This is a genomic window from Streptomyces roseoviridis, from assembly GCF_039535235.1.
GTDB lineage: Bacteria > Actinomycetota > Actinomycetes > Streptomycetales > Streptomycetaceae > Streptomyces > Streptomyces roseoviridis.
In genome coordinates this window covers 2344509-2402179 of record NZ_BAAAWU010000001.1, presented here as the reverse complement: position 1 = coordinate 2402179, position 57671 = coordinate 2344509, and the positions used below count along the sequence as shown (strand labels likewise).

40 protein-coding genes, 1 tRNA gene and 1 pseudogene (2 of these 42 cut by a window edge) are annotated in these 57671 nt (G+C 71.0%); 30 read left to right on the top strand and 12 right to left on the bottom strand.

From position 1 onward, the window contains the following. Positions 1-363: the 5' portion of an AurF N-oxygenase family protein gene (locus tag ABD954_RS10595; RefSeq protein WP_345485651.1), read on the bottom strand. The gene continues 573 nt to the left of window position 1, outside the view; only the first 363 of its 936 coding nucleotides appear in the window; it begins with the start codon at positions 361-363; the stop codon falls past the left edge of the window. Positions 364-579: 216 nt separating this feature from the next. On the opposite strand from ABD954_RS10595, the gene ABD954_RS10590 reads away from it, so the two are divergent. Further along, positions 580-1698, top strand: coding sequence for a ferritin-like domain-containing protein (locus ABD954_RS10590; protein WP_345485650.1), 1119 nt, complete (start codon positions 580-582; stop codon positions 1696-1698). Between the two features lie 160 nt (positions 1699-1858). On the opposite strand, the gene ABD954_RS10585 is transcribed toward ABD954_RS10590, so the two are convergent. After that, entirely contained in the window at positions 1859-4795 is a 2937-nt protein-coding gene (locus tag ABD954_RS10585; RefSeq protein ID WP_345492078.1) for a hypothetical protein, read from the bottom strand. Between the two features lie 840 nt (positions 4796-5635). Between ABD954_RS10585 and ABD954_RS10580 the strand changes: the two are divergent. Beyond that, positions 5636-13638 (top strand): annotated as a pseudogene (locus ABD954_RS10580) (ricin-type beta-trefoil lectin domain protein). A gap of 98 nt (positions 13639-13736) precedes the next feature. Next, positions 13737-14300, top strand: a complete 564-nt coding sequence (locus ABD954_RS10575) for a hypothetical protein (RefSeq protein ID WP_345485649.1) — start codon at positions 13737-13739, stop codon at positions 14298-14300. A gap of 53 nt (positions 14301-14353) precedes the next feature. Here the strand turns inward: ABD954_RS10575 and ABD954_RS10570 are convergent, their stop codons facing one another. The 7 genes from ABD954_RS10570 to ligD form a co-directional block, all read right to left on the bottom strand. After that, a complete protein-coding gene (locus ABD954_RS10570; RefSeq protein ID WP_345485648.1) occupies positions 14354-15841 on the bottom strand; it encodes a penicillin-binding transpeptidase domain-containing protein in 1488 nt (495 codons plus the stop codon). 10 nt (positions 15842-15851) lie between these two features. Then, entirely contained in the window at positions 15852-17282 is a 1431-nt protein-coding gene (locus ABD954_RS10565; protein ID WP_345485647.1) for an FtsW/RodA/SpoVE family cell cycle protein, read from the bottom strand. Positions 17283-17536: 254 nt separating this feature from the next. Continuing rightward, positions 17537-18979, bottom strand: coding sequence for a histidine kinase dimerization/phospho-acceptor domain-containing protein (locus ABD954_RS10560; RefSeq protein ID WP_345485646.1), 1443 nt, complete (start codon positions 18977-18979; stop codon positions 17537-17539). Next, positions 18976-19746 (bottom strand): hypothetical protein, encoded by a 771-nt coding sequence (locus ABD954_RS10555; protein WP_345485645.1) that lies wholly within the window; start codon positions 19744-19746, stop codon positions 18976-18978. Before ABD954_RS10555 ends, ABD954_RS10560 begins: the two co-directional genes overlap by 4 nt. Positions 19747-20024: 278 nt before the next feature. Then, positions 20025-22118 carry a PBS lyase gene (locus ABD954_RS10550; protein WP_345485643.1) on the bottom strand — a complete coding sequence of 698 codons (2094 nt, stop codon included), beginning with the start codon at positions 22116-22118 and terminating at the stop codon, positions 20025-20027. A gap of 518 nt (positions 22119-22636) precedes the next feature. Beyond that, complete coding sequence (locus ABD954_RS10545; RefSeq protein WP_345485642.1) at positions 22637-23740, bottom strand: ATP-dependent DNA ligase; 1104 nt, start codon at positions 23738-23740, stop codon at positions 22637-22639. After that, positions 23737-24645 carry a non-homologous end-joining DNA ligase gene (ligD, locus tag ABD954_RS10540; RefSeq protein ID WP_345485641.1) on the bottom strand — a complete coding sequence of 303 codons (909 nt, stop codon included), beginning with the start codon at positions 24643-24645 and terminating at the stop codon, positions 23737-23739. The genes ABD954_RS10545 and ligD overlap by 4 nt, the downstream gene beginning before the upstream one ends. Positions 24646-24751: 106 nt before the next feature. Here ligD and ku point away from each other — a divergent pair, with 106 nt between their 5' ends. The 3 genes from ku (at position 24752) to ABD954_RS10525 (ending at position 29013) form a co-directional block, all read left to right on the top strand. Beyond that, entirely contained in the window at positions 24752-25819 is a 1068-nt protein-coding gene (gene ku / locus ABD954_RS10535) for a non-homologous end joining protein Ku (protein ID WP_345492076.1), read from the top strand. 356 nt (positions 25820-26175) lie between these two features. Beyond that, positions 26176-26946: a 4'-phosphopantetheinyl transferase family protein gene (locus tag ABD954_RS10530; protein ID WP_345485640.1), complete on the top strand. Its 771-nt coding sequence runs from the start codon at positions 26176-26178 to the stop codon at positions 26944-26946. 429 nt (positions 26947-27375) lie between these two features. Beyond that, on the top strand, positions 27376-29013 hold the full coding sequence (locus ABD954_RS10525; protein WP_382745878.1) for a M4 family metallopeptidase: 1638 nt from the start codon (positions 27376-27378) through the stop codon (positions 29011-29013). 116 nt (positions 29014-29129) lie between these two features. Here ABD954_RS10525 and ABD954_RS10520 read toward each other — a convergent pair whose 3' ends face one another. After that, positions 29130-30137 carry a DUF5954 family protein gene (locus ABD954_RS10520; RefSeq protein ID WP_345485639.1) on the bottom strand — a complete coding sequence of 336 codons (1008 nt, stop codon included), beginning with the start codon at positions 30135-30137 and terminating at the stop codon, positions 29130-29132. Positions 30138-30268: 131 nt separating this feature from the next. On the opposite strand from ABD954_RS10520, the gene ABD954_RS10515 reads away from it, so the two are divergent. Next, complete coding sequence (locus ABD954_RS10515) at positions 30269-30769, top strand: YfbM family protein (RefSeq protein ID WP_345485637.1); 501 nt, start codon at positions 30269-30271, stop codon at positions 30767-30769. Positions 30770-30862: 93 nt separating this feature from the next. Here ABD954_RS10515 and ABD954_RS10510 read toward each other — a convergent pair whose 3' ends face one another. After that, on the bottom strand, positions 30863-31534 hold the full coding sequence (locus ABD954_RS10510) for a hypothetical protein (protein WP_345485636.1): 672 nt from the start codon (positions 31532-31534) through the stop codon (positions 30863-30865). 182 nt (positions 31535-31716) lie between these two features. Between ABD954_RS10510 and ABD954_RS10505 the strand changes: the two genes are divergently transcribed. Beyond that, positions 31717-33384, top strand: coding sequence for an SWIM zinc finger family protein (locus ABD954_RS10505; RefSeq protein ID WP_345485635.1), 1668 nt, complete (start codon positions 31717-31719; stop codon positions 33382-33384). 815 nt (positions 33385-34199) lie between these two features. Here the strand turns inward: ABD954_RS10505 and ABD954_RS10500 are convergent. Further along, positions 34200-34271, bottom strand: a tRNA-Arg gene (locus tag ABD954_RS10500). Between the two features lie 110 nt (positions 34272-34381). Between ABD954_RS10500 and ABD954_RS10495 the strand changes: the two genes are divergently transcribed. From ABD954_RS10495 to ABD954_RS10390, 22 genes are all read left to right on the top strand, one after another. After that, positions 34382-34969, top strand: a complete 588-nt coding sequence (locus tag ABD954_RS10495; RefSeq protein WP_382745880.1) for a response regulator — start codon at positions 34382-34384, stop codon at positions 34967-34969. A 181-nt stretch (positions 34970-35150) separates the two neighbouring features. Continuing rightward, on the top strand, positions 35151-36194 hold the full coding sequence (gene nrtL / locus ABD954_RS10490; RefSeq protein WP_345485633.1) for an ArgS-related anticodon-binding protein NrtL: 1044 nt from the start codon (positions 35151-35153) through the stop codon (positions 36192-36194). 12 nt (positions 36195-36206) lie between these two features. Next, positions 36207-37598: a diaminopimelate decarboxylase gene (gene lysA / locus ABD954_RS10485; RefSeq protein ID WP_345485632.1), complete on the top strand. Its 1392-nt coding sequence runs from the start codon at positions 36207-36209 to the stop codon at positions 37596-37598. A gap of 171 nt (positions 37599-37769) precedes the next feature. Further along, positions 37770-39062: a homoserine dehydrogenase gene (locus tag ABD954_RS10480; protein ID WP_345485631.1), complete on the top strand. Its 1293-nt coding sequence runs from the start codon at positions 37770-37772 to the stop codon at positions 39060-39062. A 6-nt stretch (positions 39063-39068) separates the two neighbouring features. Next, positions 39069-40139 (top strand): threonine synthase, encoded by a 1071-nt coding sequence (gene thrC, locus ABD954_RS10475; protein ID WP_345485629.1) that lies wholly within the window; start codon positions 39069-39071, stop codon positions 40137-40139. A 334-nt stretch (positions 40140-40473) separates the two neighbouring features. Continuing rightward, complete coding sequence (thrB, locus tag ABD954_RS10470) at positions 40474-41391, top strand: homoserine kinase (protein ID WP_345485628.1); 918 nt, start codon at positions 40474-40476, stop codon at positions 41389-41391. Positions 41392-41816: 425 nt separating this feature from the next. Continuing rightward, entirely contained in the window at positions 41817-43850 is a 2034-nt protein-coding gene (gene rho, locus ABD954_RS10465) for a transcription termination factor Rho (protein ID WP_345485627.1), read from the top strand. Between the two features lie 177 nt (positions 43851-44027). Continuing rightward, positions 44028-45167, top strand: a complete 1140-nt coding sequence (locus tag ABD954_RS10460) for an LCP family protein (protein WP_345485626.1) — start codon at positions 44028-44030, stop codon at positions 45165-45167. 121 nt (positions 45168-45288) lie between these two features. Continuing rightward, positions 45289-45513, top strand: a complete 225-nt coding sequence (gene rpmE / locus ABD954_RS10455) for a 50S ribosomal protein L31 (RefSeq protein ID WP_150231713.1) — start codon at positions 45289-45291, stop codon at positions 45511-45513. Positions 45514-45609: 96 nt separating this feature from the next. Then, positions 45610-46686: a peptide chain release factor 1 gene (prfA, locus tag ABD954_RS10450; protein ID WP_345485625.1), complete on the top strand. Its 1077-nt coding sequence runs from the start codon at positions 45610-45612 to the stop codon at positions 46684-46686. Between the two features lie 101 nt (positions 46687-46787). Further along, a complete protein-coding gene (gene prmC / locus ABD954_RS10445; protein WP_345485624.1) occupies positions 46788-47633 on the top strand; it encodes a peptide chain release factor N(5)-glutamine methyltransferase in 846 nt (281 codons plus the stop codon). Positions 47634-47670: 37 nt separating this feature from the next. After that, complete coding sequence (locus tag ABD954_RS10440) at positions 47671-48318, top strand: L-threonylcarbamoyladenylate synthase (RefSeq protein WP_345485623.1); 648 nt, start codon at positions 47671-47673, stop codon at positions 48316-48318. After that, complete coding sequence (locus tag ABD954_RS10435; RefSeq protein ID WP_345485622.1) at positions 48315-48968, top strand: arsenate reductase/protein-tyrosine-phosphatase family protein; 654 nt, start codon at positions 48315-48317, stop codon at positions 48966-48968. The genes ABD954_RS10440 and ABD954_RS10435 overlap by 4 nt, the downstream gene beginning before the upstream one ends. A gap of 111 nt (positions 48969-49079) precedes the next feature. Further along, the gene (locus ABD954_RS10430; RefSeq protein WP_345485621.1) at positions 49080-50327 is read left to right on the top strand and encodes a serine hydroxymethyltransferase; all 1248 of its coding nucleotides are present in this window, start codon (positions 49080-49082) and stop codon (positions 50325-50327) included. 159 nt (positions 50328-50486) lie between these two features. Beyond that, a complete protein-coding gene (locus ABD954_RS10425; protein ID WP_345485619.1) occupies positions 50487-51812 on the top strand; it encodes an MraY family glycosyltransferase in 1326 nt (441 codons plus the stop codon). A gap of 262 nt (positions 51813-52074) precedes the next feature. Beyond that, positions 52075-52488 carry a Cg1360 family ATP-synthase-associated protein gene (locus ABD954_RS10420; protein WP_345485618.1) on the top strand — a complete coding sequence of 138 codons (414 nt, stop codon included), beginning with the start codon at positions 52075-52077 and terminating at the stop codon, positions 52486-52488. 225 nt (positions 52489-52713) lie between these two features. After that, complete coding sequence (atpB, locus tag ABD954_RS10415; RefSeq protein WP_345485617.1) at positions 52714-53523, top strand: F0F1 ATP synthase subunit A; 810 nt, start codon at positions 52714-52716, stop codon at positions 53521-53523. An 89-nt stretch (positions 53524-53612) separates the two neighbouring features. Beyond that, on the top strand, positions 53613-53846 hold the full coding sequence (atpE, locus tag ABD954_RS10410; RefSeq protein WP_010474382.1) for an ATP synthase F0 subunit C: 234 nt from the start codon (positions 53613-53615) through the stop codon (positions 53844-53846). A gap of 41 nt (positions 53847-53887) precedes the next feature. Continuing rightward, positions 53888-54433 (top strand): F0F1 ATP synthase subunit B, encoded by a 546-nt coding sequence (locus tag ABD954_RS10405; protein WP_345485616.1) that lies wholly within the window; start codon positions 53888-53890, stop codon positions 54431-54433. Continuing rightward, positions 54430-55245: a F0F1 ATP synthase subunit delta gene (locus tag ABD954_RS10400; protein ID WP_345485615.1), complete on the top strand. Its 816-nt coding sequence runs from the start codon at positions 54430-54432 to the stop codon at positions 55243-55245. Before ABD954_RS10405 ends, ABD954_RS10400 begins: the two co-directional genes overlap by 4 nt. Before the next feature lie 130 nt (positions 55246-55375). After that, positions 55376-56971 carry a F0F1 ATP synthase subunit alpha gene (atpA, locus tag ABD954_RS10395; protein ID WP_345485614.1) on the top strand — a complete coding sequence of 532 codons (1596 nt, stop codon included), beginning with the start codon at positions 55376-55378 and terminating at the stop codon, positions 56969-56971. A gap of 20 nt (positions 56972-56991) precedes the next feature. Next, positions 56992-57671, top strand: the 5' portion of a protein-coding gene (locus ABD954_RS10390; RefSeq protein ID WP_345485612.1) for a F0F1 ATP synthase subunit gamma. Its footprint extends 238 nt past the window's final position; only the first 680 of its 918 coding nucleotides appear in the window; it begins with the start codon at positions 56992-56994; the stop codon falls past the right edge of the window.

The window sequence follows — 57671 nt, the reverse complement described above, 5'->3', positions numbered from 1 at the left end:
GGCGTAGCGCACGTGGCTGCTGGTGAGCGACTTGTCGTAGATGTGCCGGACGAGCAGCTGCATCAGGATGATCTCGAACCAGATGCCGAGGGAGGCGAGCGAGGCGGCCTCGTGGCGGGAGAGGTCGATCCGCTGTTCCTCGGACATCTTCCGCCACAGCGGGGTGTCGTAGAGCGAGACCAGCTCCGGCGGCCAGAACCACTTGCCGTCCTCGAAGGGACTGTCCCAGTCGAGTTCGGTCTCGGGGTCGAAGGAGTGCTTGAGGGAGGACTCCAGGAGCCGCTCGGCGACCTGCTCGCGGTCGCGCAGCGGACCCAGGGCGTCCCGGAGGCGGGTGAAGTCGGGCTCGGTGAGACTGGCCATGACGGGAGGCACCTCGCTGGGGGAGGACGGACGGCTGCTCGTGCGGGTCCTGAGGCCGGCCGGTGCCGCGGCCCAGGGGACGGACGGCGGGCGGTGCCGGGCGGCGACATTTATAAGACTCCCCGTCAGTAACGCCGTCAATCCCTCGCGTGCGACTTGTTGACCCTGCGTCTACCAACGTGTGAGCCTGCTGGAAACCGTCGGAAGGAGCCGTCAGTGTCGACGCACGACCTCTACGCGCAGCCCCCGAAGGAGTCCGTCTGGCAGGTGCCGGCCACCGGCGCCGCCCGCTTCAACTGGTCCTACGACATGGCGGACGACGGACGCGACCGGCTCCTCGCCCTCTACCAGAAGGGCAAGGACAAACAGTGGGACGGGGCCACCCGCATCGACTGGGACCTGGAGGTCGACCCGTACGACCCGCTCGGCACCCCGGACGAGGCCATGTCCCTGTACGGCACCCGCCACTGGGGCAGGCTCACCGACAAGGACAAGGGCGAGCTGCGCCGGCACTACTCCTCCTGGCAGTTCAGCCAGTTCCTGCACGGCGAGCAGGGCGCGATGATCTGCGCCGCCCGGATCGTCGAGTCCGTGCCCGACCTGGACGCCAAGTTCTACTCGGCGACGCAGGTCATGGACGAGGCCCGGCACGCCGAGATCTACGCCCGCTTCCTGCACGAGAAGATCGGCACCCTCTACCCGATCAACGACAACCTGCAGAGCCTCCTCGGCGACACCCTGCGCGACTCCCGCTGGGACATGCCCTACCTCGGCATGCAGGTGCTCATCGAGGGCCTCGCGCTCGCCGCCTTCGGCATGATCCGGGACACCACCAACAAGCCGCTGCCCAAGCAGATCCTCGCGTACGTGATGCAGGACGAGGCCCGGCACGTGGCCTTCGGGCGGATGGCGCTGCGCGACTACTACCGGCAGCTCACCGACGCGGAACTGCGCGAGCGCGAGGAGTTCGTCATCGAGGGCTGCTATCTGATGCGGGACCGGCTGCGCGGGGTGGAGGTCCTGGAGAACTTCGGCATCCCGAGGAAGGAGGCGGAGGAGCTCAGCGAGCAGAGCGAGTTCCTGCACCTGTTCCGCAAGCTGCTGTTCAGCCGGATCGTGCCCTGCGTCAAGGACATCGGGCTGTGGGGCGAGCGCCTGCAGAAGGCCTACCTCGACATGGGCGTTTTCGACCTCGGCGACTCCAACCTGGACCTGCTGATGTCCCAGGACGAGGAGGTCGCCGAGGCGCTGGACCGCGAACGGTTCGCGGCGGAGGAGCGGGCGCGGGTCGCGGAGGTGGCGGAGGCGATCGCGGAGGGCGAGGCGGCCTCGTAGCGGACGCCCGCGCCTGTCCCCGCGTACGGGAAGGGGCGAGCCCGGCCGTACGGGAAAGGGGCGAGCCCCGGCCGCAACCGTACGGAAAAGGGGCGAGCCCCGGTCGCCTGCGCGAGGCAGGCGACCGGGGCTCGGTGTTCTGGTCAGCGGGCGGCCGGGATCAGCCGAACGCCTTCACCGTCTTCCAGTCGACGGACAGGACCGTCTTGACCGGAGCGTTGGTGTTGGTGGTGGACGGGTAGTACAGCCTGATGTTGCCGGTGGCGCCGTCACGGACCCAGATGTCCGGCACGCCGTCCTTGTTGACGTCGGGGATGCCGATCGCGGCCGTGACGTTGGTGCCGGTCCAGTTGGTGCCGAACTGGACGTCGCCGTTGGCCGAGTTGGCCGCCAGCTTGATCGACTCCAGGTCGACGCTGCCGGCGACCGCACCGGGCTTGCCGTGGCGGACGTACATGTTGCCGTTCTCCACGTTGCGCCACAGCAGGTCGGGCGTGTTGTCCTTGTTCATGTCCGCGATGTTGACGATGTCGCGGGCGGTGCTGGCCCAGGCCGAGCCCTCCATGAGGGTGGCGGTCTGGAAGCTGGCACCGGTGTAGCCGGACAGGATCCAGAACGCGGTACCCGCGCGGATGGCGAGGTCGGCGTGCTTGTCGCCCGTGATGTCGCCGATCGCCTTCATCTGCGTCCACGTCGACGGCGCGGGCGCGTTGGAGGGCAGGCGGATCTTGATGCGGTGGTCGACGTTGAACGTGCCGTAGCCGTCACCGGGGTAGAGCCAGAACTGCTTGTCCGGGGTGACCGCGAACAGGTCGGTCGACCCGTCGCCCGGGTAGACGTCGTTGTAGTGCGCGATCAGCGAGCCGGTGCCGGCGGCGTCGACCCAGTGGTTCGCCGGGTTGACCTTCTTGCCGGCGGTGACGTAGGAGGCGTCGAGGCAGCTGTAGAGCTCGCCACCGGTGCCGGGAACGGCCGGGTCGGCGGGGGCGCCGACGCAGTTCTTGAGCCGGCCGTCCGCGTAGAGGACGAGCAGGTCGGCGATGTTGTCGCCGCCGGTGTCCATCGGGCCGTCGGCGGTGTCGCGCGGCGGCAGGTAGAAGCTGTAGTCGCCGCGGAGGCTCTGGTTGCCGTTGGCGTCGTAGGCGTAGACGTTGATCTGGGTCGGGCCGGCGTGCGGCGGGGTGACGTTGGTGATCGTCACCTTGCCGTTGACCGGCGGCGGAGCGTCGACGTAGCCCTGGCCCTCGAAGCCGTAACGGAACTTCGTGGCGCCGGCGGCGGTGAAGGTGAAGTCACCGGGCTTGCCGAAGTTGACCTTCGCCCAGGTCGCGCCGTCGTTCGTGGCCTCGGTGAACACCGTGCTGGTGATGTCGGGCTGCGGCGGGGCGGTGGGGTCGACGGTGAGGTGGCACGGATAGTCGCCGTTGGGGTAGAAGGTCGAGGTGGACTTCGGGTCCGGGTACGTGGCGTCCTCGGAGCGCACGTCCCACTTGAAGAGCGTGTTCGCCGTGAGGTCCTTCAGCAGCGGGTCGGTCGCCTCGATGACCATCTGCCCGTATCCGGTGGAGGAGCTGATGGTGGCGACGTACTCCTTCTTGGTGGTGCTGCCGTCCTTCCAGAAGCGGAACCGCAGCTTCGGGATCTCGCTGTCCGGGTCGGTGGCCTTGGCCTTCAGCGTGATGGTCGTACGGCCGATCAGCATGGTGTTCGTCGGGCCCGGGACACAGGTGCCGCCCGGGGACGAGATGCCGACGCTCGGCTGGTTCGGGGGACGGTTGAACACGCCCTCGATGCGGGCACCGGTCGCGGCGAACTTGCGCCACGTGAGGGTGTCGGTCTCGGTCGTGGCCCGCATGCCGAGGGTGATGGTGCTCCAGCCCTTGTCCGCGGCCTCCTGGGCCGCGGAGGTGACGGTGAAGTACTCCCACGCGTCGGGGCAGCCCGTCGAGGACCAGCCGTGCGCGAAGGACTTCTTGTGCAGGACCCGCGACCAGGCCGGCTGGGCGTTCCACGTCGTGCCGGTGGAGATGCCGCCCGTCAGCCAGAACTCCATCTGGCGCTCGGTGCAGGAGTAGGAGTGGTTGTTCAGGATCTTGAAGGTGGCCCAGTCGAAGTGCGCACCCTTGTAAGCGGTGTCGAACTTCATCCGCCAGAAGGAGCGGGCGAGACCACCGGTGTCCTTCTCGTAGCCGACGCGGGCGTCGGAGGTGCCGGAGGAGAAGTTCGTCCCGTTCCAGAAGCTGGAGTTCGGGTACTTCTTGTACGCCACCGTCCACCCGGCCCACGGGCTGTTGAGCGGCGGGTCGATGAACACCGGGAACGTGGTGTCCTCGGCCGTGAGCAGGCCCGAGGCCGCCACGTTCAGACCGAGCGCCGCCGTGCCGGTGCCTTCACCATCGAGGGTGACGGGAAGCTGGGCCGACTTGGCGCCCGGTTCGATGCCGGTCAGGCCGGAGAGCTTGAGCACGTCGGCCGTCGAGGCGGTGGACGTGCGCTGCGGGGTGCCCTGGGGCAGCTCGGGGTCGCGGCCGGCCGAGTCCCAGGCGAACGGGGTCGGGATGCTGCCGACCTCCTGGCCGCGCTTGTCGACGACCTGGATGCGGTTCGCCTTGGCGTCCTGGCGGAAGACGGCCGTCTTCGAGCGCAGGCCGTACGAGACGGTCGCGAGGGCCTTGTTCGAGGCGGCCTGCTTGTCCTTGACGATGAGGAGCTGGCCGAAACCGCCGTCCGTGCGCACGATCAGCAGCAGGTCGACGCCGGGGAAGACCTCCGGGTAGAGGGCGCGCGGGCCGTCGAGCACCGGCTCGGGCAGGGTGCCCGGCCAGGTGTAGGCGATGGTGTGGCCGTCCAGGTCGATCTCGGCGAGAACGGTCTCGCCGGTCAGCGGCGCGCGGACGTACGAACGGTCGGCGCGGACGGCGGACCGGCTCCCAGCCGCGAAGCGCACCGGTACGGCGGCGTTGACGGGGCGGATGGCAAGGGCACCCGCGCCCGCCGTCCGGCGCAGCGTGGTGTCGATCGGCGCCCACGTGCCCTGCGCGTTCTTCGCGCGCTGGGGCATGACGTCGATCTGGGTGCGCATCTTGCCGTTGGGCATCGCCCACAGCAGCCGGGTCTGGGTGGTCGCCGTGTCGACGAGCACCTGCTTCCCGGTCCGCCTGGCCTCGGCCGCGGCGGCGGCCTCGTCACGCGGACCGGTCGACGCCTGCGTGGCGTCGGTGGGTCGGGGCCCTTGGGCCGTGGTGGAGTCGCTCGGCTGCCACCAGGGCAGCAGAGCAGCGGTGAGTGCGGCCAGAACGAGGCCGAGAGTGAGCGTCAGCCGTGTGCGCGTGCGCACGAATGGGCTGAGAAGACGAGGCGGCGGCGCGGACACGGCGGTCTACTCCCGTGAAGACGGATGGTGGACAGCACAGATGGCCCCGACGGACAGACCGCGGGGCATAAGGCGCGCACACGATCACACGGCGGGCAGGCCACGTCCACATCTGAAGACTTTATGAAGACGTTATGGGGCCCTGTGGAAGAATCTGTGACCCCGTCAGGACGTGGCTATTCGGCTGTTTTGGTGGAGCGTTAGATTCCCGATGCCCGATTCGCCTGATTCAGGGTAAAGGTCTACACCATCGCGCTCTGGGGGCAAACAGGGCGTGACCAATCTCATCTTCACACCCTGGCGCTCCCGGGAACCGATCTTGTAAATGCGCCGGACATGACAGAGAGTGCGCACGCACGCGCCTGAACAACAGGCGCGTGCTTTTGGTGTTTCCGCACCTCATCCCCGTTGTCTTGTTCGTCTGGGTGGGAGTCGACGCGTATGCGTGCTTCAGGTCCACTGTCATGGCTCGGGCGGGATCGCCTAGCCATGACAGAGTCACAACGACGGCGCCGTCGGCGAAGCCGCGCGGCGATCGTCCTATTGCTGTCATCGACATTGACGGTGACGAGCCTGGGGTCGCAGGCCCTGGCCGTCCCCGGCGACGGGATGAGCCGTGAGGAGACGACCTCCCAGGTCGACCTCCCGGACATCCCGAAGAGCACCACCCTGCCGGAGGACACGGAGGCTCCCAAGGAGCTGACCACGGCGGACGAGAAGCCGATCACGCCGTACGCGCCGGTCGCCACGGACCCGTGGGCGGCGGACGCGGGCAAGGCGGACCCGGCGACGGCCCCGGCCGGAACCACCGTCCAGGTCGTGAACCCGACGACCTCGACCCTCCTGCCGGTCGGTGTCGGTGTACCGGCGGGCCAGGACCCGGCGGCGATCGCCGGTGACTGGCAGGTCGCCGTCAAGGCGACCACCACGTCCGAGGACACCGGCGTGCCCGGCATGATCATGGAGATCGTGCCCCCGGCGACGGCCGACCCGGCGGCCCAGGTGCTCGTCGACGTCGACACCACCGCCTTCGAGGACCGCTACGGCCAGCTGGCCGCCGAACGCTTCGGCCTCGTCCTGCTGCCGAGCTGTGTCATCGACTCTCCGGAGACCGGCGACTGTGCGCCCGACACGGGCGTCGAGACGATGGCCGGCGAGAACGAGCCGGACCTCGAGGTCGAGCGGCTGCGCAGCACCGTCAAGGAGGTGCCGGCGGCCAAGACGAAGCTGAAGGGCACGTCCGGCAAGACCAAGAACGCCGCGACCCGCCAGATCCTCTCCGGCACGATCCCGGTCGCGAACCTGCTGCCCGACGAGGACACCTCCAAGGTCTCGGGCGCCTCGGCGCGCAAGGCCGCCTTCTCGGAGAACGTGGGCGCCAACGGCCGCCAGGTCGTCGGCGCGATGGACACCGGCTCCTCGGCGTCCGGCGACTTCACCGCCACGCCGCTGCTGTCCTCCGGCTCCTGGGCGGCGGGTTCCTCCAACGGCGCCTTCACCTACTCGTACCAGGTGCAGGTCCCGGAGACCGCCGGCGGCCTGATGCCGAAGGTCAACCTGTCGTACAACTCCCAGTCGGTCGACGGCCGCACCTCGGCGTCGAACAACCAGGCCTCCTGGATCGGTGACGGCTGGGACTACAACCCGGGCTCGATCACCCGGTCGTACAACAACTGCCGCCAGGACTCCAAGCGGACCGGGGCGAACAACAAGGACCACAAGACGGCCGACCTGTGCTGGGGCTCGGAGAACGCCACCCTCTCGCTGGGCGGCTCGACCACCGAGCTGGTGTGGGACGACACCAAGAACCAGTGGTTCACCGCCAACGGTGACGGCTCGAAGATCGAGCGCATCAAGGACACGTCCAAGGACCCGCGCTCGGGCCTGAAGGACGCGGACGGCGAGTACTGGGTCGTCACCACCAAGGACGGCACCCGCTACCACTTCGGTCTGAACAAGCTCCCGGCTGGTCGGACAACGGCACCGCCGCCGACGACCCGTACACCGACTCCGTGCTCGCCGTGCCGGTCTACGGCAACCACTCGGGTGAGCCCTGCTACGCGGGCACCGGGACCACCGGCTGGAAGAACTCCTCCTGCCTCCAGGCCTGGCGCTGGAACCTCGACTACGTCGAGGACATCCACGGCAACGCCATGTCCCTCTGGTACGCGCGCGAGCAGAACTACTACGCGAAGAACTTCTACTTCAAGGGCCCGGTCAAGTACCACCGCGGCAGCTACCTGAAGCACATCTACTACGGCCAGCGCAAGGACACGCTCTTCTCCGCGGAGGCCCCGGCGCGCATCGGCTTCACCGTCGCCGAGCGCTGCTTCCCCGAGGCGGGCCTGACCTGCACGGACGCCAACGACACGGTCGACCACTTCACGGACAAGGACCCGGGCAAGTACCGCATCTGGTACGACACCCCGGCCGACCTGAACTGCAAGGCCGTCACCTCGACGTACACCCGCAAGTGCTGGAACGCCGGTCCGACCTTCTGGACCCGCAAGCGCCTGGACAAGATCACCACCTCCGCGCAGCGCCTCACCAGCACCACCGCGCGTCAGGTCGTCGACGAGTACCAGCTCAAGCAGAGCTTCCCGGTCCTGAAGACCGGCGCCAACACGGCCCTGTGGCTGGAGTCGATCCAGCGCACCGGCTACGGCCGCAACGGCACCACCGACGCGTCGGTGAAGCTGAACGCCGTGCGGTTCGAGTCGAACTCCGACGACATGCCGAACCGCGTCTACCGCGGCGACCCCGCGACCGACCCGCGGCCCGGTTTCTCTCGTCTGCGCATCGCCCGCGTCGTCAACGAGTACGGCGGCGAGACGGCGGTCACCTACAAGCCCCGCACGCCCGAGTGCACCGACAGCACCAAGCTGCCGGGCAAGACCGAGACCGCGGCGCTGAAGTCCAACACCCGGCTGTGCTACCCGGTGTTCTGGCACCCGGACGCCGAGGTCGAGGACATCGACTGGTTCAACAAGTACGTGGTCGACACGATCGAGGAGCTGCCGAACGTTCCCGGCTCGTACTCGACGCTGACGGCGTACGACTACAAGAACGCCGGCTGGAAGCTGGCCGAGGCCGAGTTCACCAAGAAGTCGACCCGGACCTACTCCCAGTTCGCCGGCTTCGAGCAGACCACGGTCACCACCGGTGAGCGCAAGGCCGGCGCCGACAGCGGCGAGGGCACCACTCCCGGTGAGGACGTCCCCGGCGCCGAGGGCCCGAAGACGAAGGCCGTCACCCGCTTCTACCGCGGCATGGGCGACACCGTCCCCGTGAAGGACATCCACGGCAACGCGATCACGTACAACGGCCAGCCCGTGTACGACCGCGAGGCCTTCGCCGGCCGCATCCTCGAAGAGCTGTCCTACTCCAACGCGACGGACGCGGACACCGAGTGGCTGACCCGCAGCATCACGATCCCGCAGGCCACCGAGCTGGCCCGCCGTGACCTCGGCGACGGCCTGAGCCCGCTGCAGGCGTGGCGGGTGACCGAGCCGGAGGAGATCGCGTACACGAAGTCGTCGGGCACGGGTGACGACACGCGGACGCTGCGGACGGTCAAGAGCCACACGACCTACGAGTCGACGCACGGTCTGCCGACGCTGGTGGAGAGCCTCGGTGACACGGGGAAGACCGGTGACGAGTCCTGCACCAAGCTGGAGTACCTGCACAACACGGCCAAGAACCTGATCGGTCTGTCGAAGCAGGTCCTCGTCTCCCCGACCACCTGCGCCACTGCCAACTGGGCCGACCTCACCACGCTGAGCGGTGCCGCCCGGACGGCGTACGACGGAACCGCGTACGGCACCGCCCTCGGCTCCACGAGCCGTGGTCTGGCCACGGAGTCCTGGTCGCTGAACGGCACCGGCACCGACTTCCAGTCCAGCGGCACGACCGTCTTCGACGCTGTCGGCCGTGTCACCAAGGTGATCGACCCGGACCTCAAGGAATCGGCGATCACCTACGACCCGCCCACGGGTCAGGTATTCAAGATCACCCAGACCAACCCTCTGGGCCACACTCAGGTCCAGGAGCTGGAGCCGGGCCGCGCGGTCACGCTGAAGACGACCGACGCCAACGGCCACGTCAGCGAGGCGAAGTTCGACCCGCTGGGCCGTCTCAGCGAAGCCTGGGCCCCGGGGCGCACCACGGGCGTGCCGGACTTCAGGGCCGAGTACACGATCCCTGAGCCGGTTCCGGACACCTCCGACCCGGACGGCGGAGAGACCCGCAAGCCTCCGTACATCACCACGTACGCGCGTGGTTACGAGAACCGGATTCAGAAGTCGGTCACGATCTTCGACGGCCTGGGCCGCGAGCGGCAGTCGCAGGAGGAGGCGGACGGCGGCGGCCGTCTGATCACCGACACGCTGTACAACAGCGCCGGTGAGGTCTACCAGACCAACAACGCCTACCTGAACCAGGACGCCCCGAGCGGTGAGCTGTTCACCCCGCTGGCGGACACCACCGTCCCGAACATCACCCGCTACAAGTACGACGGCCTCGGCCGCGTGCTCGAGGAGATGCCGGTCCTCAAGGTCAAGCTCACGGGCACGACCGAGGCCATCTCGCAGGAAGTCCCGGAGAAGGCCGTCCGCTACGAGTACGGCCCGGACTGGTCGAAGGTGACCCACCCGCAGGGCACCTCGTCCTACCGGGTGTACACCGACGCGATCGGCCGCACCGTCCGTACGGACTCCTTCAACCCGGCTGCGCCCGAGTACACCTCGCCGACGGGCGTCAAGGAGCGCTACACGTCGACGCGCTACGAGTACGACAAGCGCGGCCAGCTGGCGAAGGCGACGGCATCGGCCGACCCGACCCACCCGTGGACGTGGACGTACGACAAGCGCGGCCGGCTGGTGACCGCGACGGACCCCGACACCGGCACCACGGAGACCAAGTACGACCACCGTGACCGGCCGCTGACCGTCACGAACGCCCGCGGCACCCTGTGGAACGGCTATGACGTGCTGTCCCGTCCCACGCAGCAGCGTGAGACGGACGCCAACGGCAAGCTCCTGGCCGAGTTCTCCTACGACTCGGTGCCAGGCGGCAAGGGCATGCCCGCCACCGCCACCCGCTACACCGACGGCCTGGCCTACGTCCAGAAGGTCAACGGCTACACCAAGGAGTACCAGCCGACCTCGACCACGCTGACCCTGCCCGACACGGTCGTCGGCACCTGGGGTCTGCAGAAGGACTACACCTACAGCTACACCTACTCCGACAACGGCATGCTGGACGAGGCGACTCTGCCGAAGGTCGGCAGGTTCGACGCGGAGAAGCTGGTCGTCCGGTACAACGAGGACGGCAAGCCGGTCTCGATCTCGGGCAAGGACTGGTACGGCTCGGAGACCGTCTACTCGCCGTACGGCCAGGTCATGCGCTCCACCCTGGGCTCGCTGCCCTACCGCGTGTGGGCGCAGAACTCGTACGACGAGTCCACCGGTGAGCTGCAGAACCAGCAGGTCTACCGTGAGAAGACCGACCCCACGGTGGTCTCCGGCAACCTGGTGTCCAACCGTTCCTACACCTACGACCCCTCCGGCAACGTCACGGGTATCCATGAGGCGGCCACCGGGATCGAGGAGCGGCAGTGCTTCGCCTATGACCCGCTGGGTCAGCTGAAGGAGGCCTGGACCTCCAAGGACCAGACCGCCTGTACCACCCCGAAGAACACCGACGGCACGCTGAACGTCGCGTCCGGAACGGACAACTCCGGCTACTGGCAGCAGTACGAGTACGACCTGCTGGGCAACCGGAAGAAGCTCGTCGAGAAGGACCTGTCGGGCAACGCGGCCAAGGACGCCACGACCGACTACGCCTACGGCAAGGCGGACGGCTCCCAGCCGCACACGCTCACCAAGGTGTCGAAGACCTACACCACCCCCGCGGGGGCGCAGGTCAAGGCAGAGGCCGAGCGGCTCTACGAGCTGACCGGTGAGACCAAGCAGATCACCTCGATCCAGAACGGCGACAAGCAGACGCTGACCTGGACGCACGATGGCCAGGTCGACCGGATCACCGGGGCGGGTACCGGCGGCAAGACCCCGTACGTGGGTCTGACCGACAAGTGCCTCGACCTCAAGTCCGGCCTCCCGGCCGCGGCGCAGCCGGTCCAGCTGTATGGCTGCAACGGCTCCGTCGCCCAGAACTGGAAGTTCACCCCGACCCCGGCCGCCGTGGGCGGGACGCAGACCGACCCCAACCGGGGAACCATGTCGGTCTACGACGACTGGTGCCTCCAGCCGGCGGCCAACACGGCCGGCTCGGCAGTCCAGATCCAGAAGTGCAACGGCAGCGCCGCGCAGGAGCTCAAGCGCACCACCGTGGGGCAGCTGACCCACGTGGCCTCCGGCCTGTGCCTGGCGGTCCAGGCCGCCAACTCGGCGAACTCCACGCCGATCGTCCTGGCCACCTGTGACGGCGCGTCCGCCGCACAGCTGTGGGCGCCGCAGAACGACACCCGTCACATCTACAGCCCCGGTGGTGAGCGACTGCTGACCATCAAGGGCAAGACGGCGACGCTGCACCTGGGTGAAGCCGAGGTGACCGTCCAGCAGGGCGGCGTCCTGGTCAACAGCCAGCGCACCTACTCCACCCCTGGTGGACAGGTCATGCGTTACGCCTACGGCACGGGTGGTGAGCAGCTGGTCGCCCTGACCACTGACCACCAGGGTTCGACCTACGCCGAAGTCGCCCTGAGCGGCACGATGGCGGTGCGGATCCGCAAGCAGGACCCCTTCGGCAACCAGCGCGGCACCAGCACCGTCGGTGTCAACCTGCAGGCCCACACCGGGTTCCTCGGCAAGACCAGGGACGATGCCTCTGGCTTCCAGCCGCTCGGCGCACGCCTGTACGACCCGGTGGTCGGACGCTTCCTGTCCGCCGACCCGCTGATGGACCTGAACGATCCGCAGCAGTCCAACGGGTACGTCTACGCCCACAACAACCCGGTGACGTTCGACGACCCGACGGGTCTGGCCATCACCCTGACCGCTTCCGAGCGGGCCGCGGCCCTCGCGGGTGCGGGCCTGTCCGCGGCGCAGGTCGCGCAGGCGCAGGCGATGCAGGGCAAGTCGCTGTCCTCGGTGATCCTCTCGATCGCCTGGGAGACGCTGAAGGACTTCATCGGCATCAACGACGCCATGGCGTGCTTCGGCGGTGACATGTGGTCCTGTGCGGGCCTCATCATCGACGCGATTCCGTGGACGAAGCTCGGCAAGATCCCGTCGGTCATCAAGGCGGTCAACCGCACGATCGAGGCGATCAAGGCGTTCAAGGCCGCCAAGAAGGCAGCCGAGGCGGTCCTGAAGGCGGCCAAGGCAGCCGAAGCCGCAGCCTTGAAGGCCAAGAAGGCCGCTATCGAAAAGGCCAAGAAGGAGGCCGCGCAAAGAGCCAAGAAGAAGGCAGCCGAGCAGGCCAAGAGAAAGGCCGATGCGGCAGCCGCCGCGAAGAAGAAGACCGGTAACCCGGTTCAGAAGCAGTCCCAGTCCAAGGCCGCACCGAAGTCCTCCTCCCAGCCCAAGAGCAGCGGTGGCGGCAAGGGCGGTGGCGGCGGCAAGGTCAGCACCAGCAAGCCCGGTGGCTCCTCCGGCGGTTCGTCCCGCTCCAGCGGTGGCTCCAGCGGTGGCGGCGGCTCCGGCAAGTCCGGCTGCAACAGCTTCGTGCCGGGCACGAAGGTGCTGATGGCCGACGGCTCCACCAAGCCGATCGAGAAGGTCAGGACCGGCGACAGAGTCATCGCGACCGACCCGGTGACCGGGGAGACCCGCGTCGAGACGGTCACCGCGGAGATCAAGGGCCAGGGCCTCAAGCACCTGGTCAAGGTCACCATCGACACCGATGGCAAGGCCGGTGCGAAGACGGCCCAGATCACGGCGACCGACGGCCACCCCGTCTGGGTTCCCGAGCTGCGCGACTGGATCAAGGCCACCGACCTGAAGTCGGGCCAGTGGCTCCAGACCAGCGCCGGCACGTACGTGCAGATCACGTCCGTCCAGCGTTGGACCGCTCCGTCGGCGACCGTCCACAACCTCACCGTCAGCGATCTCCACACGTACTACGCGCTGGCGGGGGCGACCTCGCTCCTGGTCCACAACGACACCTGCCCGACGGGTGGCGAAGAAGGCGGTCAGGGTGGCGGCGATGGCATCCAGAACTGGGCGCCGGACCACTACGCGGACGAGGAGATCGCGGCTCGTGCCACCGACATGAACGACCTCGGAGCGTTCTTCGAGGTTCCTGCGGAAGTCCACGAACTGGTGGCCAGGTACCGGGCGAATCCCAACATGCGTCCGCGGGAAGGAAACGCTCGTGACGGCTGGGACCACTTCGAGGGCCGCGATCTCAATCCCCGTATGCGGGCCCAGTGGGCTTCATGGATGGGCAGGGAAAACGGAGCACTGATCTACTGGAACGGTAGGAACGGCAACCAGACCAGGATCATGGTCCACCCATCGAATGGACAGATCGCCTGGTTCCGTATTACGAACGGCGGTCACAACTACTCCACGCCACGTATCTACAACGGCCTCTGGGGCAGGTAGTAGCTTAGGAACGGAAGCAGTGCACGGCACCCCGGGGTGCCGTGCACTGCCGCATGTAGTGGACTTTCATCCGAGGTTCTCCGGAAAGGTTGAAGCACATGGACCACGCTGGGCGCCTCGCGCCTGCCGGACTGGTCTTCCTGGGGCTGATGGGCCTGGAACTCCCGCTCATCCCGCCTGCACTCGCCAATATGGCCACGGGATACGAGTCCGCATCCGGGAAGTGGCCGAGGTCGATCGTCGACCGCGACACTTCGGATTTCGTCACCAAGGCGAACGAAAGCTGGTTCGAGCTCCTGAGAGAGGGAAATCTCTTCGGGGACAACGGAGAATTCCTTGTCGCCGTCCCGCTCGAAGAGGGCGGGAACGACCTGTGGTGGGCGCGCGTCACACTGGCCGAATCCTGGGACATGGTGGGGGCGGGCTCCGCCACCGCACTCGGCAGCGGCTTCGGCGAACCGGAGTTCACCACGCTGTCGGTGACCGGAGACGTCGCCGCTTTCTGCTCCTCGCGCGAGTCCTCGGTTCACACCGTCCTGGCAGCCGGATTCTCGGACGTCCCGGATCTTCGTCAGATGGCGGACTGGATCGCCGGCTATCCGGGGACGCCGCGGCAGGAGAAAGCGGCTGCCCGGAGATGGCTCGACGCCACTGGCGGTTGAGGCTAACGAGGGACCGTCCCCACCACCACCGTGGCGGGGGCGGTCCTTCTCTGTCAGCCCCCTCCCCGCCCCCGCCCCTCCGCCTCCAGCCTGAGCCCCTCCTCCATCACCGCCCGCGCGATCGGCGCCGCGCTCCCGCCCCCCGAGATGTCCGTGCGGTCGGCCGACGCGTCCTCCACCACCACGGCGACCGCGACCGCCGGCTGGGCCGAGTCCCTGGCCTGGGCCCAGGCGATGAACCAGGCGTAGGGGGTGCCCGTGTTGCCCAGGCCGTGCTGGGCCGTGCCCGTCTTGCCGCCGACGCGGGCGCCGGGGATGGCCGCGTTGGTGCCGGTGCCTTCCTCGACCGCGCGGACCATCAGGTCCTGGAGGCGGGTCGCGGTGGAGGGACGCATGGCCTGGCGGTAGGTGCGGCGGCCGGTGGTGTCGACCGTGGTGCCGCCCGCCGTCGTGGTGCGCTCGATCAGGTGGGGGTGGGCGATCTCGCCGTTGTTGGCGACCGCCGCGGCGACCAGCGCCATCTGGAGCGGGGTGGCCGTCGTGTTGAACTGGCCGATGGAGGACAGCGCCAGCTGGTCCGGGCTCATGTCGGTGTCGAAGTTCGACCGCGCCACCCAGGACGGGATCCGCAGCCCCGGGTCGTTGAAGCCGAAGTTCCCGGCGGCCTCCACCATCTTCTCCAGACCGACCTTCACCGACAGGCCGGCCATCACCGTGTTGCAGGACCACCGGATGGCGTCGGCGAGCGAGGCGTCCTCGCAGCCGCGGGCCTCGTTCGGGAGCACCTGGCGGGTACCGGGCAGGACGAAGGGGTCCGGCGTGTCGGTCGGGGCGTCGGGGTCCGTCACCACGCCCGCGTCCAGGGCCGCCGCCGCCGTCACGATCTTGAAGGTGGAGCCGGGCGGATACGTCTGCCGGAACGCCCGCGCCAGCATCGGCTGGTTCGGGGAGGTCGTCAGCCGCGCCCACGCGTCCTTCACCTCACGACCCGTGCCCGAAAGGACTCCCGGGTCGTACGACGGGGAGGACACAAGCGCCAGGATCCGGCCGCTCGACGGCTCGATCGCCGCGACCGCGCCCCGCTTCCCGTCGAGGCCCCTGAAGGCCGCCTCCTGCATGCGGGCCCGGATGGTGGTGATCACGTCCCCGCCCGGCTGGCGCCCCCGGCTCACGTCGTTCCACAGGGGCAGCGGGGCGAGCATGGGATCGGTGCCGGACAGGACCGCGTCCTCGGCGTCCTCGACCAGGCTCGTACCGTACGTCTGGGAGGCGTAGCCGGTCACCGGCGCGTACAACGGCCCCTGGGTGTACGTGCGTTCCCAGCGCAGCTGCTGGCCGCTGTCGCGGGAGCCGGTCACCGGCCGGCCGTCCACGACGATCTCACCGCGCGGCTGGCCCCAGCGCGTGATGGCGATCCGGCGGTTGGCCGGGTTGTCGTCCAGCTCGTCCGCCTGGATCACCATCACCCGGGCCGCGTTGAGCAGCAGCGCCACCAGCAGGACCAGGCAGAGCGCCGCCGCCCGCCGGATGTAGCGGATCACCGCGTGTGCCTCATCTCGGGTCCTCCACGTGTCCGTCCGCGACGGGTGCGTCCTCCACGATCGGAGCGATCACGCCGGTGTCCGCCATGTCCGGACGTGGCGCCCGGGCCGAGTCGGAGACCCGGACGAGCAGTGCCACCATCACCCAGTTGGTGACGACCGAGGAGCCGCCCTGGGCCAGGAACGGCATCGCCATGCCGGTCAGCGGGATCAGCCCCATCACCCCGCCCGCGATCACGAAGACCTGGAGCGCCAGGATCGAGGCGAGCCCGATCGCGAGCAGCCGGCCGAAGGGATCGCGCAGCGCGAGGCCGGCGCGGTAGCCGCGGGCCACGATCAGCGCGTACAGCAGGAAGAGGGCGGTCAGGCCGACCAGACCCAGTTCCTCGCCCGCCGTGGCGAGGATGAAGTCCGACTTGGTGGCGAAGCCGATGAGGACCGAGTGGCCGAGGCCCAGGCCCGCGCCCAGCATCCCGCCCGCGGCGAACGCGAACAGCGACTGCGCGAGCTGGCCGGGCCCGTCGCCCGCCCGGATCGAGGCGAACGGGTCGAGCCAGTCCTGCACCCGGCCGTGGACGTGCGGTTCGAGGGAGCCGACGAGGAAGGCCCCGGCGGCCGCGAGGACGAGCCCCACCGCGATCCAGCCGGTGCGGCCGGTCGCCACGTACAGCATGATCACGAACAGACCGAAGAAGAGCAGCGAGGTGCCCAGGTCGCGCTCCAGGACCAGGACGCCGACGCTCAGCACCCAGATCGCCACGATCGGCCCGAGCACCCGGCCGGTGGGGAACTGCAGCTTCCAGGCTTTTCGGCCGGTGTAGGCCAGCGCGTGGCGGTTGGCGGCGAGGTACGCGGCGAAGAAGACCGCGAGCAGGATCTTGGCGAACTCGCCCGGCTGGAAGGAAAGACCGCCGATCCGGATCCAGATCCTGGCGCCGTTCACGGCCGGGAAGAAGATCGGCAGGATCATCAGGCCCAGCGCGGTGGCCACCGACAGATACGCGTACCGCTGGAGCACCCGGTGGTCGCGCAGCAGCAGCACCACCACGATGAACAGGCCCACGCCGAGCGTCGACCACACCAGCTGGGTGGGTGCGGCCCGGTCGCCGGGCGTCTCCAGGTCGAGCCGGTAGATCAGCACCAGGCCGAGTCCGTTGAGCAGAACGGCGATCGGCAGCAGCAGCGGGTCGGCGTACGGGGCGCGCAGCCGGACGGCGAGGTGGGCGAGGAGGGCGAGCAGCCCGAGGCCGGCGCCGTAACGGGCGGCGTCCGGCGGTACGGCGCCGCTGCGGGCCAGGCCGACCTCGGCGTAGCCGTAGACGGAGATCAGGACCGCGCCGACGAGCAGCGAGAACTCCACACCGCGGCGCTTCGGGACGAGCACCCCGGGCGGGGGCGCGTCCTGCGCGGGTCTCGCGTCCGTGGGCGGCGCTGCGGTCATGGTCCGCAACGTAGCAAGCAGTAAGCCTTATGTCCCTTTTGTGTGACGGTGCGCCGTGCCGTGCCGTGCCGTGCGGTGCCGTCTCGTGGCTGCTGCGTTGTCCGGCCGGGCGGGCCGGGCGGGCGGCCGGGCGGGCCGTGCGGGTCGGCCGTGCTTGCCGGGCGGGCGCTACCGGTCGTGCCGGGCGGGTTGGCTGGGGGCGTGCTTGGTGTCGTGCCGGGCGGTTCCGGTCGTGCCGGGCCGTGCCGGTCCCATCAACCGGGGCGGCCCCCACCGGACCGACCGGACCCACCGGGTCCGTCGGTCGCGCCGGGCCCACCGGGTCCGTCGGTCGCGCCGGACCCGTCGGTCGCGCCGGACCCGTCGCCGCCGGCGGCCCCACCTGCTCCGCCGGCCCCACCCGCCCCACCAGCCACCTCGGCCGTGCCGGGTTCCGCGAGCCGTACGTACTCCGGGAGCGTCAGCCGGGCCACGGCCCCGCCGCCCTCCTCCGCCGGCGTGTTGGCGAAGACCAGCTCCGCGCCGATCGCCTCCGCCTGGCCCACCGCGATCGTCAGGCCGAGCCCGTGGCCCTTGCCGCCGCCCTCGGTACGGAAGCGCTGCGGGCCCGCGTCGAGCAGGTACTCCGGATAGCCGGGGCCGTGGTCCCGCACCGTCACCACCGGGCCGTCCACGGTCAGCACCACCGGCGCGACCCCGTGGCCGTGCGCGTTCGTGACCAGATTGCCGAGCACCCGCTCCAGGCGCCGCTTGTCCGTCTCCACCGTCGCCCCGCGCAGCACCCGCACCTCCGTGTCCGTTCCGGAGGCCCGCACCACCCGCTCGGCCAGCGGGCCCAGCTCGTGGACGGCCAGGTCCACCCGCTCGGTGCCCGCGTCGAGTCGGGAGATCTCCAGCAGGTCCTCGGTGAGCGCGCGCATCGCCCGCACCCGGTCCCGGACCAGCTCCGAGGGGCGTCCCTCCGGCAGCAGTTCGGCGGCGGCCGAGAGACCGGTGAGCGGGGTGCGCAGTTCGTGCGCCACGTCCGCGGTGAACCGCTGTTCGTTCTGCAGCTTGCGCTGGAGCGAGGACGCCATGGTGTCGAGGGCGCCGGCGACCGTGGCCACCTCGTCCTGGTGCCGCGCGGGGTCCCGGGTGCGGGGGTCGTCCACGCGCGCGTCCAGGTCGCCCGCGCTGATCCGCCGGGCCACCCGCGCGGTGGCGTGCAGCCGCCGGGTGATCCGGCTGACGGCGAAGGACCCGACCAGCAGGGTCGCCCCGATGGCGAGCAGGGAGGAGGCGAGGATCGAACGGTCGAGCCCGTCGATCGTCTCGGCGCTCTGCGTGTAGTCGATCCGCACCGCCAGGGCGCGCCCGTCCGCCGGGCCCGCCGCCCACATCGTCGGACGGCCCTCGTGGTCGCCCACCATGGTGCCCCGCTCGCCGCGGACCGCGAGCGCGCGCAGCTCGGCGGGCAGCCCGTCCGGGTCCACTCCGGCGAAGCGGGGGAGCGGCTCGCCCGACTCGTAGAGGCGTACGACCTCGCCGAGCCGGGTCAGCGCCTTCTCGCGGGAGTCCCGGACCGTCTCGCCGGCCACCGACACGTGGACGAGCGTGCCGAGCAGCGCGGCCAGCGCACAGCACATGACGGTGATGAAGACCCCGGCCTTCCAGGTAAGGGTCGCGGTCCAGGCGGGCGGCCGGAGGCGGCGCCTCACGGGCCGGCCTCGGGCGGCACCGGTGCGGGGGCGGGGGTGGACGTGGCCGAGGGGCTGACGAACACCGGCGCCGGGACGACCGAGGTGCCCGCGCCGGGTGGCTTGATCCGTACGATCTCGTCCCGGGCCGGCAGCATCGCCCCCTGCTGCTCGTCCCAGGACCACGCGGTCCGGTACTCGTAGCCGGGGATGCCCGCGGAGCTGGCCCGCATGATCAGGTCCCGGCCGGCCACCTCCACGCTGAGCACCTGGTCGGCCGTGGACATGATCCGGGTCAGGCCGCCGTGCTCGGCGAGGTAGACGCGGACGGCGACCTGCTGCTCGGGCATCCGGACGCCGACGATCAGCTCGTCACGGCCGTTGCCGGTGAGATCGCGGTAGTACGGGTCGAGGACCGGGCAGCGCGCGCGGTCGGTGCCGCAGCCCTCGATGGCCCGCACCGTCTCCTCGTACAGGGCGTCGGCGCCGGAGCGGTCCTCGCCGTGCGCCCGCACCTCGGCCTGGAGCACGGCGACGGGGTCGACCGCGTGGACGTCGTTGCCCGGGACCTCGATCCCGGGTACGCGCGCGGTGTCGGTCTCGCCGTAGTCGATCGGCGGACTGGTCGCGGGCGGCAGATCCGGCCAGAGCCGGACCGGGCCGACGGCGGCGGGGGAGCGGCCCGCGCTCTCCAGACCGGCGCGGTGCCCGCAGCCGGTGAGGAGGAGGGCGAGGGCGAGGGCGCACACCGCCAGGGCGGGCGCGGTCGTGGCGGAGAGTGCGCGCACGGTGCGCGCTCTCGGGCTGCTCCTCACTCTGCTCCTCGGGGTCGGCGGCGGGCGGCTCGGGACGAGCGGTCTCCCCGTAGACCTTATTCGCAGGGAAGTCCTTTTTGTCCACCGGGTGGGTGTCCCACCCGGTGGACCCGAGGTGAGCGCGACCGACCCCGAGGTGAGCCCGGTGGACCAGAGGTGAGCCCGGCCGACCCCGAGGAGCAGAGTGAGGAGCACAGTGAGGAGCCGAGGCCCGACGACAGACCCGAGGCCCGACGACAGACCCGAGGCCCTTACAAAAGGCGCCGCTCCATCTGGGTCAGGGCCGCCCGGCACAGCGTGAGGAGCTTCTCGTCGTCGTGGACGTCATGGGAGCCCGCGCCGTCCTCACGGGCGTTGTGGCGTCGTCTTCGGGCCAGCTCGGCGCGGATCACCGGCTCCGCCTCACCCGCCGCCGGGCCCATCTCCGCCAGACATTCGGCGACCGCCACCCTGGCGTGCCGGTTCTCCTCCCAGGCCGCGAGCAGCACCGGCAGCACCGCGGCCGCGTCGCCCTCGACCCGCCACAGCGCCGCCCCCGAGCGCACCCGCACCCACAGGTCACGCGACGCGAGGCCCGCCCGCAGCGCGGCAGCCGCACCGGCCGCCGCCGGGCCGATCGCGCCCAGGGCGCGGGCCGCCACGCACCACTCGGCATCCGTGGCGCCCGGCCGCAGCCACCGCCCCAGCGCGGCCAGGGCCTCGTCGAGCGAACCGTCCAGCGACCACGCCGCCCGCGCCGCCATCGACGAGACCGCGGCCGACTCGGAGACGAGCAGCCGCCGCACGTCGGGCAGCGCCTCCTCCCGCGCCACCGGCCCGAACATCGCCAGGGTCCGCAGACACGCCTCCCGCACCCAGTCCCGGCGGTTCGGCGGCGCCCCGCGCAGCACCCGCAGCACCTCCGGCAGCGCCTGCGTGCCCCGCACCGACGCCAGCGCGAACAGCAGCGGCGCCGCCCGGTCGTAGAGCAGGTCGTCCAGCTCCACCTCGCCCAGCCTGCGCCGCAGCACCGGGGCGAGCGGCAGCGCGGCCGGACCGAGCGCGTCCACCGCGTACAGCAACTCCCGCCGCACCTCGCGCTCCTCCAGGGCCCGCGCGAGCAGCGGGATCGCCCGGGCGTCACCGGCACGGGCGAGGGCGAGCAGCGCCCCGCCGCGGCCGGCCCGCGCACCGGGACCGGGCAGGCCGAGCGGCCCGGTCGGTGCGGCCGCGAGGCGGGCGGCCAGGGCGTCCGAGGCCGGTCCGGCCAGCTCGAAGAGCCGCTCCAGGAAGGACGTGGCGGCCTCGCGCAGCCTCGGCTCCGGGTCGCTCAGCTGCTCCCCGACGAGCCGCACGACCTCCTCGTACCGCCCCCGCCACACCCTGATCAGCCCGCCGCACAGCCAGATCGCGTCCGAGCGCTGCCCCCAGTCGGGGCTGCGCAGCTGGGCCAGGATGAGCGCGATGCGGTCGTCGACCCGGTCGTCGAGGGCGGTGTGCAGGGTACGGAGCAACTCCTCCGTCCACGGGGTGGGGCGGCCCGCCGAGTGCTCCTCCAGGAGTTCGCGGACCTGGCCGATCAGGGTCGGGCTGGCCGTGCGCGGGGTTTCGGCGGGGCGGTCGGGCGGCGCCGAACGCACCTCGTCGAGCAGGACGGTGACCCGCTCCACCACGTCCTCGGGGATCCGGGCCGGCGCGCAGCGGGCGAGCTGGGCGAGGGCCGCGAGCCGCAGCCCGGGCGCCTGCGCGGCCCGCGACAGCCAGCCCAGCCAGTCCACGGTCTCGGCGCGCAGCGACTCGTGCCGCAGCGCGATCCGCCCGACCGCGGCGACCAGGGCGAGCCGCACCTCCGTGTCCCGCTCGACGGTGAGCCGCTCGCGCAGCAGGTCGAGCACCCGGGCCGGGTCGGAGTGCAGGGCGGCCAGCGCGCAGGGCGCCGCGAGCCGCACCTCCGGGTCGGGGTCGTCGACGAGCCCGAAGAACACGTCGGCGCCGGCCGCGACCGCCGCCGCGGCCATCGCGTAATTCGCGGCCGGTATGAACTCCGCGTCGTCCGGGTCGAGTTCGTCCAGCTCCTCCTCGTCGCAGAGGTCGAAGCCGCCGATGCTGGTGAGCAACTCGACGATGCCGCCGCGGTCCTGGACGGTGGGGTCGGCGACGAGTTCCAGGAGGAAGGGGATGCAGGCGAGCGTGGAGTCGTAGACGTCGCCCTGGTGGTGCACGGCCCCGTACATGCCGTCCAGGGCGTTCTCCCGCTCGGCCGGATCGTCGGAGGCGAGCCCGCGCAACAGCTCCGGCACGTCGTCCGCGGGGCCGTACGCATGCCCCAACGAGGCCCAGTCGACCTCCTCGATCCCCGTCAGCATGCCAGGCCGCCTTCCCCGTGAGCCCTGTACCAGGCAGCAAGTGTGCACCAACGCAAGGACAACAAGGACCCGCCTGCGAGACGCGGTGTCGCGAGCCCCGCACGGCCGCTCGCTTTGCGCCACGCACGGGTCCGCGCACCGCCCCGCGCGACCCCCGCGGGGCCCCTGACCGGCCCTCCCGGCGGCGTCGCCACGGGCCCCGACGCCGTGCGGACCGGTGGGTGACGACGGCCGACCGGCACTGTTGTGCACCGGCGCGCACCAACGGGCGTCCGCGGCGGGCGGTCGGGGAGTTTGTCCGGAACGGAGCGTCGGGGAGGGGGAGTCGATATTCAGCCGCCGGGCTCGTTACCGGCGGGGGAGGGGCGGGCTGCTGCGACGGGGATCGGTGCCGAGCCGGTGTTGGTGCCGGTTGCCCGAGCCGGTGCCGGTGTCGGTGTCGGTTGCCCGAGCCGGTGCCGGTGTCGGTTGCCCGAGCTGGTGCCCGAGCCGGTGACGAGGGCTGCGCGGCCGTTCGGTCAGAAGGCCGGGTCGGGAGGCGAGCTCGTGTGCGCGCCCGTGGCCGCGTCCACGTCCGCGTCCGCGTCTGCGCCTGCGTCTGCGTCTGTGTCTGCGTCCGCGTCCTGCGCCGTGCCCGGGGCCGCGTCCTGCGCCGTGCCCGGGGCCGCGCCCGAGGTCGTGCCCCCCGCCGCCTCCTCGGGCGGCGGGTCCGTCTCCCGCACGCGTACGAAGCGGGCCGTGTCCTGGCGGCCCGCGATCAGCCGCAGCTCCATGGTCAGTTGACGGTCGAGCGGTCGTACCGGCCCGTGCTCCGGGTCGTTCACCGGTTCACCGAGGAGCCCCGCCGTCAGCCCGGCCACCTCGCGCGCCTGAGCGCCCGTCAGGCGCGGGGTGGTCCGCAGCCGGCGCCCGTCGGACAGGCGCGCCAGCACGGCGTGCGGGCGGTCCGGCGGCCCGAACACCCCCTCCAGTACGGCGTCTTCGGTGTCCGAGTGCCGGATCTTCCGCCAGGACCAGGTGTGGCCGGGGCGGTAGGTCGAGTTCCACGCCTTGGCCACGACGCCCTCGACGCCCGCCTCCCGCAGCGCGACGAACCAGTCCCGGGCGGTCTCCTCGTCGTCGGTGGCCAGCACCCGCTGGAGCGGCGGCCCGGTGTCCTTGAGGGCCGCGCCGAGCAGCTCCCACCGCTCCCGCAGCGGCCGGCCCCGCAGGTCGTGGCCGGGCAGGGCGAGCAGATCGAAGGCGATGTACGAGACGGGGACGCCGGCCCGCTCGCGTTCCCGGTGCGTACGGAGCAGATCGGTGAAGCTCACCCGTCCCTCGCGGTACGCGCACAGCTCACCGTCCAGGACGATCCCGGCCGGCAGCCGCTCGCCGAGGTAGGCGGCGATGCCGGGGAACTCGCGCGCGAGATCGCGCCGGTTCCTGGACTGGAGGAAGACCTGGCCGTCGTCGAGGACGAAGGCGAGGGCGCGGAAGCCGTCGAGCTTGAGGGAGTACTGGAGGCCGCCGGGGACGCTGCCCTGCCGGGGCAGCTCGTCCGCCGCCTTCGGGCGCATCACGTCGACCGGCGGACGGAGCACGACACCCGCCCCGGCGCCGGGGCCGCGGGCGGGGCTCATGGCGCGGCTCCGGGGGGTGCTGCGGGCAGTGGTGCCGCCGCGGCGGGGTCGAAGAGCGGGGCGAGCAGGTCGCCGTAGTCCTCCAGACGGGGGGCGATGTCGTTCATGAGCAGCACCAGCGTCTCGGGACTCGCGCAGCTCTCCACCTCCTCCCAGGTGACCGGCGCGGAGACGGCCGGCAGCCGGCGGGCCCGCAGGGTGTAGGGGGTGGCCGTGGTCTTGGCGGCGGCGTTCTGGCTGTGGTCGACGAAGACCTTCCCGGGCCGCAGGTGCTTGGCCATCCGGTGCACCACCAGCCTCGGCAGCTCCGCCTCCGCGTCCACCGCGAGCCGGCGCGCGTAGGCGGAGACCTGCTCGGAGGGCGTCGGCTCCAGGGGGACGAGGAGGTGCAGCCCCTTGGAGCCGGAGGTCTTCGCGTACGCCGTGAGACCGTCGGCGGCGAGCCGTTCCCGCAGGTGGAGGGCGACCCGGCAGCATTCGACGATCGTCGCGGGCGGTCCCGGGTCGAGGTCGAGGACCAGCCGGTCGGCGACGGCGGGGGAGGCGGCCCGCCACTGGTGGGTGTGGAACTCCACGACCAGGTTCGCCGCCCACATCAGGGACGCCAGGTCCTGGATCACGACCTGCCGGGCGCCGGGGTCCTCGGAGCGGGGCATGGGGGCGGTGTTCACCCAGGCGGGTGTGCCGGGCGGAGGGTTCTTGGTGAAGAAGAGCTGACCGCCCGGGCCGTCCGGATAGCGCAGGAAGGAGACCGGGCGGTCGTGCAGATGCGGCAGGATCACGGCCTCGACGGTGGCGTAGTAGTGCAGCAGCTCGCCCTTGGTGGTGCCGGAGGCCGGGTGGATGACCTTGTCCAGGTTGCTGAGCGCCAGGCGCCGCCCCGCCACCTCTGTGATGGGCGTCATACGATGAGAATCCCACGATTCCTGCTCATTCATCGCAAATACCACATAAGGGACCTCGGATAGGCAAGGCGCGCACCCGGCGCATCAAGAACGGAAGGGGATGACTGTGCGATCCATCTGGAACGGGGCCATATCCTTCGGGCTCGTCAGCATCCCGATCAAGCTGGTCAACGCCACGGAGAGCCGGTCGGTCTCCTTCCGACAGATCCACGCCGCCGACGGCGGTCGCATCCGCTACAAGAAGGTGTGCGAGCTGGACGGCGCCGAGGTCACCCAGGCGGAGATCGGCAAGGCGTACGAGGACGCCGACGGGACCATGATCCCGATCACCGACGAGGACCTGGCCGCCCTGCCGCTGCCCACGGCGAAGACGATCGAGATCGTCTCCTTCGTGCCGGCCTCGCAGATCGACCCGCTCCAGATGGACGCCGCGTACTACCTCTCCGCCAACGGAGTGCCGGCCGCCAAGCCGTACACCCTGCTGCGCGAGGCCCTGAAGCGCAGCGACAAGGTGGCGGTCGCCAAGTACGCCCTGCGCGGGCGGGAGCGGCTCGGCATGCTGCGGGTCGTGGACGACGTGATCGCCATGCACGGCCTGCTCTGGCCGGACGAGATCCGCGCCCCGGAGGGCGTGGCGCCCGAGACCCCGGTGACGGTACGGGAGGCCGAACTGGACCTGGCGGACGCGCTGATGTCCACGCTCGGCGAGGTCGACATCAGCACGCTGCACGACGACTACCGCGAGGCCGTCGAGGAGATGATCGCCGCCAAGGCAGAGGGCGGGGCCGGCCTCGCGCCCCCCGAGCCGGAGTCGCGCGGCGGCGGCCAGGTGATCGACCTGATGGCGGCCCTGGAGAGCAGCGTGCGCGCGGCGAAGGAGGCGCGCGGCGAGCCGGCGGAGGTCACCGAGCTCAGACCGCGCAAGAAGGCCGCCGCGCGGACGTCGGAGCCGAAGGAGACGGGCGCCAAGAAGTCCACGGCGCGGACGGCGGCCAAGAAGACCGCCGCGGCGCCGGCCCGGAAGTCGACGGCGAAGACCGCGAAGACGGCGGCGAAGAGCACGGAGAAGGCGCCGGCCAAGTCCACGGCGAAGTCCACCGCGAAGTCGACGGCCAAGGGGACGGCGAAGAAGCAGCCGGCGAAGAAGGCGACCCCGCGCAAGCGCTCGGCCTGACGGAAACGGGTACGGGCCTCCCGGCGGAGCGCGGGGCAGGTTTCCCGCCGGGGACAGGGACCGGCGCCTGCTCGGAGCGGGGGCAGGCTTCCGGCGGGAACAGGGGCGGGCTCCTGATGGGAGTGGGGGCGGGCTTCCGGCGGGAAACCGGACGGGTTTCCTGCCAGAAACGTGGACGGGCTCCCGGACAAAACCGAGCGGGCTTCCGGACGGGAGCCGGGGCCGGGCTTCCTGCCAGGCACGGGACGCGCTTTCCGCCGGCGACGTGGACGGGCTTCCTGACGGGGACCGGAGACAGGCTGACGGAGTCACGGGTACGGTCGACGCTGCTGCCGCACCCTGGAGGACACCCAACCATGCAGGCCGAGGTCTGGCTCCTGGAGCTCGACGAGACACCCGGAGCCGCGTTCGCCGCCGGGCTCGACACGACCGTCCTGGACGCGCGGGAGCGCGAACGGGCCGCCGCCTTCGTACGACCCGTCGACCGCACCCTGTACACCGCGGCGCACGTCGCGCTGCGCACCGTGCTCGGCGGCCTGCTCGGCGAACGCCCCGAGGACCTGGCCTTCACCCGCGAGCCGTGCCCGTGCTGTGGCGCGGCGCACGGCCGCCCCGCGCTCGCCGTGCCCGGCGGTGATCCCTCCGTACCGCCGCCGCTGCATTTCTCCCTCTCGCACACCAGGGGCATGGTTCTGATCGCCACGGCCCCCGTCCCGGTCGGCGCGGACGTCGAACTGCGGCCCGCGCCGGAGACCGTGGCCGACCTGCTGTCCGTCCTCCACCCCCGGGAGCGGGCCGACATCGAGGCCGAGGAGGAGCCGGGGCGGCGGGCCGCCGCGTTCGGCCGGATCTGGGCGCGCAAGGAGGCGTACCTGAAGGGCCTCGGCACGGGCCTCGGCCGTGCCACCACCCTGGACGACCTCGGCGGCGACGGTGACGGAGACCAGGCCGGCGCGGGGGAGCACGGCCGCCGCCCGGAGGGGTGGACGCTGTACGACCTGCCCTGCGGCCCGGCCCACCACGCCGCCGTGGCCCTGCGCTCCGAGCGCACCACGACCCGGCGGCCGCTCCTGCACCACCTCGCGCCCGAGACGCTGCGGGGCGGCGCGGCGCCCAGCCGGGCCTGATCCGGCACCTCCCACGCACCGTTCCCGAAGGGCGGCCCACCGCCGCCCACGGCGGTCCTTCCCTGCCTGGGGCGGCCCTTCCCTGCCCGGGGCGGCCGTTACTCGCCCGCGGTAGCCCGTCCTTGCCCGCGGCTGGGTCCCGCCCGGCGTTGCCGTTACTCGCCCGCGGCCACCCTCTCCGCGTGCGGTAACCCCTCCTCGCCCGCGCCTCCCTCCCCGCCCGCGGCTACCCTCCCCCGCCCCTACCCGACCCCTGTACGACCCTCAGGGCGGTCAGCTCCCCGTATAACGGACGGAGTTGGCCGCCCTTCGGACAACTGATGGTCAAATCCTTGTTGCATACCTGTCAATCAGGGCTGCTCGCTGGCACGCTCGCTTCCGCACCACCCCCCACACAGATCCCCCACGCGTAACAGCGAAGGAGCCCGCGTGACCCGCCAGCAGTCCTCGCACCGTCGTACCACCGCCCGAGCCGCCGCCCTGCTCGCATCGGCCGCCATGGTCGTCGTCGGAGTCCAGACCGGATCCGCCAACGCCGATGCCCAGGTGACCCCGGGTGCCCAGCAGGCCCAGCGTGAGGCCGGTGCGACCGCGCTCGTGCTGACCGGCACCCAGCGCGCCGCCGCCCTCCAGGAGGCCCAGTCCGGCGCGGCCGCCACCGCCCGGGCCATCGGACTGTCCGGCCAGGAGAAGCTGGTCGTCCGGGACGTCGTCAAGGACGCGGACGGCACCGTGCACACCCGCTACGAGCGGACCTTCGAGGGTCTGCCGGTCCTCGGCGGCGACCTCGTCGTGCACCAGAAGAAGAACGGCGCCCGCTCCACCACCAAGGCGACCGGCGCCCGCATATCCGTGCCGAGCACCACCCCGGCCGTCTCCGCCGCCGCGGCGCGGACCGCGGCGCTGTCCGCCGCCGAGGCCACCGGGGAGAAGCCCTCCACCTCCCGCAAGGTGGTCTGGGCCGCCACGGGCAAGCCGACCCTGGCGTGGGAGACGGTCGTCACGGGCCTCCAGCACGACGGCACGCCGAGCGAACTGCACGTCATCACCGACGCGACCACCGGCAAGGAGCTCTACTCCTACGAGGCCATCGAGACCGGCGTCGGCAACACCCAGTACAGCGGCCAGGTCACCCTCGGCACCGCGCCGTCCTTCACGCTGACCGACACCGCTCGCGGCGGCCACAAGACGTACGACCTCAAGGGCGCCACCAGCGGCACCGGCACCCTCTTCACCAACTCCACCGACGTCTGGGGCAACGGCCTCGCGAGCAACCGCGAGACCGCCGCCGCCGACGCCCACTACGGCGCGGCCGTCACCTGGGACTTCTACAAGAGCGAGCTCGGCCGCAACGGCATCCGCGGCGACGGCGCGGCCGCCTACTCGCGCGTCCACTACGGCAACGCGTACGTCAACGCCTTCTGGTCCGACCAGTGCTTCTGCATGACGTACGGCGACGGCGCGAACAACGCCAAGCCGCTGACCTCCCTCGACGTGGCCGGCCACGAGATGACCCACGGCCTGACCTCGGTCACCGCCGGGCTGCGCTACAGCCGCGAGTCGGGCGGCCTGAACGAGGCCACGTCCGACATCCTCGGCACCTCCGTCGAGTTCTACGCGGCCAACGCCTCCGACGCCGGCGACTACCTCATCGGCGAGAAGATCGACATCCGCGGCAACGGCACCCCGCTGCGCTACATGGACAAGCCCAGCAAGGACGGCAACTCCGCCGACTACTGGTCCAGCGGTCTCGGCCGCCTCGACGTCCACTACTCCTCGGGCCCGGCCAACCACTTCTTCTACCTGCTGTCCGAGGGCAGCGGCACGAAGACCATCAACGGCGTGGTCCACAGCTCCCCGACCTACGACGGCTCGACCCTCACCGGCATCGGCCGCCAGAAGGCGTACAAGATCTGGTACAAGGCCCTGACCACGTACATGACCTCCTCCACCACCTACGCCGGTGCCCGCACCGCCACCCTCTCGGCGGCGACGGACCTCTACGGCGCGGGCAGCGCGGAGTACAACGCGGTGAACGCGGCCTGGGCCGCGGTCAACGTCAAGTGACGGAACGGGAGGGGGAGGAGCGGCGGCCCTCCCCCTCCCCGCTCCCTCCCCGGCTCTGCCTGTGAGCTTCCCTCCCGACGCCTCTCCCCGGCTCCGCTTTCGGGTCCTGCCGGGGCTCAACCGCCGTGGTGCACGGTCCCGTCGAGGTCCATCGTGGGATGCATCTTGATCGGCCCGTACTCGTCCACGTCGGAGGGGCGCGGCGTCTCCGGCCCGTCCGGCCCGAACCGGACCAGGCGCTCCACCCGGCAGATCCGGAAGAGCCGGCCGCCCACCCGGGCCTCGTCGGCCCGGCCGGCGGCCCGGAACTCCTCACCGGCCAGCCGATAGCGCTCCGCCTTGTCCTTCGGGTACTTGTAGATCCGGGCCCACATGTCCGTCATCCCGGAGTAGAGCAGCCGCCGCGCCTCGTGCGGGGTCGGCTGCAGTCCGCCCCTCGGCTGCCACCCCGCCCCGTTCCGCTCGGCCACGCCGAAGGTGACCGGCAGCAGGGCGATGTCGGGGTGGGTCTCGACGGCTCGGAGCGAATCGTTCCGTACGCGGGCGGGGTAGCGGTCGCCGGTGTACGCGAAGGTACGCAGCCCCAGCTTCAGCGCCTCCTGGGTGAGGCCGTCCGTCCGCTCGGGGGTCAGCACGAACCCGAGGTCGGGCGAGGGCGGCCCGTTCCGGTCGTCCCAGGAGGGCTCGGCCGGATCGGGGTCGGTCGGCCGGGGCGGTTCGAGCCCGTCGTCCCCGCTCCGCGCGAACTCGTCGGCGCGCACGATCCGGTAGCGCTCGCCGACGGCCTGGACCTCGTTCACGGGCTCCTTCTCCAGGATGGCGACGGCCGCCAGCAGATCGCGCCGCACCTCCGGATCGTCGGTGTCATCCTTGGCTCGGAACCACAACAGGGAGTTCAGACTGTCCCGCGCCTCCTGCGGCATCCCGGCCCCGATCTCCCGGACCACCTCCCATCCCTGGCCCCGCTCGACCGCGACGCCGAACAGGGGCCCGCGCAGGGCGAGTTGTGGATACCGCAAGGAAGCCTCGACCCCGCTGGCCTCCTTGACCCACTCCACGGGATCGTCCCGCCCGACCATCTCCAGATGAGCCCGCTCGAGCCGTCGCTTCCAGTCATCAGTCATGCACGCATTGTGGCGGCGCCGGGGTCGGCGGCGCGAGGGAATCGGTCCAACTTCCCCGGCTGTTGGGCTCACGGCCCGGCGCGCCCCACGCCCCGGGCGCCGCTGTCAGTGGCGCTGCCTAGCATTCGTCCATGAGCATGATCGGTGAGTACTTCCGTGTGACGCCGGCTGAGCTGGAGCGCGCCGTCGAGGACCCGGACCGGGCTCTCGACCGCATCGAGGAGACCTTGGACGCCGAGGAGGAGTCCGGGCCTCCACCGGCCGAGGCCCGCCACTTCTCCACGTACAAGGCGTGGCACCCCCTGGACTTCCTGCTGCGGCGTTCCGGCTTCCCGGTGGACGTCATCCACGGTGAGGAGCCGCTGGGGGAGGCCGACGACTGGGGCTACGGCCCGCCGCAGTACCTCCCCGCCCCTCGCGTCCGCCTCGCCGCCGACACCCTCGGCACCCTGACGTACGACCGGCTCCTCGACGGAGTCGACCCGGCCGAGCTCACGGCGGCGGAGATCTACCCGCTGGGCTGGGAGGACCGCGACTCGCTGGAATGGGGCGGGGACCACTTCTGCGGTCTGACCGAATACCTGACGGCGGCGGCCCGGGCCGGGGACGCGGTCATCGTCTGGCTCGACTGACGACGGACCGGGCCGTCGCCATGCAGGGGCCGGAAGCGGAGGGTGGGGGTCCGTGGGCGGTCCGACCGGGTCAGGCTGAGAGGTGGCCGGGGGTTACTTCCGGCCGGGGGTCCATTTCATCCCGAGCCGGTAGGCCCGGGAGATCACGTCTTGAACGCCGGGGCCGTCCGCGGGGGTGAACCAGCGCACCTCGCGTTCGATGACGAGTTCGCCCTTCTGGCGCTTGATGAGGGCGATGGCGCACGCGTGCGCCTGCGGCGGGCACTCGTCCAGAACCATCCGGAAACGGTCGCCGCGGTCGGAGGTCATGGTCACCACCGCGTCGAGGCCGCGGAAGTCGCCCGAACCCTTGTAGATGTAGACGAAGAGCAGGAGCTTCTGGAACTCGGCCTGGTGGTCCAGGTTGATGACCAGGTTCTCTCCCGCTTCCCGGGCCCCGGTCCGGTCGTCCGCGTCGAGGGCGACATACGGGAAGCGGTCCACCGCGCCGAAGGCGTTTCCCAGGGCCTGGACCACGGTCTTGGAGCCGTCGGTGCACCGGATCATGCAGCCGAGGTCGAGATCCACCGCCCCGGCCGCAGCCGATCGCAGCGATGCCCGGATCCGGCCGAGCAGACCACGAGCTTCGCCGGCCGCTCGCTGTGCGGAGGCCTGCGGTGAGGTCCAGTTGAGGTTGACCTTGATCAGACCCGAGGTCACGCCGTGCTTGTCCAGGGAGACCGTGGGCGAAGCCTTCGTCAGGTTCACGGTGGCGGGCTTGGTCATGCGGCACCTTTCGGGAGGATCCGGGGGCCGGGGTGGTCGACGACCATACAGGTGTGACGCAAGGCGTCGCAGGGATCCGGTCCGGTTGTTGACGGCCTGACTCGGGATGGCCCCGCGGGCCCGGGCGGCCGCTAGGGTGATCTCCTATCGGGGGCCGGAGCCGGATCGGAGCGCGGAGGGGCGTGGGCGGTCTTACGGAAGCGAAGCTGAGGACGCTGGCCGGGGAGCGTTCGTTCGAGCGTGGCCGTGGTTATGTCGATGAGGTGTCCGGTGTCGAGTGCGGTGACGGCTGGATCAGAGCATCGGTACGCGGCGGGGAGCGGTACGAGGTGGAGTTGTTCCTCGGCGGCCGCGGGGAGCCGGTGGGCACGTGTGACTGCCCGTACGGTCAGGAGGGCAACTTCTGCAAGCATCTGGTCGCGCTCGGCCTGACGGTGATCGCTCAGGAGGTCGACCTCCGCAAGCGACGGAAGGCGGCCCCGGACCGGTCCCGTGATCTCGACGCCTGGCTGACCGGTCTGTCGCGGGATGACCTGCTCGCTGTCGTGCGGGAGGAGATGGCCGAGGACGGGAACCTGCGGAGACGTCTGGAACTGCGGGTGGCGAGCGCCGACGGAGACGTGGCCGGGATCCGTTCCCGGATCTGGGAGTTGCTCGATGTCGCTCCGTTCGCGCGGTACGGCTACGTCGAGTACGCCGACGCCCGTGCCTATGCCGACCAGGCCGGGCAGGCGGTCACCGCGATCCGGTCGCTGACGGCCTCCGGCCGGGCAGCCGACGCGACGGCTCTGGCCCGGGAGGCGATCGACCTGCTGGCCGGGGTGGTCGAGCGGGTCGACGACTCCGACGGCCGGCTCGGCCAGGTCGGCGCCGATCTCGCCGACGCCCACCACGTGGCCTGCCGCGCGGCCCGCCCCGATCCGGAGGAACTCGCGCACTGGCTGGTGACCCATGCCCTCGACGAGGCCGCCGACCTGACGGACATCGACCCGCTCGACTACGAGGACCTGCTCGGGGAGCAGGGGATGGCCGCCCTGCGCCGGTACGCGGCCGAGGCATGGCGGGCCAACCCCACCGGCTGGCTCGAGAAGCATCTGATGCAGCGCCTCGCGAAGTCGGGACGGGACGTCGACACGGTGATCGCCGTACACGCCGTCGACCTCGCACCGGACGGCCACACCCACCTGCTCATCGCCCGCGAACTCGACACTGCCGGTCGTACCGCCGAAGCGCAGGAATGGGCCGAGCGCGGCGTCCGGGAGACCGAGGACCTCGCCACCGTCGACACCGCCCTGGTCGACCACCTCGCCGACCGCTACACCCAGGCCGGGCGACTCGCCGATGCAGTCAACCTGCGCCGTGACCACTTCACCGCCCGCCGCACCCTGCTCACCTACCAGCGGCTGCGCGCCGCGGCCGTCGCCGCCGCCTGCTGGACGGCCGAGCGCCACAAGGCACTGGCGCTGCTCCGTGACGACGCCGAACAAACGGACACGTACGGTGGCCGGGTCCTCGTCGACGTCCTACTGGACGACAAGGACGTCGACGCCGCCTGGCAGGCAGCCCACGAGCACGGTGTCCCCGACGGTCAGTGGCTCGCCCTCGCCGACGAGATCCGCCCGACCCGCCCCGCGGATGCCCTTCCCGTCTACCTCCGCCTGGCCGCGCGCCTCACCCGCGAGACCGGCAACCGGGCTTACGAGCAACTCGTCAGTCTGCTTCTGAGCATCCGCGACTGCCACCACCGCCTCGGCACACCGGACGACTTCACCGCGTACGTCACCGACCTGCGCGCCGCCCAGAAGCGCAAACGGAACCTGATGCGACTGATGGAGCAGCACGGCTTGTGAGCCAGAAGGCCGCGCCCGGATACCCGGGCGCCCAGCATGCGCCTCACGGTCAGACCGCGTTCCGCCGCGGGGAGGTGGTGAACCGGCGCATCGGGGGATCTTCTGTGCGAGTAGGAGCGAGCACTGCCTGACGACCCTGCGCCATTGGCCCCTGGACCTGTCCAGGGGGCTTCCACGGTTCCCTCCCCGTCTAGGACGGGGCAGTCCAACCGGCTGGCCAGTTCGTCGCGTATCGGGGATGGGGGTACATGTCCGAGCCGTCGTACGCGACCCACTGACGGCCAGCCACTCGCACTCGGGAAGGGATCCTTCCCCGTCGTCGGTGCAGCGGTCCGCCCATTCGCGGCCCACGAGAACGGGCCGGGTCAGGATCCCGTCCTCGGTGTCCTGGACGCGCAGGACCATGCCGACATCGTTGATCCCCGGGTTGCCCCGCGCACCGTACGACACGTTGTGAGTACCCGAGGAATGAAGGTCCAGGACTGTCTCCTGAAGTACGGCAGGCACGCGACCGGTCAGCTCCAGCCCCTCCAGAGTCACACGCGGTCCGTGGGCGGCGTCGGCAGCCACGCAGAAGAGCCGGTCGAACCGGCTCGGTCGTGGTCTCCCCGGCTCCCGAACCCACCCGCTGCTTCCCCTCGTTCCAGAGTCCCGCCCCCGGCCCGGACCCGCTCCGACGCTGCACGGCCCAGGCCGCGAAGAGGCCGCGATCCCCGTCATACGGCCGCGCACCCCGGCACACGCCCGCACAAACAACAAGACCCCGTCCTCAGCGTTTCCGCTGATCACGGGGTCTTTAGGCACTTCCTGCGAAGTGCCCCCGGCAGGATTCGAACCTGCGCACACGGCTCCGGAGGCCGTTGCTCTATCCCCTGAGCTACGGGGGCGTTGCCGCGTTCGGCGGCGACGGGTAGAACACTACCAGCTCCCGGAGGGTGCCTGTGAACAGGTATTTCCGTCGCGTGACGGGAGGGTGGTTCGCTCGCACGGGTCAGAAGTGGGCAAAAGCCGGACGCGGCCGCTCCCCGCGACCTACTCTCGACGTGTGTCAGGGGTGTCCGGGCGGGTGCTGGTTGTGGATGACAACCGGGTGATCCGTCAGCTGATCAGGGTCAATCTCGAGCTCGAAGGCTTCGAGGTGGTGACCGCGGCCGATGGTGCCGAGTGTCTGGATGTCGTGAACGAGGTCCGTCCGGATGTCGTCACCCTCGACGTCGTCATGCCGAGGCTGGACGGCCTGAAGACCGCCGCGCGGTTGCGGGAGGATCCGCGGACGCGGCATCTGCCCGTGGCGATCAGCAGTGCCTGCACCGAGTACGGGGCGGACGGCGGGGGAGCCGCCGGAGTCGACGCGTTCCTCGCCAAGCCCTTCGAGCCGGCCGAGCTCGTGCGGGTCGTGCGGCAGCTCCTGCACCGCGAGCGGCGCGGGCCCCGGGACGGCGCTGGTGGCGGTGACGCCGAGGAGCCGCCCGCAGTCGAAGGGCCGCAGGGATCGGAGGGGCCGGCGACCCGGTCGGGTCCTCCGCGCTCGGGTGCACGGCAGCCGGGTTCCCGGCGGTCGGGTTCGCGGCGGGCGGGCTCATAGCCCCCTCGCCCTCGCCCACCCCAGAACCGCTCGGGTGCACGGCAGCCGGGTTCCCGCCAGCCGGATTCCCGGCGGGCGGGCTCGTAGCCCCCTCGCCCTCGCCCACCCCAGATCCCCACCTCCCGCCCACATGCCGAAACCGGTTCGCGTTCCGACCCCCCTCCTCGCCTAGGCTGGTCCCGTGACCCCCGCGGACCTCTCCCTCACCGTGCTGCGCGCCGTGCGCCGTGCGGTCGACGAGGGTGCGCTGGCCGTCGAGGTGCCCGAGCGCGTGCAGGTCGAGCGGCCCCGGGCCGGCGGGTGCGGGGACTACGCCAGCAACGTCGCGCTCGTGCTCGCCCGGGCGGCCGGTGCGACACCGCGCCAGGTCGCCGACGTCCTCGCCGCCCGGCTCCTCCCGCACCCCGGGCTCGACCGCGTCGAGATCACCGGGCCCGGCTTCCTCAACTTCACCCTCCGAGCCGACCTGCGGCAGGACCTCGTGCGCGCCGTCCTGCGGGACGGCCCGCGCTACGGGCACCGGCCGCCCGGCGGCGAGCCCGTCCAGCCGGTGCACCGTGCCGACGTCCGCGCCGCCGTCACCGCCGACGCCGTGCGGCGCATCCTCGTCTCCCAGGGCCATCCCGTGCGGGTGGCCTGCGAGGACGACGTGGACCCCGAGTGGGCCCTGCTCGGCGCCCGGACCGAGGCCGGGCACGCCCGCGGCCGGCTCGCCACCACCGTCGCCCCGCTGCCCGTGCCGTACGGAGCCGGCGAGCTGTACCGGCGCTTCGGTGTCGACGCGGCCCGGTGGGGGCTGCTCTCCGCCGCCGCCCACGACCACGCCAGGCTCACCGACGAACTGCTCCACCAGCACGAGCGCAACCCCCTCTTCCGCGTGCGGTACGCGCACTCCCGGGCCAGAGCCCTCAGCCGCAACGCCGCTCAGCTCGGCTTCTCGGCCGCGTACGACCACCCCGTCGACGAGCCCCGGCTCCTCTCCCTCCTCGGCGACCACCCCGCCGTCCTGCTCTCCGCAGCCCGCCACCGCGCCCCCGACCGGGTCGCACGGCACCTCGAGGCCGTCGCCGACGCGCTCCTCGCGTTCCAGCACACCGTTCTGCCCCTCGGTGACGAGAAACCCTCGGCCGCCCACCGCTCCCGGCTCGCGCTCGCCGAAGCCGCCGGGACGGTGCTCGCCGGCGGCCTGTCCCTGCTCGGCATCAGCGCACCCGACCAGATCTGAAAGACGCAGACCATGAGCCGTTCCGCACACCCCGCCGGGCCCCGTCACGCCGACGTCCTTCCCGAGGGGCACTACACCGCGCCGCCGTCCGACCTCAACCGCCTCGACCCCAAGGTGTGGTCCCGGACCGTACGGCGCGACGAGCAGGGGCAGGTCACCGTCGGCGGCCTGAGCGTCACCGAGCTCGCCGAGGAGTTCGGGACGCCCGCCTACTTCCTCGACGAGGACGACTTCCGCGCCCGCTGCCGCGCCTGGGCCGAGGCCTTCGGCCAGGACGCCGACGTCTTCTACGCGGGCAAGGCGTTCCTGTCCCGGGCCGTCGTGCGCTGGCTCACGGAGGAGGGGCTCAACCTCGACGTCTGCTCCGGCGGCGAGCTCACCACCGCCCTCTCCGCCGGCATGCCCGCCGAGCGCATCGCCTTCCACGGCAACAACAAGTCCACGGAAGAGATCCACAAGGCCGTGAGCGCCGGCGTCGGGCGGATCGTCCTCGACTCCTTCCAGGAGATCGTCCGCGTCGCCCACGTCGCCCAGTCCCTCGGCAAGCGGCAGCGCGTCCAGATCCGGGTGACCGTCGGCGTCGAGGCCCACACCCACGAGTTCATCGCCACCGCGCACGAGGACCAGAAGTTCGGCATCGCCCTGGCCGGCGGGCAGGCCGCGGAGGCCGTCCGCCGCGCGCTCTCCCTCGACGGGCTCGAACTCATCGGCATCCACTCCCACATCGGGTCGCAGATCTTCGACATGGCCGGCTTCGAGGTGTCCGCCCGGCGCGTCGTCCAGCTGCTCGCCGAGGTCCGCGACGAGCACGGCGTCGAGCTGCCCGAGATCGACCTCGGCGGCGGTCTCGGCATCGCGTACACCTCCGAGGACGACCCCCGCGAGCCGCACCACATCGCCAAGGCGCTGACCGAGATCGTCACGCGCGAGTGCGAGGCCGCCGGGCTGCGCACCCCGCGCATCTCCGTCGAGCCCGGCCGGGCCATCGTCGGCCCGACCGCCTTCACCCTGTACGAGGTGGGCACCGTCAAGCCGCTGGAGGGGCTGCGGACGTACGTCTCGGTCGACGGCGGAATGTCGGACAACATCCGTACGGCCCTGTACGACGCCGAGTACAGCGTCGCGCTGGTCTCCCGGACCAGTGACGCCGAGCCGATGCTCTCGCGGGTCGTCGGCAAGCACTGCGAGAGCGGTGACATCGTCGTACGGGACGCCTTCCTGCCCGCCGACGTGGCGCCCGGCGACCTGATCGCCGTACCGGCCACCGGGGCGTACTGCCGCTCCATGGCCAGCAACTACAACCACGCGCTCCGGCCCCCGGTCGTCGCCGTCCGGGACGGCGAGGCGCGTGTCATCGTGCGACGCGAGACGGAGGAAGATCTCCTGCGTCTGGACGTCGGATGACGAAATAGTCCGGCGGGGGCCGGGGCCCCCGCCGGAATGGTCGAGTGGTGGAATTCATGTCTCACCATCCGGACCAAGGCCGGAAACGGCCATCCGGTGAGTGAGACTGGTTCCACCGTAGGGACACGACCGTAGAGATACGGCTCAGAAGGTAATGAGAAACGAGGTCGGATGATGCGTACGCGTCCGCTGAAGGTGGCGCTGCTGGGCTGTGGAGTGGTCGGCTCAGAGGTGGCGCGCATCATGACGACGCACGCCGACGACCTCGCCGCGCGCATCGGCGCGCCGGTCGAGCTCGCCGGTGTGGCCGTCCGCCGGCCCGACAAGGTCCGCGGCGGAGTCCCCGCCGAGCTGATCACCACCGACGCGACCGCCCTGGTCAAACGCGGCGACATCGACGTCGTCGTCGAGGTCATCGGCGGCATCGAGCCGGCCCGCACCCTCATCACCACCGCCTTCGAGCACGGCGCCTCCGTCGTCTCCGCCAACAAGGCCCTGCTCGCCCAGGACGGCGCCGCCCTCTACGCCGCCGCCGAGCAGCACGGCCAGGACCTCTACTACGAGGCCGCGGTCGCCGGCGCCATCCCGCTCATCCGCCCGCTGCGCGAGTCCCTCGCCGGCGACAAGATCAACCGCGTGATGGGCATCGTCAACGGCACGACGAACTTCATCCTCGACAAGATGGACACCTCCGGCGCGGGCTACTCCGAGGCCCTCGACGAGGCCACCGCGCTCGGTTACGCCGAGGCCGACCCGACCGCGGACGTCGAGGGCTTCGACGCCGCCGCCAAGGCCGCCATCCTCGCGGGGATCGCCTTCCACACGCGCGTGAAGCTCGACGACGTCTACCGCGAGGGCATGACCGAGGTCACGGCCGCCGACTTCGCCTCCGCCAAGCAGATGGGCTGCACCATCAAGCTGCTCGCCATCTGCGAGCGGGCCGCCGACGGCGGCTCCGTCACCGCGCGGGTGCACCCCGCGATGATCCCGCTCAGCCACCCGCTCGCCTCCGTCCGCGAGGCGTACAACGCCGTCTTCGTCGAGGCGGAGGCCGCCGGGCGGCTCATGTTCTACGGACCGGGCGCCGGCGGCTCGCCGACCGCGTCCGCCGTACTCGGCGACCTCGTCGCCGTCTGCCGCAACCGTCTCAACGAGGCGACGGGCCCCGGCGAGTCCGCGTACACCCGACTGCCCGTGAGCCCCATGGGCGAGGTCGTCACGCGGTACCACATCAGCCTCGACGTGGCCGACAAGCCGGGCGTCCTCGCCCAGGTCGCGACGGTCTTCGCCGAGCACGGGGTGTCGATCGACACCGTCCGCCAGCAGGGCAAGGACGGCGAGGCCTCCCTCGTCGTCGTCACCCACCGCGCGCCCGACGCCGCCCTCTCCGGGACCGTCGAGGCGCTGCGCAAGCTCGACACCGTGCGCGGTGTCGCCAGCATCATGCGTGTTGAAGGGGAGTAAGGACCCATGACCACCAAGGGCACCCACCAGTGGCGCGGCATCATCGAGGAGTACCGGGACCGCCTTCCGGTCACGGACGCGACGCCGGTCGTCACGCTTCGTGAGGGCGGCACGCCGCTCGTCCCGGCCCAGGTCCTCTCCGAGCGCACGGGCTGCGAGGTCCACCTGAAGGTCGAGGGCGCGAACCCCACCGGCTCCTTCAAGGACCGGGGCATGACCATGGCCATCACCAAGGCCAAGGAGGAGGGCGCGCAGGCGGTCATCTGCGCCTCCACCGGCAACACCTCCGCCTCGGCCGCCGCCTACGCGGTACGGGCCGGCATGGTGTCCGCCGTCCTGGTGCCCCGGGGCAAGATCGCGCTGGGCAAGATGGGCCAGGCCCTCGTGCACGGCGCGAAGATCCTCCAGGTCGACGGCAACTTCGACGACTGCCTCACCCTGGCCCGCGGTCTGTCCGAGAACTACCCGGTGGCGCTGGTCAATTCGGTGAACCCGGTCCGGATCGAGGGGCAGAAGACCGCCGCCTTCGAGATCGTGGACATGCTCGGTGACGCCCCCGACATCCACGTCCTGCCGGTCGGCAACGCCGGCAACATCACCGCCTACTGGAAGGGCTACCGCGAATACGCGGCGGACGGCATCGCCGCCCGCACGCCGCGCATGTGGGGCTTCCAGGCCTCCGGTTCCGCCCCGCTGGTGCGCGGCGAGGTCGTCAAGGACCCGTCGACCATCGCCACCGCGATCCGGATCGGCAACCCGGCCTCCTGGCAGTACGCGCTCGCCGCGCGCGACGAGTCGGGCGGCTTCATCGACGAGGTGACGGACCGTGAGATCCTGCAGGCGTACCGCCTGTTGGCCGCTCAGGAGGGCGTCTTCGTCGAGCCGGCCTCGGCCGCCTCGGTGGCCGGTCTGCTGAAGGCCGCCGCCCAGGGCAAGGTCGACCCGGGCCAGACCATCGTCTGCACGGTCACCGGCAACGGCCTGAAGGACCCGGACTGGGCCGTCGCGGGAGCCCCGCAGCCGGTCACCGTCCCGGTCGACGCCGCTGCCGCCGCCGAGCGCCTCGGCCTGGCCTGACGGGACGGTCGGAGGGTGACGGCCTGAAAAAGGCCGAAACTCGCTGCTCGGCGGCCTGATCCGATGACCTGATCAGGCCACCTGATCGGGTGTCAAACCCGATCAGCAACCTACATAGATGCACAGGCTGGCGCGCGACACGCATCGTGCGCCTCCTGTGCGCCCTATGTCGCCACAGAACCTTCCTTCGATAGGCTGTACCGGACCCGCCCCGTTGCATATGCGCGGTGTCGTTGCCGTTGTCGCGCCGGAGGCGCGAGCGGCCCCCGGGTTCCTGCGTGACTTCCCCAGTTCCTCCGCACCGTCCCCGCAAGTCAAGGAGAGTCATCGAGCGATGGCCGGTCCCGCGTTCCGCGCCGCCGCCGTACGGGTGCGCGTTCCCGCCACCAGCGCCAATCTCGGCCCGGGCTTCGACGCCTTCGGCCTGTCGCTGGGGCTCTACGACGACGTCGTCGTCCGGGTCGCCGACTCCGGGCTGCACATCGACATCGCCGGAGAGGGCGCCGACAACCTGCCGCGCGACGAGAGCCACCTGCTCGTCCGCTCGATGCGCACGGCCTTCGACCTGCTCGGCGGACAGCCGCGCGGCCTCGAGGTGGTCTGTGCCAACCGCATCCCGCACGGCCGCGGCCTCGGTTCCTCCTCCGCCGCCATCTGCGCCGGCATCGTGGCCGCCCGCGCCGTGACCATAGGCGGCGACGCCCGTCTCGACGAGACGGCGCTGCTGGAACTGGCCACCGAGATCGAGGGCCACCCCGACAACGTCGCCGCCTGTCTGCTCGGCGGCTTCACGCTCGCCTGGACCGAGGGCGGCGCCGCGCGCGCCATCAGGATGGAGCCCTCGCATTCCATCGTTCCGGTGGTTTTCGTCCCCGGAAAGCCCGTCCTGACCGAGACCGCCCGCGGACTGCTGCCGCGCGCCGTCCCCCATGTGGACGCCGCCGCCAACGCCGGCCGTGCCGCCCTCCTCGTCGAGGCCCTGACCCGCCGCCCCGAGCTGCTGCTCGCGGCCACCGAGGACCGGCTGCACCAGGAGTACCGGGCACCCGCGATGCCGGAGAGCATCGCTCTTGTGAACCGGCTGCGGGCGGACGGAGTGCCCGCGGTCATCTCCGGCGCGGGCCCCACGGTCCTCGCGCTGGCCGAACACGGAACGGCCGACAAGGTCGCACTGCTCGCGGGCGAGGGGTGGGCCGCGAACCGGCTCGACCTCGACGGTCCCGGGGCGAGCGTCCTGCCGCTCGCGCCCTGACGGGCGACCGCGCGGTTCTCGGGCCGGGGACCGCGCGGACACGAGATTGCCGGTGACGGAGAGGGGGAATGTTTGTTGGAGCCGGTAGTGTTAACCTCAAGTCTGCACCCGACGTCTTTGTGGCGCGGTGCTGAGTGTCCCTATCAGGGACCACCCATTCTTCCGGGAGCCTCCTCCACTGCCTGAGCAGCCTGCCTGAGCAGTTTCGAGCACGCTCCGGAACCGGCACGACACCCCTCGCTCTTCTTCAGGTGAGGGCCGAGCAGGGGGCGCTCGGGCCGGACCCACAGCACGTTTTCTCTCTTCCGCCGTACCCGGCGGGACCACCGCCCCGACACGGACCACCCAAAGACTGGACCGCTGTCGGACAGCACAACCGGTCGCCGAGCCAGATGGCCGACGTCCGCTCCAGGGAAGGACCCTTCGTGAGCGACACCACCGATCTGATGGGCGTGACTGCCGACAACAGTGTCGACACCGCCGCGCCCGCCGCAGGTGCTGCCACTGGCACCACCGCACGGCGCCGCCGCTCCGGCACCGGCCTCGAGGGCATGGTCCTGGCCGAGCTGCAGCAGGTCGCGTCCGGCCTCGGCATCAGGGGCACCGCGCGCATGCGCAAGAGCCAGCTGATCGAGGTCATCAAGGAGGCGCAGGCCGGAGGAGGCTCCGCCGCGCCCGCCAAGACGGCGGACGACGCCGAGACCAAGCCGAAGCGCCGCGCCACCTCCAAGGCCCGCACGGGCGAGACCGCCGCCGAGGCGCCGAAGGCCGAGAAGGCCGAGCCGGTCGCCCAGCAGCAGATCGAGATCCCCGGCCAGCCGGCCTCCGACGACGCCCCGGCCGGCGAGCGCCGCCGCCGTCGCGCCACCGCCCCCGCCGGTTCGCCGGAGGGCGAGGTCAAGGCCGAGACCGCCCAGGCCGTCAAGACCGAGACCCGCGCCGAGACCCGTACCGACGCCCAGGCGGACGCCAGGGCCGAGGCCGCCGCGGACACCGCCGAGGGCCGCGGCCGTCGCGAGCGCGACCGTGACCGCGGTGAGCGGGGCGAGCGCGGTGAGCGCCGCGACCGCCGGGACCGCCAGCGCGACCGCGGCAAGGGCGACGACCAGCAGGGCGGCGGCCAGGGCGGCCAGCGCAAGGAGCGTCAGGGCCAGGGTCAGCCGCAGGGCCAGGGCCAGGGCCAGCAGGCCGGTCCGCAGGACGACGGTTACGACGACGAGGCGGGCGGCCGTCGCGGCCGTCGCGGGCGCTACCGCGACCGCCGTGGGCGTCGTGGCCGCGACGACTTCCAGGCCGGTGAGCCGCAGGTCTCCGAGGACGACGTCCTGATCCCGGTCGCGGGCATCCTCGACATCCTCGACAACTACGCGTTCATCCGGACCTCCGGCTACCTGCCCGGCCCGAACGACGTCTACGTCTCCCTCGCCCAGGTCCGCAAGAGCGGCCTGCGCAAGGGCGACCACGTCACCGGTGCCGTGCGCCAGCCGAAGGAGGGCGAGCGCCGCGAGAAGTTCAACGCGCTGGTGCGCCTCGACTCGGTCAACGGCATGGCGCCGGAGTCCGGCCGCGGCCGCCCCGAGTTCAACAAGCTCACCCCGCTCTACCCGCAGGACCGCCTCCGTCTGGAGACCGACCCGGGCGTGCTGACCACGCGGATCATCGACCTCGTGTCGCCGATCGGCAAGGGCCAGCGCGGTCTGATCGTGGCCCCGCCGAAGACCGGCAAGACCATGATCATGCAGGCGATCGCCAACGCGATCACCCACAACAACCCCGAGTGCCACCTGATGGTCGTCCTCGTCGACGAGCGTCCGGAAGAGGTCACCGACATGCAGCGGTCGGTCAAGGGCGAGGTCATCTCCTCGACCTTCGACCGCCCGGCCGAGGACCACACCACCGTCGCCGAGCTGGCCATCGAGCGCGCCAAGCGCCTCGTCGAGCTGGGTCACGACGTGGTCGTCCTGCTGGACTCCATCACCCGCCTGGGCCGCGCGTACAACCTCGCGGCGCCCGCCTCCGGCCGCATCCTGTCCGGTGGTGTCGACTCGACCGCGCTCTACCCGCCGAAGCGCTTCTTCGGTGCCGCGCGCAACATCGAGGACGGCGGCTCGCTGACCATCCTGGCCACCGCGCTGGTCGACACCGGCTCGCGCATGGACGAGGTGATCTTCGAGGAGTTCAAGGGCACCGGCAACATGGAGCTCAAGCTCGACCGCAAGCTCGCCGACAAGCGCATCTTCCCGGCCGTCGACGTCGACGCCTCGGGCACGCGCAAGGAGGAGATCCTGCTCGGCAGCGACGAGCTCTCCATCACCTGGAAGCTGCGCCGGGTGCTGCACGCGCTCGACCAGCAGCAGGCGATCGAGCTGCTGCTCGACAAGATGAAGCAGACGAAGTCGAACGCCGAGTTCCTGCTCCAGATCCAGAAGACGACGCCCGGCGCCAGCAACAACGACTGACGCCGACGCCGTCCTTCCGGGGCAAGCCCCGGGAACTCCCTCGCGCCCACCGTGCCCGCACGGTGGGCGCGAGGCGTTGTGGGCCGTCGCTCAGCGAAACCTCACAGGTTCAAATGCAACCCTTTCGGCCGGTTCTCCGTCACACAAGGTGAACCACAGGCCCGAGGGGAAGAGACGATGAGCCAGCAGAACAAGAGCGGCCGCATAGCCGGCCGCGGTCCCGGCCGCCGCCGCAAGGCGCCCGCCCGGGGCCGCCGCGCCGCGGCCGTCGCCGCCTGGGGCGGCGCCGTGCTCGTCCTCGTCGGCGGCTCGGGACTCGGCTACGTCTACTACCGGCTCAACGGCAACCTCCAGGGCGTCGACATCAACGCCCAGCTCGGCAAGGACCGCCCCGAGGACGTCGACAACGGCTCGATGGACATCCTCGTCCTCGGCTCCGACTCCCGCTCCGGCGCCAACGGCGCCTACGGCAGGGACGAGGGCGCCGCCCGCTCCGACACCGCGATGGTCCTCCACGTCCAGGAGGGCCACACCAGGGCGTCCGTGGTCTCCATCCCGCGCGACACCCTCGTCGACCGCCCCGAGTGCACCGACCGCAAGGGCGCCGTCGTCCCCGCCGGGCACCGGGCCATGTTCAACACGGCGTACGAGGTCGGCGGCCCCGCCTGCGCCGTGAAGACCGTCGAGGCGATGTCCGGCATCCGCATGGACCACTACGTCGAGGTCGACTTCACCGGCTTCAAGAAGCTCGTCGACGAGCTCGGCGGCGTCGAGATCACCACCACCCGGGCCATCAGGGACTCCAAGAGCCACCTCGACCTCCCGCCCGGCACCCACACCCTCGACGGCGAGCAGTCCCTCGGCCTGGTCCGCACCCGCAAGGGCGTCGGCGACGGCAGCGACCTCGGCCGCATCCAGCTCCAGCAGGCGTTCATGAGGGCCTTCCTCGACCGCGTGAAGGACGTCGGCGTCCTCACCAACCCCAAGACGCTGCTGGACCTCGCCGACACCGCCACCAAGGCCATCACGCCCGACTCCGAGCTGGACTCGGTGAACGAGCTGACGGCCTTCGCCAAGGGCCTGTCCGGGCTCGGCGCCGACGACGTCCACATGATCACGCTGCCGGTCGAGTACGACCCCCTCGACCCCAACCGGGTCGTGCCCCTCCAGGCCCAGGGCCGCGAGGTCTGGAAGGCCCTCAAGGCCGACCGCCCGATCCCCGCCTCCGCCGTGAAGGACGCGGCCACCGGCAAGGCCGAAGGCGTCGTGAAACAGTCCCCGGCCGTCCGCGAACGGTCCGGAAACGCCCGGGAATAGTTCCGGTCCGACCCCGGTTTTGGGAGATGCGGCCGGTCCTGGCAGACTGGTACGTCGGCCCCGGTTCACGCAGGTGCATCCCGCACTGCGACCCGGAGCCCTCCCGAAACTAGGAGACACCTTGAAGCGCGAGATCCACCCCGAGTACGTCGAGACCCAGGTCAGCTGCACCTGTGGCGCGTCGTTCACCACCCGTAGCACCCTCACCGAGGGCACCATCCGTGCCGAGGTCTGCTCCGAGTGCCACCCGTTCTACACGGGCAAGCAGAAGATCCTCGACACCGGCGGCCGCGTGGCCCGCTTCGAGGCCCGCTTCGGCAAGGCTGCCGGCTCCGCCCAGAAGTAGCGAGCCACTGCGCCGGTCATCGGCCGCCCCCGCGCGGGGCGGCCGGGACCGGCGCTTTGCCGTCCCGTAGCAACTTACGAAAACCAGGAGCCCCCGATGTTCGAGGCGGTCGAGGAACTGGTCGGCGAACACGCCGACCTCGAGAAGAAGCTCGCCGATCCTTCGGTTCACGCCGACCAGGCCAACGCGCGCAAGCTGAACAAGCGGTACGCCGAGCTGACCCCGATCGTCGCCACCTACCGCTCCTGGAAGCAGACCGGTGACGACATCGAGACCGCCCGCGAGCTGGCGCACGACGACCCGGACTTCGCCGCCGAGGTGAAGGAGCTGGAGAAGCAGCGCGAGGAGCTGACCGACAGGCTGCGGCTGCTGCTCGTCCCGCGCGACCCCAGCGACGACAAGGACGTCATCCTGGAGATCAAGGCCGGCGCCGGCGGCGACGAGTCCGCCCTCTTCGCCGGCGACCTGCTGCGGATGTACCTGCGCTACGCCGAGCGCGTCGGCTGGAAGACCGAGATCATCGACGCCACCGAGTCCGAGCTCGGCGGCTACAAGGACGTCCAGGTCGCCGTGAAGACCAAGGGCGGCAACGGGGCCACCGAGCCCGGCCAGGGCGTCTGGGCGCGACTGAAGTACGAGGGCGGTGTGCACCGCGTGCAGCGCGTGCCCGCCACCGAGTCGCAGGGCCGCATCCACACCTCCGCGGCCGGTGTGCTCGTCACGCCCGAGGCCGAGGAGGTCGAGGTCGAGATCCACGCCAACGACCTGCGCATCGACGTCTACCGCTCGTCCGGCCCCGGCGGCCAGTCCGTCAACACGACCGACTCCGCCGTCCGCATCACCCACCTGCCGACCGGCATCGTCGCCTCCTGCCAGAACGAGAAGAGCCAGCTCCAGAACAAGGAGCAGGCCATGCGCATCCTGCGCTCCCGGCTGCTCGCCGCCGCGCAGGAGAAGGCCGAGGCCGAGGCCGCCGACGCCCGCCGCAGCCAGGTCCGCACCGTCGACCGCTCCGAGAAGATCCGTACGTACAACTATCCGGAGAACCGCATCTCGGACCACCGCGTCGGCTTCAAGGCGTACAACTTGGACCAGGTGCTCGACGGCGAGCTCGACGCGGTCATCCAGGCCTGCGTCGACGCCGACGCGGCGGCCAAGATGGCCGGCTCGTAAGGCGCCGCTCACACGGCGCCGCGCGTCCGGCCCGGCGTCGGCCCCGCCCGCGCCGGACCGCCCCAAGCCCCACCCCGCACCCCGCACCACGGAGGACCAGCGTGAACCTGCTGCTTGCCGAGGTGGCCCAGGCCACCCAGCGGCTGGCCGACGCCGGCGTTCCCTCACCGCGTTTCGACGCCGAGGAGCTCGCCGCGTTCGTGCACGGCGTCAAGCGGGGGGAGCTGCACAACGTCAAGGACGCGGACTTCGACGCCCGCTACTGGGAGGCCATCGCCCGCCGCGAGGCGCGCGAGCCGCTCCAGCACATCACCGGCCGGGCGTTCTTCCGCTACCTGGAGCTCCAGGTCGGTCCCGGCGTCTTCGTGCCGCGCCCCGAGACCGAGTCCGTGGTCGGCTGGGCCATAGACGCCGTACGGGCCATGGACGTCGTCGAGCCGCTCATCGTCGACCTGTGCACCGGCTCCGGCGCCATCGCGCTCGCCATGGCGCAGGAGGTGCCGCGCTCGCGCGTGCACGCCGTGGAGCTGTCCGACGACGCGCTCGTGTGGACCCGGAAGAACGCCGAGGGCTCGCGCGTCACCGTCCACCAGGGCGACGCGCTGACCGCGCTCCCGGAGCTCGACGGCCAGGTCGACCTGGTGATCTCCAACCCGCCGTACATCCCCCTCACCGAGTGGGAGTACGTGGCGCCCGAGGCCCGCGACCACGACCCCGAGATGGCCCTGTTCTCCGGCGAGGACGGCCTCGACACCATCCGGGGCATCGAACGCACCGCGCACCGGCTGCTGCGGCCGGGCGGGCTCGTCGTCGTCGAGCACGCGGACACCCAGGGCGGCCAGGTGCCGTGGATCTTCAACGAGGAGGCCGGCTGGGCGGACGCCGCCGACCACCCGGACCTCAACAACCGGCCGCGGTTCGCGACGGCCCGCAAGGCCACCCCATGACCATGGACGACGACGTGTACGAGGAGGACCGGGACTGATGGCTCGGCGATACGACTGCAACGAGGCGACGGACCGGGCGACGGGTCTGCGTGAGGCCGCGTCCGCCGTACGTCGCGGCGAGCTGGTCGTGCTCCCCACCGACACGGTCTACGGGCTCGGGGCGGACGCCTTCGGCTCCGAGGCCGTCGCCGACCTGCTCGCGGCCAAGGGGCGCGGCCGGAACATGCCGACGCCCGTCCTGATCGGCTCCCCGAACACCCTGCACGGCCTCGTCACGGACTTCTCCGAGCAGGCGTGGGAACTCGTCGACGCGTTTTGGCCCGGGGCGCTGACCCTGGTCGCCCGCCACCAGCCCTCGCTCCAGTGGGACCTCGGCGACACCCGCGGCACCGTCGCCATCCGGATGCCGCTGCACCCGGTCGCGATCGAACTGCTCACGGAGGTCGGCCCGATGGCGGTCTCCTCGGCGAACCTCACCGGACACCCGGCGCCGGAGGACTGCGACGCGGCGCAGGGCATGCTCGGCGACTCCGTCTCCGTCTACCTCGACGGCGGCCCCACGCCCGGCAACGTGCCCTCGTCGATCGTCGACGTCACGGGCAAGGTGCCGGTGCTGCTGCGCGAGGGCGCGCTGTCGGCGGAGGACCTCCGGAAGGTGGTACCCGACCTCGAGGTGGCCAGTTGACCGCCCCTGAGGGGCGTGGCATAGCGGGGCACGAGCACGACGGCAGTACTTTCCGCATCCTCCACGTCAGCACCGGCAACGTCTGCCGCTCGCCGATCACCGAGCGGCTGACCCGCCATGCCCTGATCGACCGCCTCGGCGACCCGCTGGGCGGCGGCCTGATCGTGGAGAGCGCGGGCACGTGGGGCCACGAGGGCGCTCCCATGGAGACCAACGCGGAGCTGGTCCTCGCGGAGATCGGCGCGGACTACACCGGCTTCGTGGGCCGCGAGCTCCTCGACGAGCACGTCATCCGCGCCGATCTGGTCCTCACCGCGACCCGCGACCACCGCGCCCAGGTCATCTCGATGGGCCACTCGGCGGGCCTGCGCACCTTCACCCTGAAGGAGTTCACCCGCCTCGTCCGTGCGATAGATCCGGCCACGCTCCCCGACCCCCTGGGCGCCAACGGCACCGTCGACCGCGCCCGCGCCCTGGTCCGCGCCGCCGCCGCTCTACGCGGGTGGCTCCTGGCCCCGTCGGCGGAGGCGGACGAGGTGAACGACCCCTACGGGGCGCCGATCACCTTCTTCCGCTCCATCGGCGACGAGATCCAGCAGGCGCTGGATCCGGTGGTGACGGCGCTGACGGGGGTGCCCGCGAAGCACTGACGGGGGTGCCGGCCACGCGGCGGGGTCCACCTGGCGCAGTGGGGGAGCGGCCGGGGAGCGGTGTGCCTACAGTGGATTTCTGGCCATGCTCCTCACCGTACGGAGTGCCCCATGCCGGTCACCGCGCCCCCCGAAGACGAGCTCGACGTGCTGCGTCGGCAGGACCCCGAAGTCGCCGACGTGCTGCTCGGGGAGGCGCGGCGGCAGGGGGAGGGCCTGCAGCTGATCGCCGCCGAGAACTTCACCTCGCGGGCGGTGCTCGCCGCGCTCGGGTCGCGGCTCGCCAACAAGTACGCCGAGGGCTATCCGGGGTCCCGGTACCACGGCGGGTGCGAGTACGCCGACGCCGCCGAGCGGATCGCCGTCGACCGGGCCAAGGCCCTGTTCGGGGCCGAACACGCGAACGTGCAGGCGCACTCCGGGTCCTCCGCCGTGCTGGCCGCGTACGCCGCGCTGCTGCGGCCCGGGGACACCGTGCTCGCGATGGGGCTCGCCCACGGCGGTCACCTCACCCACGGCTCGCCCGCCAACTTCTCCGGCCGCTGGTTCGACTTCGTCCCGTACGGCGTCGACGCCGAGACCGGTCTCGTCGACTACGAGCAGGTCGCCGCCCTCGCCCGGCACCACCGGCCGAAGGCGATCGTCTGCGGGTCGATCTCCTACCCCCGCCACCTCGACTACGAGATCTTCCGGACCATCGCCGACGAGGTGGGCGCCTACCTCGTCGCGGACGCCGCGCACCCGCTCGGCCTGGTCGCCGGCGGCGCGGCCCCCAGCCCCGTCCCGTACGCCGACATCGTCTGCGGCACCACCCACAAGGTGCTGCGCGGTCCGCGCGGCGGTCTCCTGCTGTGCGGGGCGGAGCTCGCCCAGCAGGTGGACCGGGCCGTGTTCCCGTTCTCGCAGGGCGGCGCGCAGATGCACACGATCGCGGCCAAGGCGGTGGCCTTCGGCGAGGCGGAGACACCGGCCTTCTCCGCGTACGCCCATCGGGTGGTCGACAACGCCCGCGTCCTCGCCGACGCGCTCGCCACCGAGGGCTTCACCCCGACCACCGGCGGCACGGACACCCACCTCATCACCGCCGACCCCGCCCCGCTCGGCGTCGAGGGCCGCACCGCCCGCGCCCGGCTCGCGGCCGCCGGCATCGTGCTGGACACCTGCGCGCTGCCGTACGGCGACGGGCGCGGCATCCGGCTCGGCACCGCCGCCGTCACCACCCAGGGGATGGGAGCGCCCGAGATGGCGAGGATCGCCGGGCTGTTCGGCGCCGCGCTGCGGGACGACCCGGAGGAGACGGCCCGGGTGCGGGAGCAGGTCCGCGAGCTCGCCGCGCGGTTTCCCCCGTACGGGCGGTGAGCAGGCCCTGGCGCGAGCCCGGGAGGCCCGTCGGGCGCCCCGCCGGGGGCCCGTCGACGCCCCTCGGAACCGTTCGCGCCCCGCCGGTGTCCTCGACCATGGGGACGGCCCGGCTAGGGTGTGGGGCTGAGATGGCCAGCGATTCCTGTGGGGCAGCCCGTGCGTGATTACCTGCTGACGCTCTGTGTCACGGCCGCGGTGACCTATCTGCTGACCGGTCCGGTGCGGAAGTTCGCCATCGCGACCGGCGCGATGCCGGAGATCCGCGCCCGCGACGTACACCGAGAACCGACTCCGCGGCTCGGTGGCATCGCCATGTTCTTCGGGCTGTGCGCGGGACTCCTCGTCGCCGACCACCTGCAGAACCTCAACAGCGTCTTCGAGCTGTCCAACGAGCCTCGGGCGCTGCTCTCCGGCGCAGCCCTGATCTGGCTGATCGGCGTCCTGGACGACAAGTTCGAGCTGGACGCCCTGATCAAGCTGGGCGCGCAGATGATCTCCGCCGGCGTGATGGTGATCCAGGGTCTGACGATCCTGTGGCTGCCGATCCCCGGCGTCGGCACGGTCGCCCTCACCCAGTGGCAGGGCACGCTGCTCACCGTCGCCCTGGTGGTGCTCACCATCAACGCCGTGAACTTCGTCGACGGCCTGGACGGTCTGGCCGCCGGCATGGTGTGCATCGCCGCCGCCGCCTTCTTCCTCTACGCGTACCGGATCTGGTTCGGCTACACGATCGAGGCGGCCGCGCCCGCGACGCTCTTCGCCGCGATCCTGATGGGCATGTGCCTGGGCTTCCTGCCGCACAACATGCACCCGGCGCGGATCTTCATGGGTGACTCGGGCTCGATGCTGATCGGCCTGATCCTGGCCGCCTCCGCCATCTCCATCACGGGGCAGGTCGACCCGGACGCCCTGAAGATCTTCGAGGGCTCGACCAAGGCGGCCACCCACGCCGCCCTGCCGGTCTTCATCCCGCTGGTGCTGCCGCTGACCATCATCGCGATCCCGATGGCCGACCTGGTGCTCGCGATCGTGCGCCGGACGTGGAAGGGCCAGTCGCCGTTCGCCGCCGACCGGGGGCACCTGCACCACCGGCTCCTGGAGATCGGGCACTCGCACAGCCGCGCGGTGCTGATCATGTACTTCTGGTCGGCGCTGATCGCCTTCGGGACGCTGGCCTACTCGGTCCACTCGACGTCGATGTGGATCGTCCTCTCGGTGGTCTTCCTGAGCGCCGTCGGCCTGGTGCTGCTCCTGCTGCCGCGGTTCTCGCCGCGTGCCCCGCGCTGGGCCGAGGCGGTCGTCCCGCCGCGCTACCGGCGCCGGCGGCACCCGGTCGCGGCCGGCGGGGCAGACGGGGCCGACGGGGCCGTCGAGCCGTCGGAGGAGGAGCGGGTGCCCGTGCCCGCCGGAGTCAACGGGGCGACCGCCATCGGTCACCGTTCGCGCTTCTCCGACCGGAGTAAGGCGGGCGCGCGCGGTTGACGAAAGCCGCAACCGCCGCCAATACCAGACAAGACGCCCCGGTGTCCTGCACACACGCGCGCAGTAGCTCTCACGTGTGACAGTTGGCACACCCTCTGGGTAAAGACCTATTCAAATAGTTTGTGATACGGTTCACGAGACCCGGCGACAGTGCCGAAGGACCGTAGTGCGACGGTCCGCCGGCCCCGAGACCCACCTCGGACCGGGCTTACGCTCGTCCATGACGACACCATCGCCCCCTCCAGCAAGCGGAGACACCGCCATGCCGTCCAACGACGCACGCACCCTGCTGCTCACCGCAGTGCCCACCGCGGCCGCCGGCGCCATCGCCACGGTCGTCAGCGGTGTGGTCGCCGGGGGCAAGGGCGCGCTCGGCGCCGTCATCGGCACCGCGGTCGTGATCCTCTTCATGGGCATCGGGCTGGTGGTTCTGCAGCGGACGGCGAAGAAGCTTCCGCAGCTGTTCCAGGCCATGGGTCTGTTGCTCTACACGGCCCAGCTGCTGGTCCTCTTCATCTTCCTGGCCTTGCTGAAGGACACCACGGCGTTCGACTTCAAGGCCTTCGCCTTCACGCTGCTCGCTACGACCATCGTGTGGGTTGCCGCCCAGGCCCGGGCCTACATGAAGGCCAAGATCATGTACGTCGACCCCGAGAACACGGGGCCGAAGTCGTGAAGGGTAGGGCCGGGATAAAGGCGCGTTCGGCTTCCTGCTATCGTCCGGTGCCAACTGCGGCACTGCGGGCGCGGGCATCCGAAGCGGCGCCTGTCCCAGCGCGAGGCTCGATGCCGAACCGCCGCCCCCTTATCCGTAAGACCAGTCCAGTGCCGACCCGCGGCTGCGTGCCGCGCCGACACAACGAGGTTGCCGTACCTATGCGCCACGCTGAAGGAGCCCGCGGTGAGTGCTGACCAGACGCTTGCCTTCGACCCGGATTGCCACATCTTCACTCCTTGTGGCTTCCCGGCGCCGGGCCTGCACACGTTCATGTACGAGCCCATCTTCTCCGTGGGCGGCTTCGACTTCACGAAGCCGATGCTGCTCGCGATCCTGGGTTCGATCGTGGTCGTCGGCTTCTTCTGGGCCGCCTTCAACAAGCCCAAGCTGATCCCCGGCAAGATGCAGATGGTCGGTGAGGCCGGCTACGACTTCGTGCGCCGCGGCATCGTCTACGAGATCATCGGCAAGAAGGACGGCGAGAAGTACGTCCCGCTGATGGTGTCGCTGTTCTTCTTCGTGTGGATCATGAACCTCTGGTCCATCATCCCGCTCGCGCAGTTCCCGGTCACCTCGCTGATCGCCTTCCCGGCGGCCCTCGCGCTGATCGTCTACGTGCTGTGGATCTCGCTGACCTTCAAGAAGCACGGCTTCGTCGGCGGCTGGAAGAACATCACCGGCTACGACAAGTCGCTCGGCCCGATCCTTCCCCTGGTCGTCGTCCTCGAGTTCTTCTCGAACCTGCTCATCCGGCCCTTCACGCACGCGGTCCGACTGTTCGCGAACATGTTCGCCGGTCACCTGCTCATCGTGATGTTCTCCCTGGCGACCTACTACCTCATGAACGAGATCGGCTTCGTCTACGCCGGCGCCTCGTTCGTGATGGTCATCGTCATGACCGCCTTCGAGCTCTTCATCCAGGCTGTCCAGGCGTACGTCTTCGTCCTCCTGGCCTGCAGCTACGTCCAGGGCGCGCTCTCCGAGCACCACTGAGCCGGCCCGGCAGCAGCACCACCCCCCTTACCAACAGTCGTCCGGTGGCCAACCCCCACCGGGTCCTTGAAAGAGAAGGAAGAACCGGCATGTCCGCTCTCGAGACTCTCGCCGCCGTCAACGGAAACGTCGCCTCCATCGGTTACGGCCTCGCGGCCATCGGCCCGGGCGTCGGCGTCGGCATCATCTTCGGTAACGGCACCCAGGCCCTCGCCCGTCAGCCCGAGGCGGCCGGCCTGATCCGTACCAACCAGATCATGGGTTTCGCGTTCTGTGAGGCGCTCGCCCTCATCGGCATCGTCATGGGCTTCGTCTACAAGTAAGCCGGACCGACAGCCCATACCTTTTTACGGAAGGCACTGATGTGAACGCTCTGCTTCTTGCGGCAGCGGCGGAGGAGCAGCCTCCGCTCATCCCGCATCTCGACGAGCTCGTCATCGGCCTGATCGCCTTCGTCATCGTCTTCGGCTTCCTCGCCAAGAAGCTCCTCCCGAACATCAACAAGGTTCTGGAAGAGCGCCGCGAGGCCATCGAGGGTGGCATCGAGAAGGCCGAGTCGGCCCAGATCGAGGCTCAGAGTGTGCTGGAGCAGTACAAGGCTCAGCTCGCCGAGGCCCGCCACGAGGCCGCGCGTCTCCGCCAGGAGGCGACGGAGCAGGGCACCGCGATCATCCAGGAGATGAAGGCGGAAGGCCAGCGCCAGCGCGAGGAGATCATCGCAGCCGGTCACGCCCAGATCGAGGCCGACCGCAAGGCCGCGTCCGCCGCGCTGCGTCAGGACGTGGGCAAGCTCGCCACCGACCTGGCCGCGAAGCTGGTCGGCGAGGCCCTCGAGGACCACGCCCGCCAGAGCCGCACCATCGACCGCTTCCTCGACGAGCTCGAGGAGAAGGCCGAGGCCGTCCGATGAACGGAGCGAGCCGCGAGGCACTGGGCGCCGCACGCGAGGCCCTCGACGCGCTGACCGACAACACGTCGGTGGATGCGGGCAAGCTCGCGGGCGAGCTGGCTGCCGTCACCGCGCTGCTCGACCGCGAGGTGTCGCTGCGTCGGGTCCTGACCGACCCGGCGCAGGCGGGCGAGGCCAAGGCCGCGCTCGCCCAGCGACTCCTGTCCGGTCAGGTGGGCGGCGAGACCGTCGACCTGGTCTCCGGAATGGTCCGTTCCCGCTGGTCGCGCTCGCGCGACCTGGTCGACGCGGTCGAGGAGCTGGCGGACACCGCCGACCTCACCGCCGCCCAGAAGGCGGGCGCCCTCGACGACGTCGAGGACGAGCTGTTCCGCTTCGGCCGGATCGTCTCCGTCAGCACCGAGCTCCGCTCGGCGCTGACGGACAAGGCCGCGACGGCCTCCGCCAAGGGCCGGCTGCTGAGCAGCCTGCTCGGCGGCAAGGCCAACCCGGTCACCGAGCGACTGGTCGTCCGTCTCGTGACCCAGCCCCGGGGACGTAGCCTGGAAGCGGGACTCGAGTCCCTGTCCAAGCTCGCCGCGGCGCGCCGGGACCGGATGGTCGCCGTCGTCACCTCGGCGGTGCCGCTCAGCGACCAGCAGAAGCAGCGCCTCGGCGCCGTGCTGGCCAAGCTGTACGGCCGCCACATGCACCTGAACCTGGACGTGGACCCCACGGTCCTCGGCGGGATCTCGGTGCGGGTCGGCGACGAGGTCATCGACGGCACCATCGCCGAGCGCCTCGACGAGGCGACCCGGCGACTGGCCGGCTGACTCGGCCACAACTCAAGAAGCATGACCAGCGGCCCGGTTGGGCCGTGCAGAGATTGCAGAAGATTCCTGGGGGTCGGCCCCCAGACCCCCTAAGAAACTTCGGGCCCAACAAGGAGAGCAGGGAACCCAGATGGCGGAGCTCACGATCCGGCCGGAGGAGATCCGGGACGCGCTGGAGAACTTCGTCCAGTCGTACCAGCCGGACGCGGCCTCGCGCGAGGAGGTCGGCACGGTCAGCCTGGCCGGCGACGGTATCGCGAAGGTCGAGGGTCTTCCCTCGGCCATGGCGAACGAGCTGCTGAAGTTCGAGGACGGCACTCTCGGCCTCGCGCTGAACCTGGAAGAGCGCGAGATCGGTGCGATCGTCCTCGGCGAGTTCAGCGGCATCGAGGAGGGACAGTCGGTGCAGCGCACCGGCGAGGTCCTCTCCGTCGGTGTCGGTGAGGGATACCTGGGTCGCGTCGTCGACCCGCTCGGCAACCCGATCGACGGTCTCGGCGAGATCGCGACCGAGGGCCGCCGCGCCCTCGAGCTGCAGGCGCCCGGCGTCATGCAGCGCAAGTCGGTCCACGAGCCGATGGAGACCGGCTACAAGGCCGTCGACGCCATGACGCCGGTCGGCCGTGGTCAGCGTCAGCTGATCATCGGTGACCGCCAGACCGGCAAGACCGCCCTGGCCGTCGACACGATCATCAACCAGCGCGACAACTGGCGCTCGGGCGACGTGAACAAGCAGGTCCGCTGCATCTACGTCGCCATCGGCCAGAAGGGCTCCACCATCGCGTCCGTGCGCGCGGCCCTCGAAGAGGCCGGCGCGCTCGAGTACACGACGATCGTCGCCGCCCCGGCGTCCGACCCGGCCGGCTTCAAGTACCTCGCCCCGTACACCGGCTCGGCCATCGGCCAGCACTGGATGTACCAGGGCAAGCACGTCCTGATCGTCTTCGACGACCTGTCGAAGCAGGCCGACGCCTACCGCGCCGTGTCGCTGCTGCTGCGCCGCCCGCCGGGCCGTGAGGCCTACCCGGGTGACGTCTTCTACCTGCACTCCCGCCTGCTCGAGCGCTGCGCCAAGCTCTCGGACGAGCTGGGTGCCGGTTCGATGACCGGTCTGCCGATCGTCGAGACCAAGGCCAACGACGTCTCGGCGTTCATCCCGACCAACGTCATCTCCATCACGGACGGCCAGTGCTTCCTGGAGTCCGACCTGTTCAACGCCGGTCAGCGTCCGGCCCTGAACGTCGGTATCTCCGTCTCCCGTGTCGGTGGCTCGGCCCAGCACAAGGCGATGAAGCAGATCTCCGGCCGCCTCCGCGTGGACCTGGCCCAGTTCCGTGAGCTGGAGGCGTTCGCCGCCTTCGGTTCCGACCTGGACGCCGCGTCGAAGGCGCAGCTGGAGCGCGGTCAGCGCATGGTCGAGCTGCTGAAGCAGCCGCAGTACCAGCCGATGGCCACGGAGAACCAGGTCGTCTCCATCTGGGCCGGCACCACCGGCAAGATGGACGACGTCCCGGTCGCCGACATCCGTCGCTTCGAGGCCGAGATGCTGGCGTACCTCCGCCAGAACCACTCGGGCCTCATGACCTCCATCCGTGAGGGCGGCAAGATGTCGGACGACACGCTGCAGTCCGTCGGCGACGCGATCGCGGAGTTCAAGAAGCAGTTCGAGACCTCTGACGGCAAGCTGCTCGGCGACGACGCCTCCGCCGTCAACGTCTCGAAGTGACGACGGAAGGGACCTGACTCATGGGAGCGCAGCTCCGGGTCTACAAGCGTCGCATCAAATCCGTCACCGCGACGAAGAAGATCACCAAGGCGATGGAGATGATCGCCGCCTCGCGCGTCGTCAAGGCGCAGCGCAAGGTGCAGGCGTCGACCCCGTACGCCACCGAGCTCACCCGCGCGGTGACCGCGGTGGCCACGGGCGCCAACGACAAGCACCCGCTGACCACCGAGGCGGAGAACCCGACCCGTGCCGCGGTTCTGCTCCTGACGAGCGACCGCGGTCTGGCCGGCGCGTTCAACTCCAACGCCATCAAGGCGGCGGAGCAGCTCATCCGGAAGCTGGAGGGCGAGGGCAAGGAGGTCGACATCTACGTGGTCGGCCGCCGTGGCGTCGCGCACTTCAACTTCCGTGAGCGCAAGCTGGCCGACACGTGGACCGGCTTCACGGACGAGCCGACGTACGCGGACGCCAAGAAGATCGGCGAGCCGCTGATCGAGGCGATCGAGAAGGAGACGGCGGAGGGCGGCGTGGACGAGCTCCACATCGTCTACACCGAGTTCGTCTCGATGATGACGCAGACGGCGGTCGAGGCCCGGCTGCTGCCCCTCAGCCTCGACGAGGTCGCGAAGGAGGCCGGCGAGACGGACAAGCTCCGTCCGCTGTACGACTTCGAGCCCTCGGCGGAGGACGTCCTGGACGC

Excerpts from the sequence above, each read along its gene's own strand:
- ABD954_RS10585 (WP_345492078.1), bottom strand. The coding sequence starts at position 4,795 with ATGCCCAACGGCAAGATGCGCACCCAGATCGACGTCATGCCCCAGCGC.
- ABD954_RS10575 (WP_345485649.1), top strand. The coding sequence starts at position 13,737 with ATGGACCACGCTGGGCGCCTCGCGCCTGCCGGACTGGTCTTCCTGGGG.
- ABD954_RS10565 (WP_345485647.1), bottom strand. The coding sequence starts at position 17,282 with ATGACCGCAGCGCCGCCCACGGACGCGAGACCCGCGCAGGACGCGCCC.
- ABD954_RS10550 (WP_345485643.1), bottom strand. The coding sequence starts at position 22,118 with ATGCTGACGGGGATCGAGGAGGTCGACTGGGCCTCGTTGGGGCATGCG.
- ABD954_RS10545 (WP_345485642.1), bottom strand. The coding sequence starts at position 23,740 with ATGAGCCCCGCCCGCGGCCCCGGCGCCGGGGCGGGTGTCGTGCTCCGT.
- ligD (WP_345485641.1), bottom strand. The coding sequence starts at position 24,645 with ATGACGCCCATCACAGAGGTGGCGGGGCGGCGCCTGGCGCTCAGCAAC.
- ABD954_RS10530 (WP_345485640.1), top strand. The coding sequence starts at position 26,176 with ATGCAGGCCGAGGTCTGGCTCCTGGAGCTCGACGAGACACCCGGAGCC.
- ABD954_RS10520 (WP_345485639.1), bottom strand. The coding sequence starts at position 30,137 with ATGACTGATGACTGGAAGCGACGGCTCGAGCGGGCTCATCTGGAGATG.
- ABD954_RS10515 (WP_345485637.1), top strand. The coding sequence starts at position 30,269 with ATGAGCATGATCGGTGAGTACTTCCGTGTGACGCCGGCTGAGCTGGAG.
- ABD954_RS10510 (WP_345485636.1), bottom strand. The coding sequence starts at position 31,534 with ATGACCAAGCCCGCCACCGTGAACCTGACGAAGGCTTCGCCCACGGTC.
- lysA (WP_345485632.1), top strand. The coding sequence starts at position 36,207 with ATGAGCCGTTCCGCACACCCCGCCGGGCCCCGTCACGCCGACGTCCTT.
- ABD954_RS10480 (WP_345485631.1), top strand. The coding sequence starts at position 37,770 with ATGATGCGTACGCGTCCGCTGAAGGTGGCGCTGCTGGGCTGTGGAGTG.
- thrC (WP_345485629.1), top strand. The coding sequence starts at position 39,069 with ATGACCACCAAGGGCACCCACCAGTGGCGCGGCATCATCGAGGAGTAC.
- thrB (WP_345485628.1), top strand. The coding sequence starts at position 40,474 with ATGGCCGGTCCCGCGTTCCGCGCCGCCGCCGTACGGGTGCGCGTTCCC.
- ABD954_RS10460 (WP_345485626.1), top strand. The coding sequence starts at position 44,028 with ATGAGCCAGCAGAACAAGAGCGGCCGCATAGCCGGCCGCGGTCCCGGC.
- prfA (WP_345485625.1), top strand. The coding sequence starts at position 45,610 with ATGTTCGAGGCGGTCGAGGAACTGGTCGGCGAACACGCCGACCTCGAG.
- ABD954_RS10440 (WP_345485623.1), top strand. The coding sequence starts at position 47,671 with ATGGCTCGGCGATACGACTGCAACGAGGCGACGGACCGGGCGACGGGT.
- ABD954_RS10430 (WP_345485621.1), top strand. The coding sequence starts at position 49,080 with ATGCCGGTCACCGCGCCCCCCGAAGACGAGCTCGACGTGCTGCGTCGG.
- ABD954_RS10420 (WP_345485618.1), top strand. The coding sequence starts at position 52,075 with ATGCCGTCCAACGACGCACGCACCCTGCTGCTCACCGCAGTGCCCACC.
- atpE (WP_010474382.1), top strand. The coding sequence starts at position 53,613 with ATGTCCGCTCTCGAGACTCTCGCCGCCGTCAACGGAAACGTCGCCTCC.
- ABD954_RS10400 (WP_345485615.1), top strand. The coding sequence starts at position 54,430 with ATGAACGGAGCGAGCCGCGAGGCACTGGGCGCCGCACGCGAGGCCCTC.
- atpA (WP_345485614.1), top strand. The coding sequence starts at position 55,376 with ATGGCGGAGCTCACGATCCGGCCGGAGGAGATCCGGGACGCGCTGGAG.